This is a genomic window from uncultured Oscillibacter sp., assembly GCF_910579365.1.
Classification (GTDB): Bacteria; Bacillota; Clostridia; order Oscillospirales; family Oscillospiraceae; genus Oscillibacter.
On the sequence record NZ_CAJTUX010000016.1, the window covers coordinates 1 to 44,117 of the forward strand.

At 59.8% G+C, this 44,117-nt stretch carries 44 protein-coding genes; 18 read left to right on the forward strand and 26 right to left on the reverse strand.

What is annotated here, in order from left to right; translation table 11 throughout:
• The first annotated feature begins 29 nt into the window (after positions 1 to 29).
• Positions 30 to 488 (forward strand): cupin domain-containing protein, encoded by a 459-nt coding sequence (locus QZ329_RS06120; RefSeq protein ID WP_295749664.1) that lies wholly within the window; start codon positions 30 to 32, stop codon positions 486 to 488.
• Between the two features lie 105 nt (positions 489 to 593).
• On the opposite strand, the gene QZ329_RS06125 is transcribed toward QZ329_RS06120, so the two are convergent.
• Positions 594 to 1,154, reverse strand: a complete 561-nt coding sequence (locus tag QZ329_RS06125; protein WP_295749667.1) for a biotin transporter BioY — start codon at positions 1,152 to 1,154, stop codon at positions 594 to 596.
• A 146-nt stretch (positions 1,155 to 1,300) separates the two neighbouring features.
• On the reverse strand, positions 1,301 to 1,870 hold the full coding sequence (locus tag QZ329_RS06130) for a uracil-DNA glycosylase (protein ID WP_295749670.1): 570 nt from the start codon (positions 1,868 to 1,870) through the stop codon (positions 1,301 to 1,303).
• A 113-nt stretch (positions 1,871 to 1,983) separates the two neighbouring features.
• Between QZ329_RS06130 and QZ329_RS06135 the strand changes: the two genes are divergently transcribed.
• Positions 1,984 to 2,502, forward strand: a complete 519-nt coding sequence (locus QZ329_RS06135) for a putative ABC transporter permease (RefSeq protein WP_295749673.1) — start codon at positions 1,984 to 1,986, stop codon at positions 2,500 to 2,502.
• A gap of 114 nt (positions 2,503 to 2,616) precedes the next feature.
• Here the strand turns inward: QZ329_RS06135 and QZ329_RS06140 are convergent, their stop codons facing one another.
• A complete protein-coding gene (locus tag QZ329_RS06140) occupies positions 2,617 to 3,846 on the reverse strand; it encodes a class I SAM-dependent rRNA methyltransferase (protein WP_295749676.1) in 1,230 nt (409 codons plus the stop codon).
• Positions 3,847 to 3,937: 91 nt separating this feature from the next.
• Between QZ329_RS06140 and QZ329_RS06145 the strand changes: the two genes are divergently transcribed.
• The 3 genes from QZ329_RS06145 to QZ329_RS06155 all read left to right on the forward strand — a co-directional run bounded on the left by QZ329_RS06145 (position 3,938) and on the right by QZ329_RS06155 (position 7,690).
• Positions 3,938 to 4,678: an N-acetylmuramoyl-L-alanine amidase gene (locus tag QZ329_RS06145; RefSeq protein WP_295749678.1), complete on the forward strand. Its 741-nt coding sequence runs from the start codon at positions 3,938 to 3,940 to the stop codon at positions 4,676 to 4,678.
• 424 nt (positions 4,679 to 5,102) lie between these two features.
• A complete protein-coding gene (gene rny, locus QZ329_RS06150) occupies positions 5,103 to 6,668 on the forward strand; it encodes a ribonuclease Y (RefSeq protein WP_295749681.1) in 1,566 nt (521 codons plus the stop codon).
• Between the two features lie 116 nt (positions 6,669 to 6,784).
• Positions 6,785 to 7,690: a hypothetical protein gene (locus QZ329_RS06155; RefSeq protein ID WP_295749685.1), complete on the forward strand. Its 906-nt coding sequence runs from the start codon at positions 6,785 to 6,787 to the stop codon at positions 7,688 to 7,690.
• Between the two features lie 46 nt (positions 7,691 to 7,736).
• On the opposite strand, the gene QZ329_RS06160 is transcribed toward QZ329_RS06155, so the two are convergent.
• Both QZ329_RS06160 and QZ329_RS06165 read right to left on the reverse strand, forming a co-directional pair.
• Complete coding sequence (locus tag QZ329_RS06160) at positions 7,737 to 8,285, reverse strand: hypothetical protein (RefSeq protein WP_295749688.1); 549 nt, start codon at positions 8,283 to 8,285, stop codon at positions 7,737 to 7,739.
• 16 nt (positions 8,286 to 8,301) lie between these two features.
• Complete coding sequence (locus QZ329_RS06165) at positions 8,302 to 9,270, reverse strand: M23 family metallopeptidase (RefSeq protein WP_295749691.1); 969 nt, start codon at positions 9,268 to 9,270, stop codon at positions 8,302 to 8,304.
• Positions 9,271 to 9,513: 243 nt separating this feature from the next.
• Between QZ329_RS06165 and rpsT the strand changes: the two genes are divergently transcribed.
• The 6 genes from rpsT to QZ329_RS06195 all read left to right on the forward strand — a co-directional run bounded on the left by rpsT (position 9,514) and on the right by QZ329_RS06195 (position 13,384).
• Positions 9,514 to 9,777, forward strand: coding sequence for a 30S ribosomal protein S20 (gene rpsT / locus QZ329_RS06170; protein ID WP_295749694.1), 264 nt, complete (start codon positions 9,514 to 9,516; stop codon positions 9,775 to 9,777).
• A 118-nt stretch (positions 9,778 to 9,895) separates the two neighbouring features.
• Positions 9,896 to 10,669, forward strand: coding sequence for a TatD family hydrolase (locus QZ329_RS06175; protein WP_295749697.1), 774 nt, complete (start codon positions 9,896 to 9,898; stop codon positions 10,667 to 10,669).
• Positions 10,670 to 10,906: 237 nt separating this feature from the next.
• Positions 10,907 to 11,470 (forward strand): DUF4253 domain-containing protein, encoded by a 564-nt coding sequence (locus QZ329_RS06180; protein ID WP_295749700.1) that lies wholly within the window; start codon positions 10,907 to 10,909, stop codon positions 11,468 to 11,470.
• Positions 11,471 to 11,607: 137 nt separating this feature from the next.
• Positions 11,608 to 12,486, forward strand: a complete 879-nt coding sequence (locus QZ329_RS06185) for a hypothetical protein (protein WP_295749703.1) — start codon at positions 11,608 to 11,610, stop codon at positions 12,484 to 12,486.
• 13 nt (positions 12,487 to 12,499) lie between these two features.
• Complete coding sequence (locus tag QZ329_RS06190) at positions 12,500 to 13,120, forward strand: TatD family nuclease-associated radical SAM protein (protein WP_295749706.1); 621 nt, start codon at positions 12,500 to 12,502, stop codon at positions 13,118 to 13,120.
• Positions 13,121 to 13,138: 18 nt separating this feature from the next.
• Positions 13,139 to 13,384, forward strand: a complete 246-nt coding sequence (locus QZ329_RS06195) for a GlsB/YeaQ/YmgE family stress response membrane protein (protein ID WP_295749709.1) — start codon at positions 13,139 to 13,141, stop codon at positions 13,382 to 13,384.
• Between the two features lie 132 nt (positions 13,385 to 13,516).
• On the opposite strand, the gene QZ329_RS06200 is transcribed toward QZ329_RS06195, so the two are convergent.
• From QZ329_RS06200 to QZ329_RS06230, 7 genes are all read right to left on the reverse strand, one after another.
• Positions 13,517 to 13,915: a VOC family protein gene (locus QZ329_RS06200; protein WP_295749711.1), complete on the reverse strand. Its 399-nt coding sequence runs from the start codon at positions 13,913 to 13,915 to the stop codon at positions 13,517 to 13,519.
• A 152-nt stretch (positions 13,916 to 14,067) separates the two neighbouring features.
• On the reverse strand, positions 14,068 to 15,324 hold the full coding sequence (locus QZ329_RS06205) for an acetyl-CoA C-acetyltransferase (RefSeq protein WP_295749714.1): 1,257 nt from the start codon (positions 15,322 to 15,324) through the stop codon (positions 14,068 to 14,070).
• Positions 15,325 to 15,605: 281 nt separating this feature from the next.
• A complete protein-coding gene (locus QZ329_RS06210) occupies positions 15,606 to 16,607 on the reverse strand; it encodes a peptidylprolyl isomerase (RefSeq protein ID WP_295749716.1) in 1,002 nt (333 codons plus the stop codon).
• A gap of 105 nt (positions 16,608 to 16,712) precedes the next feature.
• Positions 16,713 to 20,213, reverse strand: a complete 3,501-nt coding sequence (mfd, locus tag QZ329_RS06215; RefSeq protein ID WP_295749719.1) for a transcription-repair coupling factor — start codon at positions 20,211 to 20,213, stop codon at positions 16,713 to 16,715.
• A 61-nt stretch (positions 20,214 to 20,274) separates the two neighbouring features.
• Positions 20,275 to 20,862, reverse strand: coding sequence for an aminoacyl-tRNA hydrolase (pth, locus tag QZ329_RS06220; protein ID WP_295749722.1), 588 nt, complete (start codon positions 20,860 to 20,862; stop codon positions 20,275 to 20,277).
• A 102-nt stretch (positions 20,863 to 20,964) separates the two neighbouring features.
• Positions 20,965 to 21,921, reverse strand: coding sequence for a ribose-phosphate pyrophosphokinase (locus tag QZ329_RS06225; RefSeq protein ID WP_295749792.1), 957 nt, complete (start codon positions 21,919 to 21,921; stop codon positions 20,965 to 20,967).
• Between the two features lie 68 nt (positions 21,922 to 21,989).
• Positions 21,990 to 22,484, reverse strand: a complete 495-nt coding sequence (locus QZ329_RS06230; RefSeq protein WP_295749725.1) for a hypothetical protein — start codon at positions 22,482 to 22,484, stop codon at positions 21,990 to 21,992.
• Positions 22,485 to 22,807: 323 nt separating this feature from the next.
• Between QZ329_RS06230 and QZ329_RS06235 the strand changes: the two genes are divergently transcribed.
• From QZ329_RS06235 to gpmI, 4 genes are all read left to right on the forward strand, one after another.
• Positions 22,808 to 23,311, forward strand: coding sequence for a tRNA (cytidine(34)-2'-O)-methyltransferase (locus QZ329_RS06235; protein ID WP_295749728.1), 504 nt, complete (start codon positions 22,808 to 22,810; stop codon positions 23,309 to 23,311).
• Between the two features lie 59 nt (positions 23,312 to 23,370).
• Complete coding sequence (locus tag QZ329_RS06240; RefSeq protein ID WP_295749731.1) at positions 23,371 to 24,639, forward strand: phosphoglycerate kinase; 1,269 nt, start codon at positions 23,371 to 23,373, stop codon at positions 24,637 to 24,639.
• A gap of 165 nt (positions 24,640 to 24,804) precedes the next feature.
• Complete coding sequence (tpiA, locus tag QZ329_RS06245; protein WP_295749733.1) at positions 24,805 to 25,578, forward strand: triose-phosphate isomerase; 774 nt, start codon at positions 24,805 to 24,807, stop codon at positions 25,576 to 25,578.
• Between the two features lie 190 nt (positions 25,579 to 25,768).
• Entirely contained in the window at positions 25,769 to 27,286 is a 1,518-nt protein-coding gene (gene gpmI, locus QZ329_RS06250; protein ID WP_295749736.1) for a 2,3-bisphosphoglycerate-independent phosphoglycerate mutase, read from the forward strand.
• Between the two features lie 232 nt (positions 27,287 to 27,518).
• On the opposite strand, the gene yihA is transcribed toward gpmI, so the two are convergent.
• The 14 genes from yihA to lepB (QZ329_RS06320) all read right to left on the reverse strand — a co-directional run bounded on the left by yihA (position 27,519) and on the right by lepB (QZ329_RS06320) (position 40,445).
• Positions 27,519 to 28,106: a ribosome biogenesis GTP-binding protein YihA/YsxC gene (gene yihA, locus QZ329_RS06255; RefSeq protein WP_295749739.1), complete on the reverse strand. Its 588-nt coding sequence runs from the start codon at positions 28,104 to 28,106 to the stop codon at positions 27,519 to 27,521.
• Positions 28,107 to 28,116: 10 nt separating this feature from the next.
• Positions 28,117 to 30,531, reverse strand: a complete 2,415-nt coding sequence (gene lon, locus QZ329_RS06260) for an endopeptidase La (RefSeq protein ID WP_295749742.1) — start codon at positions 30,529 to 30,531, stop codon at positions 28,117 to 28,119.
• Positions 30,532 to 30,667: 136 nt separating this feature from the next.
• Complete coding sequence (clpX, locus tag QZ329_RS06265) at positions 30,668 to 31,981, reverse strand: ATP-dependent Clp protease ATP-binding subunit ClpX (protein WP_295749745.1); 1,314 nt, start codon at positions 31,979 to 31,981, stop codon at positions 30,668 to 30,670.
• A 40-nt stretch (positions 31,982 to 32,021) separates the two neighbouring features.
• Complete coding sequence (locus QZ329_RS06270) at positions 32,022 to 32,624, reverse strand: ATP-dependent Clp protease proteolytic subunit (RefSeq protein ID WP_295749748.1); 603 nt, start codon at positions 32,622 to 32,624, stop codon at positions 32,022 to 32,024.
• A 156-nt stretch (positions 32,625 to 32,780) separates the two neighbouring features.
• On the reverse strand, positions 32,781 to 34,235 hold the full coding sequence (tig, locus tag QZ329_RS06275; RefSeq protein ID WP_295749751.1) for a trigger factor: 1,455 nt from the start codon (positions 34,233 to 34,235) through the stop codon (positions 32,781 to 32,783).
• A 98-nt stretch (positions 34,236 to 34,333) separates the two neighbouring features.
• Positions 34,334 to 35,014 (reverse strand): metallophosphoesterase, encoded by a 681-nt coding sequence (locus QZ329_RS06280; RefSeq protein ID WP_295749754.1) that lies wholly within the window; start codon positions 35,012 to 35,014, stop codon positions 34,334 to 34,336.
• Positions 35,015 to 35,051: 37 nt separating this feature from the next.
• Positions 35,052 to 35,339, reverse strand: a complete 288-nt coding sequence (locus QZ329_RS06285; protein WP_295749757.1) for a hypothetical protein — start codon at positions 35,337 to 35,339, stop codon at positions 35,052 to 35,054.
• A gap of 18 nt (positions 35,340 to 35,357) precedes the next feature.
• Positions 35,358 to 36,845 (reverse strand): threonine synthase, encoded by a 1,488-nt coding sequence (gene thrC, locus QZ329_RS06290; RefSeq protein ID WP_295749760.1) that lies wholly within the window; start codon positions 36,843 to 36,845, stop codon positions 35,358 to 35,360.
• 35 nt (positions 36,846 to 36,880) lie between these two features.
• Complete coding sequence (locus QZ329_RS06295; RefSeq protein ID WP_295749763.1) at positions 36,881 to 37,240, reverse strand: YraN family protein; 360 nt, start codon at positions 37,238 to 37,240, stop codon at positions 36,881 to 36,883.
• On the reverse strand, positions 37,237 to 37,860 hold the full coding sequence (locus QZ329_RS06300; protein WP_295749766.1) for a ribonuclease HII: 624 nt from the start codon (positions 37,858 to 37,860) through the stop codon (positions 37,237 to 37,239). Before QZ329_RS06300 ends, QZ329_RS06295 begins: the two co-directional genes overlap by 4 nt.
• Positions 37,823 to 38,365 carry a hypothetical protein gene (locus QZ329_RS06305; protein WP_295749769.1) on the reverse strand — a complete coding sequence of 181 codons (543 nt, stop codon included), beginning with the start codon at positions 38,363 to 38,365 and terminating at the stop codon, positions 37,823 to 37,825. Before QZ329_RS06305 ends, QZ329_RS06300 begins: the two co-directional genes overlap by 38 nt.
• On the reverse strand, positions 38,362 to 39,234 hold the full coding sequence (gene ylqF / locus QZ329_RS06310; protein ID WP_295749773.1) for a ribosome biogenesis GTPase YlqF: 873 nt from the start codon (positions 39,232 to 39,234) through the stop codon (positions 38,362 to 38,364). Before ylqF ends, QZ329_RS06305 begins: the two co-directional genes overlap by 4 nt.
• Positions 39,234 to 39,833: a signal peptidase I gene (gene lepB / locus QZ329_RS06315; RefSeq protein ID WP_295749776.1), complete on the reverse strand. Its 600-nt coding sequence runs from the start codon at positions 39,831 to 39,833 to the stop codon at positions 39,234 to 39,236. The genes ylqF and lepB (QZ329_RS06315) overlap by 1 nt, the downstream gene beginning before the upstream one ends.
• A gap of 30 nt (positions 39,834 to 39,863) precedes the next feature.
• Positions 39,864 to 40,445, reverse strand: a complete 582-nt coding sequence (lepB, locus tag QZ329_RS06320) for a signal peptidase I (protein ID WP_295749779.1) — start codon at positions 40,443 to 40,445, stop codon at positions 39,864 to 39,866.
• 196 nt (positions 40,446 to 40,641) lie between these two features.
• Here lepB (QZ329_RS06320) and trpS point away from each other — a divergent pair, with 196 nt between their 5' ends.
• Genes trpS through wecB form a run of 3 tightly spaced genes read left to right on the forward strand, consistent with a single transcriptional unit; the run spans position 40,642 to position 43,964 of the window.
• A complete protein-coding gene (trpS, locus tag QZ329_RS06325; protein WP_295749782.1) occupies positions 40,642 to 41,643 on the forward strand; it encodes a tryptophan--tRNA ligase in 1,002 nt (333 codons plus the stop codon).
• Between the two features lie 11 nt (positions 41,644 to 41,654).
• The gene (locus QZ329_RS06330; protein WP_295749786.1) at positions 41,655 to 42,812 is read left to right on the forward strand and encodes an MraY family glycosyltransferase; all 1,158 of its coding nucleotides are present in this window, start codon (positions 41,655 to 41,657) and stop codon (positions 42,810 to 42,812) included.
• Positions 42,813 to 43,964: a UDP-N-acetylglucosamine 2-epimerase (non-hydrolyzing) gene (gene wecB, locus QZ329_RS06335; protein WP_295749789.1), complete on the forward strand. Its 1,152-nt coding sequence runs from the start codon at positions 42,813 to 42,815 to the stop codon at positions 43,962 to 43,964. It begins immediately after the preceding gene.
• The last annotated feature ends 153 nt before the right edge of the window (positions 43,965 to 44,117 follow it).

A 44,117-nucleotide genomic window follows, 5' to 3' on the forward strand; every position in this document is an offset into this window, starting at 1 on the left:
TTAATGAGACCACATGAAGGAGAACGAACATGGATGACCTGTTTGACGGCCTGGAACCAATCCCGGACGAGGGAATTTCGCCTCACCGGGCGGAGCCGGAAAAACCGGAACCCGAGAAGCCGGCGGAGGGCTCCCCTATCCTGGCCCGGATTCAGGACACCAGGCCCCGGCGTCTGGACGGCGGCAGAACCGTCCTGCGGCCCAGTCTCCCCTATGACAATACTTCCCGCATGATGAGCTGCTTTTTGGACCTGTACATTGGCGCGCGGTACGCTCCCGCCCCCTCCCGGCCCGGCTGCATCTGTCACGCCACTGTCATCTACGGTACCGTCAGCCTGACGGCGGAGGGGCAAATCTTCCAGCTTCTGGAGCGGGACGCCATCCGCTTTGCGGCGGACCAGCCCTATCACTTTGAAAACATGTTCAGCGGAACCGGACGGCTGCTCTTGGAATACCAGTATCTGCGGGGACACGATGGGACATCCTGAGTATGCGCCTCTCTTTTTCTGTAAGGTGCTATTGCTTTACTATAACTGATATAGAAAGTCCTCAGCGTCAATAAACGCTGAGGACTTTTTCCTATGCGGCGGACCTTAGCGGAGGTATTTCCCCACCCGCTGAGACAGCAGCGCCGCCAAGGCCAGTTTTGCCAGGTCCGGGATCAGGAAGGGGAACACACAATATCCCAAAGCCGTCAAAACTCCCATGGGCTTCCCCATCTGGGCGTAGAGAGTCAAATACCAGATGGTGCCAAAGGCGTAGCAGGTTGCCATTCCCAATATGCTGGCGGCTATCTTCACCGGCAGGGTCTCCCCCAATTTGGCGGTCATCAGCCAGTAGAGCAAAGCCGTGAAGAAGAAGCCCAGGATGTATCCGCCAGTGGCCCCCAGCAGCACGCTCAAGCCTCCCCGAAAATTGCTGAACACCGGCGCGCCGACAGCTCCAAGCAGCAGATATGCGGCAACGGCATAGGTTCCCCGCTTTCCTCCCAAGGAAAAGAGCGCCGCAAAAATGGCAAAGGTCTGCATGGTAAATTGGACAAACGGCGCGGGAACAGGCACGGATACCCAGGCGCAGACCGCCATCAAAACAGTGAACAGGGCGACGAGCGTCAGGTCCTTGGTCCGCAGCTGGGACGCAGTTTTTTCAGGCATAAATCGTTTCCTCCTTTTGTTTCCTGGCTCTGAGCATACCGCAATCCTTTCTGATTGTCAACCTATTTTTTTGATTTCAGTTTACAAGTTTCTCGAAATTCAAGGGGCATGTTCCGCACACCCCTTGAATCTCATGGAAACAACGCTCAAACTTCCGTATGCTCACACAACTCCCGTACCTTGGCTTGAATCGACTTCATATCCTCAAACGTGGCCGGACGCTTATGGACATCCCGCAGCAGCGCCGCAGGATGGTAAATGGCTGTGATCTGCACTCCGTTCCGCTCAAACCACTGGCCGTGCTCCTGTGTAATGCGGAAATCATTTTTGATGATGGATTTAGCGGCGATGCGGCCCAGGCAGACAATGATCTTGGGGCGCAGCAGCGCCGTCTGCCGCCGGAGCCAGTCAATGCAGGCGTCCTGCTCTACGCCGAGAGGGTCCCGGTTCTCGGGCGGACGGCATTTGACAATATTGGCAATATACACCTTGGTCCGGTCCAGATGGACCATCTCCAGCATCTCATCCAGCAGTTTTCCTGCCCGGCCCACAAAGGGCTTTCCCTGCTCGTCCTCGTGCTGTCCGGGGCCCTCGCCGATCAAAAGAATTTCCGCGTCCTCTGCTCCATCGCCGAAAACCACGTTATTCCGGCGTTCCGCAAGGGAACACGCTTTACAGCTTAAACACTCCGCTCTCAGGCTTTCCCAAGTATCCATCTTGGTTCCCTCCTATTCGTTCGGTTTCGACTATTGTAGCATGAAAAAACTGGCGGTGCAAGAGGCGGATATCGTTTCCGTCTGTGGGGAGACTGAGGCGGGAGATGATGAAAATGGCCTCTTGGCTTTGGTACTTCTGGATTTACAGTTTCCTTGGCTGGATTGTGGAGCGGTTTTTCGCCGCCGTCACGCAGGCGGAGGACCAGCGGCGGCGCTGTCTGCTGTGCCTGCCCCTGTGTCCGGTATACGGTTTGGGAATGCTGGCGGTACTGGCCCTGCCACCTATGGGCTGGAGCGCGCTGGCCATTCTGGGCGGTATGGTGGCCACTGCGGTGGAATACGCCTATCACTGGAGCTGCGAACGCTTTTTGAACATCCGCTTCTGGGATTATACCGGGGTCCCAGGCAATCTGCAAGGCCGGGTCTGCCTGCCGTTTACCTTGGCCTGGGGGCTGCTGACGGCTCTAGCGGTCCGCTTGGTCCAGCCGGGAGCGGCGATGCTGGCGGCCAGAATCCCTCCGGCGCTGACGTATGTTTTTCTCCTGGTCTTTACCGCCGACCTGGTCTGCTCTTTTTGGTTCCTCCGGGTCACGGGAGATGTCAAGGGCATGCGGGCTGTAAGGGTCCTTTAGACGCTTACGGCCACGCTTCCGTGATTTCGGAACCCTCCATGGCATCCAAAAGGGAGTTAACTCCGTGCCGCTGGCACATAAAATCCCCACTTTTTTCACGACAGTATTTCTACTTTACACAACTTGAAATAGATAGAATTTTAGGTAATTTGTCTCTTCCACACCCCAGAGAATCGGGTGATCGCAGCTCTGCTGCCGGACCTCGATCTGCCGCAGGCGCACCCCGGCGTCCTGCGCCGCCGCATGAAGCATGGCGGCAAACTTTGCCTCCTCCGCAAAGTGGGAACAGGAACAGGTAGCCAGGTAGCCTCCCCTCGGAAGCAGCTTCATCGCCCGATAGTTGATCTGCTTGTATCCGGCCATGGCCCTTGCCGCCGTTTTTCGGGACTTGGTGAAAGCCGGCGGGTCCAGAATGATGAAGTCATACTTCGCCGGCTCCTTCTCCAGCGCCGGAAGCAGATCAAAGACGTTGGCGGCGGCACAGTCCATGACAGAATGAAGGCCGTTTCGCTCCGCATTGGCGCGGGCCATCTCCACCGCTGTCTCGGAAACATCCACAGCGGTGACATGCTTCGCGCCGCCCAGAGCCGCGTTCAAGGCAAAGGAGCCGGTATGGGTAAAGCAGTCCAGCACCGTTCTGCCCTTCGCCAGCCGGCCGACTGCCCGGCGGTTATACTTTTGGTCCAGGAAAAACCCGGTTTTCTGCCCGTTTTCCACATCCACCAAGTACCGTATGCCATTTTCCACGATCTCCGTCACAGGGGTTTCCAGCAATGTCTCTCCCGGAAGAGGAAACCAGGCCTTATACTGCGGCAGCCCCTCTTTGTCCCGCAGGGCCGCGTCGTTCCGCTCGTAGACACCTCGAATTTCATGCCCGTCCTCCCGCAGAATGCGTACCAGCAGGGGCAGCAGCCGGTCCTTGACCTTCTCCATGCCCACGGAAAGCACCTGCACGCTAAGAAGGTCGTGGAACTTGTCCACCGTCAGACCGGGGAACATATCCGCCTCTCCGAACACCACCCGGCAGGCGTCCAGGTCCTCCGGCGCCATGACGGTTTTGCGGTATTCCCAGGCCCAGCGAAGTTTTCGCTCCCAAAAGGCGTCATCAAAGCGGTCGTTGGCATTGCGGGAGAGAAGACGGACCCGAATTTTGGATTTTTCAGACCAAAAGCCGGTGCCCAAGTACTGACCCTTTCTGCCCAGGACATCCGTCAGGCCGCCGTTTTCCGGCGTCCCATCTGCGGCTGAAACCTCGGCGTCATAGACCCAGGGATGTCCCCGGAGAATCGCGGCCTCTGCCTTGGGCGTGACGGTGACGCTGGGATACGCGCGTTCTGTTTTCATGGGGCAAGCCCTCCCATTGGCATTTTTTCTCTTCACTATAGCACACTTTTCTCCGAATTTCCATAGGATTCTATAAGAAGGAGGAATGACTATGCCTATCATTTATCTGAGCCCGTCGACGCAGGAGTGGAACGCCTATGTCACCGGCAGCGGCTCTGAGGAATACAACATGAACCTGCTGGCGGACGCCCTGATTCCCTACTTGCTTTCCAACGGCATTCAATATAAGCGCAACCGCCCGGAAATGACCGCCGGGTCCTCCATTCGGGAGGCCAACCAGGGCAATTACGACCTCTACCTCGCCCTGCATTCCAACGGCGCGCCGGAGGGGCACTACGGCGAGGAGCGGGGCATCATCGCCTTTTATTACCCCGGCAGCCGCCAGGGGCAGCGGGCGGCGGAGCTGATTGCCCAGGAGCTGCGGAAAATCTACCCCCTGCCCAATCAGGTCACCACCCGTCCCACCACCACCCTGGGCGAGGTGGCCCAGTCCAACGCGCCGGCGGTGCTGGTGGAAATCGGTTATCATGACAATTATTCCGACGCCATCTGGCTGGAGGGCCACTGGGACGCCATCGCCCAGCAGCTGGCCAGGGCCCTCACCGAATTTTTCGGTCTGCCCTTTATCTATCCCAAGGACCCTGTGGGCGGCACGGTGTCCCTCAGCTATGGCACGCTGAATCTCAGGAGCTATCCCTCCCCCACCGGAACCATCATCGCGAACCTGCCAAACGGAGCCTCTGTCACCATCTACGGCGAATGGCAGGGCTGGTATGTGGTCCATTACGGGGACTATGTCGGCTATGCCGCCGCCGCGTATATCGACACGTAAACAAGCCGCTCCCCGCCTCAAGTCTGCCGATCTTTTGATACCCTGCCAAATATTTCTTGCAATTTCGCCGCCGGTTTGATGTTTTTGCTTGACAGCGGTCCAGTAAAAGTTTAAACTAAATATAGATTGCCGTCGGAGGGCAAAGGGGTGCCCTTCGGTTGTTTTCTAAAACCATCCCCGTTGCGCGGGGCCCGTCTTTGGAAACCGGCAATATGCCCAACGGCGAAAACCCTTCCGCCCACCGCAGACAAACGCCCCCCATTTGGGGCGCGGGCGGAACGCAAGGACCCGCAGATCCCCATGTCAGATAGCCGCCGGAGGCCATACCGTCCGGCGGACATCCCATGCCCTTGGAGGGAATTTCCTCCGCCGTACGGGCGTGTTGACGGTTTTGAAACGGACTCCGCCGCAATACCGAAATGAAATGGAGGAATCAGAAGCCGTGGTTCAACTCATCATCACCGCTCTTTGCGGTTTTGTGGTTGGCGGCGCGATCTGCTTCCCGCTCGGTATTCGCTACCGGAAGAACGTCTCGGAACGAGAAATCTCCAGCGCGGAAGAAGAGGGAAAGCGCATTGTCAACGAGGCCATCAAAAGCGCGGAATCCAAGAAGCGCGAGGCTTTGCTGGAAGCCAAGGAAGAGATTTTGAAAAACCGCAGCGAGTACGAAAAGGAAGTCAAGGAACGCCGGGCCGACCTTCAGCGGCAGGAAAACCGCCTGCAGCAGAAGGAGGAAAACCTCGACCGGAAAATCGAAGCCGTCGAGAAGAAGGAAGAGTCCCTGACCCAGAAGCACACCGCCATCGATAAGGAGACCGAGGAGATCAAACTTGTCAAGCGCGGACAGACCGAAATGCTGGAGCGCATCTCCGGCTTCACCACCGAGGAGGCAAAGCAGTACCTCATCGACCAGGTGGAGTCCGAGGTCACCCACGAGACCGCCCTCAAGATCAAAGAGGTGGAGTCCCGGATGAAAGAGGAGTGCGACGCCCGGGCTCGAGAGATCGTGGCCCAGGCCATCCAGCGCTGCGCCGCCGACCAGGTGGCGGACATGACCGTCAGTGTGGTTCCCCTGCCCAATGACGAAATGAAAGGCCGGATCATCGGCCGGGAAGGCCGCAACATCCGCACCATCGAAACCCTCACCGGCGTGGACCTCATCATTGACGACACGCCGGAGGCCATCACCGTCTCCTGTTTTGAGCCGGTGCGCCGAGAGATCGCCCGGCTGGCCCTGGAAAAGCTCATTTCCGACGGACGCATTCACCCCACTCACATTGAGGAAATGGTGGAAAAGGCCCGCCGGGAGGTGGACGTCACCATCAAATCCGAAGGCGAGCGCGTCACCTTTGAATGCGGCATCCGCAGTCTTCACCCGGAGCTGGTAAAGATGCTGGGCCGCCTCCACTACCGCACCAGCTATGGGCAGAACGTCCTCCAGCACTCCGTGGAGGTCAGCCACATCGCCGGCATGATGGCGGCGGAGCTGGGTGTGGACGTGCAGGCCGCCAAGCGGGCGGGACTCCTGCACGATCTGGGCAAATCCGTGGACCACGAGATGGAGGGTACGCATGTGGCTCTGGGCGTGGAGTTCGCCCGGAAGTACAAGGAGCGCGAGGAGATCATCCACGCCATTGAGGCCCACCACAACGATGTGGAGCCCAGGACCATCGTCGCCTGCCTGGTTCAGGCTGCGGACGCGATTTCCGCCGCCCGGCCCGGCGCCCGCCGCGAGAACCTGGAGAACTACATCAAGCGCCTGGAACAGCTGGAAACCATCACCGGCTCCTATCCCGGCGTGGACAAGGCCTTTGCCATTCAGGCTGGCCGGGAGGTCCGGGTCATGGTGAAGCCCGAACAGGTATCCGAGGACCAGATGGTCATTCTGGCCCGGGACTTGGCCAAGAAGATCGAGGAAGAGATGGAATACCCCGGTCAGATCAAGGTCCATGTCCTGCGGGAGACCAAAGTGGTCGAATACGCGAAATAACCGTCCTTCCCAACGGACTGGGAAGGCACAAAACGCAGGGAACAGAAAGCGGCAGTGAACGCATCACAGCCGCTTTCTGTCTTTTTTATGAAACGGAAAGAAAGGACGTCATCTCTATGAGCATTCAAAACCTCCTCAATACCCAAGTCTGCGCGGAAAACCGGCGCTTCCCTTCCGGGCGGAGCAACCCAGAGGGGCCTTCCTTCCAGGAGCAGCTGGCTCAGACCTCCCCCGCCCTCCCGGATACGCCGATCCACCTCCGTATGCCCGGCGAAAACACCGTATACTCCGCCAGCGTATGGGGCCAGAACACCGCCCGACAGGAGGTTTACGCCGAATATACAGCGGACTGCACCGCTGGGGATCCCATTGTCCGCATCACCGGCACGTCGGACAGCGGTCCCTACGACATGGTCTGCCATATCAACAACATTGACCCCTCCTCCGCCTCCTATGCGGAGCTTGCCGCGCTGTATGGGCATCTTGTGAAAACCGGCGCATACCAAAGCGTTCTGGACGGCGTTCATAAGCCCGGCGTGCTTCCCCACACGATGGAGTATCGCGGCGACGTCACGCAGAAGCACAATTTCCTCCGTGACATCGAAGAAAGCCTGGAAAATCAGTTCGAACACCTTCCCACCGCCGTCACCGGAGCTCAGGAACTGCTTGCGCTGTACCAAAGCTATGCCTCCGGAAACAAAACCTCCGTCTCCAGAAGCGCTTCTTCCCTCGATCACACCCGTTTTATGAAGGAGGACATCGCGACCGTTTTGTACGACGCCAAGCTCTCCATGCTGGACCGGATGAAGAAGAGCAAGGACAAGAAGGAAGAGCGTGAGGAATGGGAGAAGCTTATGAAGCAACTGGACGCCTGGATCGAAAGCCTGCGGGAGGAAGCCGACATCGAAAAGATTGCCCGGGCCTACGCCGACCTCAAGGCCAAAGAGGCGGACGAAAAGGCCGGAAGAAAGGACCTGGCCGACCACATTCTGGACAAGCTGACGGAGCGCCTCGTCCATTGACACATCATGGAACATCCCCTGCGGCACACAAACCGCAGGGGATGTTTCAGCATGGTGAATACCCGGACCGCATCCCCCAATAGACGCTGGCACACAGCGCTGGAAACAGCCACAGACTTCCCCCGGTCCGCCATATAACATAGGCGATACCTGCCGCCAGCGCCGACGCCGCGACGGCTCCTGTCCAGTGTGCCGCCCGCTCTCCCGCCGCCGGCCCCGCCAGCCAGGAGACCAGCAGATACAGCGCCCGTCCCCCGTCCAGGGGGCGGATGGGCAGAAGGTTAAAGAGGCACAGCACCAGATTGGCCCCTATGGCGGCAGGGCAATGGCCCCCGCCCCAGACCGCCAGCGCCGACGCCGCCAGCAGATTCGCGGCGGGACCCGCCAGTACCGCCGCCAGCTCTCCGCCATAGGAAAGCCGCCCGCTGTTCGTCTCCAAAACCGCCCCCAGGGCGCTGAGGCAAAAGCCTGTCACCTTCGCTCCAAGGCTCCGGAGAACAATCCAGTGCCCCAGCTCGTGGACGGCGGCGGCGGCCAGAACAATGGCCAGGGGTTCCCAGCCGTTGGCCAGGAAAAACCAGGCGGTCAGCAGCATGAAACCGCCTGTCACCCTACAGGGAGGAAACATAGTAAATGGGATTCAAATAAGCGCCGTCCCGCTGGAGCTCAAAGTGGAGATGGGGGCCGGTGGCCATTCCGGTCTCTCCCACCTCGGCAATCTTCTCCCCCCGCTTTACCGCCGCGCCGGAGCTGACTGTTACCCGGCTGCAATGGGCGTAGAGGGTGGAACAGCCGCCTTCATGGGCAACAATGCAGTACCGTCCATAGCTGCTGCTCTCTCCCACCGCAGTCACGGTTCCGTCGGCGAAACAGCGCACCTCCGTCCCGGTGTCCGCCGCCAGGTCCACGCCGTAGTGGAACCGCTCCTCCCCCTCCGTCGGATGTTCCCGATAGCCAAAGTCGGAGCTCAGCGTTCCCGCCACCGGCGCGCAGTAATCAAAACCGAGAATAACCTGCTCCATATTGACCCCCTCTGGGAGATTCTCCTGGGAGTAAAGCACGTACGCAAGATTGGAGGCTGCCTCCGGATCCTCCGGCGTCCCGGCCGGCGGCGCCTCCTCCCCGCTCCTTCGGTAGTTCCTCAGAGTGTCCATCGCCGCGCCGTCCTGAAATCCCGGAGTCCGGTATGCCGTCTTCAGCAGACCCGATTCCTTCTGTACGGAATCCGCCGTCGGAGAGGCCGCTTCCGACTGGGGACGGAAGACGGCCTGATAGACCTCCTCCACACCTCCGCCCGCCTCCCCGGAGAAGGCCCGGCCCACGGCGGAGAATACCGCCTGGACGTCCATGTTCTGCTCCATGGCGGCTGCCAGCTTTTCGTTAAACCCCTCCATCTTTGCCGGAAGCAGCAGCTTTGCCGCCACCAGGGCCACAAAGATACCGCCGCAGGCCACCAACTGCAGCAGCAGCCGCAGGTCTTTCGGCGTCAAGGGTTCGTTTTTTTTGCGTCGGGCCCCGCTTCGAACACTTTGCTGCCGGCGCATGGCGCTGATCCGCCGCCCGGTCTGCCGTGAGGTCATGTCCATCCCTCCCCTGATTCGGAAATCTTTTTCGGTGCATTTTATGCGCTTCCCGCCGTAAAAATGCCGGTGAATTCCGAATATGGCTTTTTCATAAAGAGCCGTCCGGTTATCTTTATGAGAAATCAGCAAAAATATGAAAAAAAAACCTTGCTTTTTGGAGCTTTCCCTGTTAGAATATAGGTCTGTACGGTAGGAGTTTTCCTGCCCGCATGAAATCAACGGCCAAAGGAGGTGTTTGGTTTGCCGAATATCAAGTCTGCCAAGAAGCGCGTTCTCATCGGAAAGGTGAGGAACGCCCGCAACAAGGCCACGAAGTCCGATCTCAAGACTGCGATTAAGAAGTTCGAGGCCGCCGCGGCGGAGGGCAATCGCACCGATGCCGATGGCGCTTACAAGGTTGCGGTGAAGAAGGTCGATCAGGCTGTGGCGAAGGGTGTTCTCCACAAGAACGCGGCCGCTCACAAGAAGAGCGCCATGACCCTGAAGCTCAATCGGATCGGTTGACGATCCCCACATAGCTCCGCTTGCGGGGCATTGACGCTTCCGTGTGAATGCCCGGAGGCCGTCAGGCCAAAAGGGCATCCGTTCGGATGTCCTTTTTGTTTTTTGCAGGAGGTTTCCCATGCCCATCTTTGACACGCACGCCCATTACGACTCCGGCGGCTTTCACGCCGACCGGGACACCGTCCTCTCCTCCCTGCCCGCCGCCGGAGTCGGGCTGGTGGTGGACCCCGGCTGCGAGCTGGAGAGCTCCCGGGCCGCCGTTGCCCTGGCAGAGCGGTATTCCTTTGTGTACGCCGCCGCCGGCATTCATCCCTCCGACTGCGCCGGGACCGGCGAGGCGGAATTCTCCGCCCTTCAGAAACTCTGCGCCCACGAAAAGGTGGTGGCCGTAGGGGAAATCGGCCTGGATTACTATTGGAAGGATAACCCCCCTAAGGAATTTCAGCAGATGGTTTTCCGGCGGCAGATCGAGCTGGCGCTGGAATGGGACCTTCCCGTCATCGTCCACGATCGGGAGGCCCATGGGGATTCCCTCTCCATCGCATTGGACTATCCGGAGGTCCGGGGCGTGTTCCACTGCTTTTCCGGCAGCCCGGAGATGGCCCAGGAACTGCTCCGGCGCGGCTGGTATCTGGGGTTTGACGGGCCCATCACCTACAAAAACGCCCAGAAGGCCCCCGAAGTGGCCGCCGTCACGCCTTTGGACCGGATTTTGGTGGAGACGGACTCCCCCTATCTCTCCCCGGTTCCCCTCCGGGGAAAGCGGAATGACAGCCGGAACCTGCCGTATATCATCGAACGATTGGCGGAATGGAAGGGCGTGTCCCCGGAGGAGATGACCCAAATCACCTGGGAAAACGGTCTCCGGCTATTTTCCAAAATCAGACTGTAGAAAGAGAGGCGCCCTATCATGTATGAGACGCAAACGGCTGTTTTGCATTGCCCCTGCAGGGAATTTCCCCCCATGGCGAATTCTGCTCCCATCATGACGGCCTACCAGGAGGCTTGGAGGCGGGCAGGCTGGGAGGACGCTCCACAGCCGGGCGTTCTGCAGCGGCTTTTTATGAAATCCCAAGCACAGCCAAAGCGTTTTCTCCCCGTTCTCATCGCCGTTGGAGAAGACTCCCCCTTGGAGGGATTCCAATGGCTGAACGGAGAAACGCCGGAGGAACGCAGGCAACGGTTTTTGTCCCAGCCTGTGGAAGACGGCGGGGCCTTTCTCGCCCAGCTTACCGCACAGCACAAGGAATCTGCGGCGGAGGACGGCTGGGATTGGCCCGGCGAAGAGGTCCTGGGCCCCATGGAGGGCGGCGAGGCGATTGACCGCTTCCTGGGCATTTCGGATTTCCACGGGAAAACCATTCCTTTGGTATTGGCGGAAATCCCGGTGGAACACCCCTGGGAGGTCTTCGCCTATATCCCCTTCGGCGGCTGGAATGAATGCCCCAGCGACGAAGAGCAGATGGCCGCCGCCAAATACTGGTTTGAAACGTACAAAGCCGTCCCGGCAGTGATTACCCGGGACGTGCTGGAATACAGTCTCCCCGCCCCGGTGGGACGGGAGAAGGCCATGGACCTGGCTCTGGAGCAGTACGCCTTCTGCCCGGACATCGTGGACCAGGGCTGTGAGTCCGTGGGATATCTGGCGGATTCCCTGGCCAAGTCCACCAAATGGTATTTCTGGTGGGACTGACCTTCTTTTTCTCGAGAGAAAACGTAGGCAAAAAGAGCTTTCGCTCGCTCTGCACGTCTGGAGGTCAAGCAGACCGAAGCGACGGCGACGTGGGAATTGCCTTGACGTGGATAACCTGAACTGGAAAGCGGAGGTATATGAAAAAACGACTTCTTTTGCTTCCCGCGCTCTTCACGCTGGCGACACTGGCCGGATGCGGAATTTTCGCTTCGGAGAAACCGGAAATCCTGCTGGACAAGCCTCCTGCCGTGGAAGAACCCCTCTCCCTGCCGGAATCCCGGCGGCTGGAACCTATCTCCGTCCCCGCCATTGTAACGGAGGGACGGGAACCGGCGGAGGATTACGACCTGCCGCCCTCGCTGGCAGACCCGCGATATAACGCGCAGGGCTGGATTCACGGCGGTGTAGTGGGCTTTTTAGCGGAAGCGCCGGAAGCTGATGCCGCCTTTTACGCCGCCCCCTATCAGCCCAATGGGGAGAGCCCCGCCCTCGTTCGCTGGGGAGACTGTCTGGCGGAGTTCGACTGGAACTTCCTTACGCCCCGAACAATCTTACCCAGAATGGACTGCTTCGATGTGGACGGCGACTGGGAGGATGAGCTGATCGTCATTTGCTATGTTGGTAGCGGAACCGGCGTCTCTGTTGAGGAACTGCATATTCTGGAGAAGGGCCCGGACGGAACTCTGACCGCCTATACCTTCCCCGAAAACCTCTGGCAAGAGGAAGTTCCCAAGCTCTTTGACGCCGCCGAACTCAACGGACGGACCTTCGCCATGCTGGGCCATGAGCTGGTGGAAATCGACGGTGAGAACCTGGACTTGGAGTCGGCTTCCTCCGGCATGATCGCTGGGTTTCATACAGAGGACTGGGGAGGTCTCCAGTTCCAGGGCGCTTTCGCCCTGTGCCGCGAGAACAGCGCCGCCCCTTGCTATGCGGCAGAGACTTCCGCCCAAGTCCTCTATCAGAACGGCATATTTACCCTGCAAGATTTTCACCTTTACAGCTATTACCAATAAAGGAGTATCCGCTATGGAAAAGGGTTTTACCATCACCTATGAGTACGGGGAGAACCTGTACGTCAACACCACGAACCGCTGCAATTTCAACTGCGAGTTCTGCCTCCGGCACAACGGACACGGCGGCAGTATTTACACCCATAACCTGTGGCTGGAGCGGGAGCCCACCCGGGAGGAAATCCTGGCGGATATCGAAAGCCGGGACCTCACCCACTACAAGCAGCTGGTGTTCTGCGGCTTCGGCGAGCCCAGTTACCGTATCGACGACATCTGCTGGGTCATCGATCAGCTGAAGTCCAAGGGGAAAAAGCCCTTTACCCGCATGGACACCAACGGAACGGGAAATCTGATTCATAGCCGGAACATCGCTCCGGAATTTCAGGGACGGTTTGATATGGTCTCCATCTCCCTGAACACCGATACGGCGGAGAAGTACGACCGCTTATGCCACCCGGTGCAGACCGGAGCGTATGAGGCCATGAAATCCTTCGCCAAGGATCTCCGGCAGTATGTGCCTACCGTGATGATGACGGTGGTGGACACCATCCCGAAAGAGGAGATCGAAAACTGCCGGAAAATCTGCGAGGAGGAAATCGGCGCGGTTTATCGGGTGCGGGAATATATCGAAGACTAAAGAAAGAAGGGATTGACTATGCACGTATTTGGTTTGCTTGGCTCTCTAATCATGGGCGCTCTGGTGGGTTGGATCGCCGGAAAGCTGATGGACGCCGAGGGCAGCCTTCTCCGCAACATCCTGATTGGCATCGTGGGCTCCGCCGTAGGCGGAACGGTTTTTGGACTCCTGGGCTTTTATGCCCATGGCTGGATCGCGAATCTGATCGTCAGCGTCGCGGGCGCTTGCCTTTTCATCTGGCTCGGGCGAAAGCTCTTCCAATAACCGCTCGCGTTTGAAAACGAGAGGAACCCCTCCTGGGTTCCTCTCGTAACTCTTTTCCTTCCCGTTGCGTCAACCTTCTGCGTTTTCTAACACACTGAGGCCTTTCACTTTTAAGTGAAAGGCCTCTTTCCTTTACAGCATTTGCAGCAACTCGATTTGCTCTCCGGAAGGTCCCGTGAAAAACCAGTTCTGCAAGCCCCCAAAGAGGTTTGGCAAAACTTTCTTCTCCGGCGTCAAAAAAGTATCCACACCGGCGTCCCGAACCGCCTTGGCAGCGGCATCCAGGTCGTCTACCAAAAGGGCAAAATGCGGAACGTTCCCCTCACCCATGGGCATGACCCCAGCGCTCTGAATCAGCTCCAGCGTAACGCCTCCGAAAAATACCAACGCCAGCTTTTTCTCCCCCTCCGGAGTGGGTACGCTGCCCCGGTCCTTCACCTCGCCGCCCAGCTTCTCATAAAACGCGACGCTCTCCTCTATGTCCCTTGTATAAATGGCCACATGGCCTAATCCCTGAATGTATTTCCGCATGCTGATCTCTCCCCAATAGCCAAAGAGGGACCCGAAGGCCCCTCTTTGTAAATTCCAAAAGCTGTGTTGCCGCCGCTCCGGCCCGGTTAATCACCAGACAGCCAGAGCGCGCCAAAGCTCTTTTCGGTTCCTTTTCTCTCGAGAAAAAGAACTCAGCACTTCTCGAAAACAGTGGCAACGCCCATGCCGCCGCCGATGCAGAGGGTGGCCAGGCCCTTCTTGGCCTCGGGGCGCTTCTGCATCTCATGGAGCAGGGTGACGATGATCCGCGCGCCGGAAGCGCCCACGGGGTGGCCCAGGGCAATGGCGCCGCCGTTGACATTCAGCTTGGCAGAGTCAAAGCCCAGCTCACGGCCCACGGCGATGGACTGCGCGGCAAAAGCCTCGTTGGCCTCGATAAGGTCGATGTCGTCAATGGTCACGCCGGCCTTGGCCATGGCCTGACGGGAGGCGGGCACGGGGCCCACGCCCATGATCTTCGGGTCCACGCCGCCCTGGCCCCAGCCGATGAGCTTCGCCATGGGCTTCAGGCCGTACTTCTCCACGGCCTCGCCGGAGGCCAGGATGATGGCGGCGGCGCCGTCGTTGATGCCGGAGGCGTTGGCGGCAGTAACACGCTGCTGGCCCTTATCCTCGGTCTCCTTCTTGCCGGTGACCTCGAAGGTGTGAACCACTTCCGGATTGGGGGACTCGGGGCCCACGGGGAACGCGCCCCGGAGCTTGGCAATGCCCTCGGCGGTCACGCCGGCCTTGGGGAATTCGTCGACCTTGAAGTCCACAACCTGCTTCTTCACCTTCACGGGGACGGGGACGATCTCCGCCTCAAACTTGCCGGCGGCCTGAGCGGCCTCGGTCTTCTGCTGGGAGGCAGCGGCGAACTCGTCCTGCTCCTGACGGCTGATGCCCCAGATATCGTTGATGTTCTCCGCGGTGGTACCCATGTGATAGTTGTTGTACGCGTCCCACAGACCGTCCTTAATCATGGTGTCCACCAGCTTCTTGTCGCCCATGCGGGCGCCCCAGCGGGCATCCAGGGAGGCGAAGGGAGCGGAGCTCATATTCTCAGTGCCGCCGCAGACCACCACATCCGCGTCGCCGGCGAGGATGGAACGGGCGCCCTCAATGAGAGACTTCATGCCGGAGCCGCAGACCATGCCCACGGTGTAAGCGGGAACAGAATAGGGGATGCCGGCCTTGATGGAGACCTGACGGGCCACGTTCTGACCCTGAGCGGCGGTGAGGATGCAGCCGAACATGACCTCATCCACGTTCTCCGGCTTCACACCGGCGCGATTCAAGGCTTCCTTGACCACGATCGCGCCCAGCTCCGCAGCAGGAGTGTTCTTCAGACTGCCGCCAAAGGAGCCGATGGCGGTACGGCAGCAGTTCACAACATAAAGATCTTTCATGATGTTCCTCCGTTTTGTAATATTTTGGCAGCGCACGGGCCGCCGTGGATACAGCAGACAAGGCGGGCGGCACCGATTGCTAATTTTTTGACAAGCTGGTGTCCGCCTTTCTCTGTGTATCATTATAGAGAGTTTTTTCCTTTTCGTCAATGGCCTTTCGTCAGGTTCTACAGTTTCGTTAAAACTTTGACAAAATGATAAGCGTTTTCGTCAAGGTGACGAAAATCCGGCCGGGGCAGAATTTTCCCCAGCCGGATTCCGCATTTCACCGGCGCGGACTTCTAGCTCTCCCCTGCCCGCAACGCTTCCAGGGCCTCGTCAAAGGCGGCGGCGCTCAGACTGTCGTAAGAGGGTGTGGTCTGAACCAGAGCCGCCTGGGCGGCGCTTTCCAACAGCTGGTCGAAGGCGTCCCCCGCCAGGGCGGCGGAGGCGGTCTCCAGACGGCGGAGGATGGAAAAGCCCTCCTCCGACTCCAGAATGCCGGAATACTGCCCCTCCTCCAAAGCTCTGGCCGCCTCCTCCAGAGCCGGAGGCAGCGTTCCATCCCCCGGCAGGAGCGTCCGGGGCCCCGCCGCGTCGTCTCCCTCCCCCGCCAGAGCAGAAAAGGCCGCCGCCTGATCCTCCGCGCTGTTCAGCTGGGAAAAAACCTCCGCCGCCCGCTGGCGGGCCGCCTCCCGGTCCTCTCCCGCGCCGATGAAGATCCGGTCCACCGTCAGACTGTCCACAGTATCCAGAAGGCCGGACAGCTCGCTGCCCTCGGTGAGGCAGAGCTCATAGAGCTTGGCGTAGAGCATCCCCACCTCCGTCAGTTCCTCCGCCCGGAGACGGTCCAGCCCTAGGTCCGCCAGCTCTTCGATGTAGGCCTCTTCCCCGCCGCGGGCCGCCGCCTGCTCCTCCCAGGTCTGCGCCAAGGCGGCCCGCTCCTTCTCGCTGAGGACACAGCCGTAACGTTCCGCCCAATTCTCCACCGTGGCGTAGAGCGCCGTGTTGGCCAACGCCTGGTCCTTGGCATAATCCCCCAGAGTGCCGCCGGTCACCGGCGTTCTCCAATCCAGAGACAGTCCGGAATCCTTGTACTTCTCCCGGACCTGGTCACAGGTAAAGGCCAGCCAGTACAAATACCGCCACGCCGGAATTTCCCGGCCGTCCACCGTCAGCAATATGGTCTCCTCACCCAATTTTGACGCCCGGCCCAGCAGGGAGGCCGGTTCCTCCTCCCGGAGGGAACAGGCGCTGAGCCCCAGGCAAAGAGCCAGCGCCAGCGCTGCGATTCGCTTCTTCATCTCTCCCACTCCTCCCAAAAAGGTTGTCCGCAGACAGTATATGAACCTGAGAAGGCAGGATATGACAGCGGGGAGAGCCAGATTCCGGCTCTCCCCGCTGTTTTGTCATTCGTGAATCTGAAGTTTCAAATCCTCTACCAGTTCCATGGCGCTCTCCAGGGCGTCCGCGCCGGGCTTCAGCTTCAGCGTCAGGGCCGGGGCCTCCCCGGCGGCCACCGTCAAACGCTGGCGGTACTTGTTCAGCCCGCAGACTTTCACCACCGCCTCGGGCCGGAAGAGGGCCAGCTGGAAGCGGAGGACATCCCGCTTCTGGGTAATGTCCGATACTCCAGCCTTGGCCGCCGCCGCCCGGAGGAGGGCCACGTCCAGCAGAGCCAGCACCGGCTTGGGCGCCTCGCCATAGCGGTCCAGCAGCTCGTCCAGAAGGTCCGAGGCGTCGTCGTTGCTGCGGATGGCGGCAATGCGGCGGTAAAGGTCCATCCTCTGCTCCGGAGAGGTGACATAGCGCTCCGGAATATTGGCATTGACGGTCAGGTCCGCGGAGCACTCGGTCTCAATCTGGCGTTCCTCGCCCCGCTCCTCCAGCACCGCCTCTTCCAGGAGCTTCAGATAGAGGTCGTATCCCACGCTCATGAGATACCCGGACTGCTCCGGCCCCAGGAGATTCCCCGCTCCCCGAATTTCCAAGTCCCGCATGGCGATGCGGAAGCCGGAGCCGAATTCCACGTACTCCCGGATGGCAGAAAGGCGCTTGGACGCAATCTCCTGAAGCACTTTCCCCTTCCGGAAGGTCAAGTAGGCGTATGCCCGCCGGGCGCTGCGGCCAATACGGCCCCGGATTTGGTGCAGCTGGGCCAGGCCCATTCTGTCCGCGTCCTCAATAATCAGGGTGTTGACATTGGAGATATCAATGCCGGTTTCAATAATGGTGGTGCAGACCAGCACGTCCGCTTCCCCGTTCACCATGGCCTGCATGACGGCGGACAGCTCCTGCTCGCTCATCTTGCCGTGGCCGGTGACCACCCGGACCTCCGGCCCCAGCAGCTTTTGAATGCGGGAGGCGGTGAGGTCAATGCTCTCCACCCGGTTATGGAGGTAGTAAATCTGCCCGCCCCGGCTGAGCTCCTTCCGCATAGCGTCCTCCAAAATGGCCCAATCGTGTTCCAGCACATAGGTCTGGACCGGCTGGCGGTCCGCCGGAGGCTCTTCAATGGCAGACATGTCCCGCAGGCCCGAGAGAGCCATGTTCAGCGTCCGGGGAATGGGCGTCGCCGAAAGCGTCAGCACGTCCACCTGACGGCTCATTTCCTTCAGCCGCTCCTTATGGCTGACGCCAAAGCGCTGCTCCTCGTCAATGATGAGCAGACCCAGGTCCTTGAACTCCATGTCCTTTTGCAGCAGCTTGTGGGTGCCAATCAAGAGGTCCACCCGGCCTGTCCGGGCGGCCTCCAAAATGCGCTTGACCTCCTTGGGCGCGGTGAAGCGGGAAAGGACCTCGATCTTCACCGGAAAATCCCGGAAACGGCCCATGGCCGTGGCGTAGTGCTGCTGGGCCAGAACCGTGGTGGGCACCAGTATGGCGGCCTGCTTCCCATCCAGCACGCACTTCATCACCGCCCGGAGGGCGACCTCCGTTTTTCCATAGCCCACGTCGCCGCAAAGAAGGCGGTCCATGGGCCGGGGACACTCCATATCCTTCTTGATCTCCGCGATGGCACGGAGCTGGTCGTCCGTCTCCGCGTAGGGGAAGGCCTCTTCAAACTCCCTCTGCCATGTGGAATCCTGGGAGAACGCGAACCCGGGACAGCGCTGGCGCTCCGCGTAAAGCTTTGTGAGTCCCTTCGCCAGGTCCTTGACCGCCTTCTTCGCCCTGGTCTTCTGCTTGGCCCACTCCGTGCCGCCCAGCTTGTTCAGCTTCTGACGGTGTTCGCTCTCCTCCCCGCCGCCGATGTATTTGCTGACCATGTCCAGTTGGGTGGCGGGGACGTAGAGGCAGTCTCCTCCGGCGTAGTCAATCTTGATATAATCCTTCTCCACGCCGTCCACCGGCATCCGCTGAATGCCCGCAAAGCGTCCCACGCCGTGATGCACATGGACCACCAGGTCGCCGGGCTTCAGGTCCGTGTAGGATTGTATCTTCTGCCGGTTGGAGTCCTTTTTCAGCCGGGCCCGCTTCCGGACCGGAGCGGTGAGCTGCCCCTCGGTCAGCACGGCCAGCCGGAGAGACGGCCACTCGCATCCGGCGGACAGAGCCCCCACGGCAATCCGTACTTCTCCAGAGACTGGCATGGCGGTTCCCTTTACATCTAAAGCGGCGGAAATGCCCCGCTCCGTCAGGAGATGATGCAGATTTCTGGCCCGGGTTTCCCCGGCGCAGAGCAGCAGAACCGCGCTGCCGTTGGTACGGTACTGCTCCAGGTCCGTGACAGCGGTTTCCAGACTGCCGCCGTAAGAGCTGAGCTGCCGGGCGCTGACGCTCAGCAGCCCCCGGGGCGGAAAGGGATAGCGGGAGGTAGGCAGGGCGTTGGCCATGATGACGGGAAACTCCTCCAGCGCGGCATACAGCTCCTCGGCAGAGAGAAGCAGCTTGGCCCACTCACCCGCCAGAATGCCCGCCTCCATCAATGCCTCAATGTCCTGCCGGTTTTGGAGCAGCGCGCCCTTCACCCGTTCGTCCACCCGGCCGCTTTCACAGAGAAAGACCACCGCGTCCTTCGGCAGGTAGTGGACGCCTGCCGTGGTTTTTGGATAGACGGCGGCGAGATAGCGGTCCATACCTTCGGGGACCGAGCCGTTTTTCAGCCGCTCCCCGTCCTCCCGGAGCCGGTCCACCGCTGCGGCCCCCTTCTTCTCCAGCTTGGCCGCCAGGGACAGCAGCTTTGTCCCAAGGCCCTCCAGTCCTCCTTCCGCCTGCCGGGGCAGCACTTCCGCCGCCGGAAGAAGCAAGGCGGATTCCATGTTTACCGTCCGTCTCTGGGTACCGGGATCAAAAGCGCCCATGGAGTCGATTTCATCGTCAAAAAACTCGCAGCGCACCGGCTGTTCCATCAGCGGAGAAAAAACATCCAATATGCCTCCCCGAAGGGCGAACTGCCCCACGCCCTCCACCTGCTGGCAGCGGACATACCCGGCGGAGAGCAGACGGTCCGTCAGAGCCTTCAGGTCCAGACGGTCTCCCGTTTTCAGGGTAATGGACAGCGTGTTCAGCAGCGCGGGCGGAAGGGTTCGGGCCATCAGCGCGTCGGCAGTGGTCACCACCGCCTGCGGTGCTCCCTGAGAAAGGGCGTACAGGGCCGCCAGACGTCCCCGCTCCCAATCCCTGGAGGTCACGGCTCCCGGCCGGATCTGCCACTCACGGGCAAGCAGCATCACCGGCGGTCCGCCCAGCAGCGTGTCCAGGTCCCCCGCCAGCTGGCGGGCCTCTCCCTCGTCGCCGCAGACGAATACCGCCGGACGGCCCGCAGCCCGCGCCAGGGCGGCTCCGAAACACGCCCGATGGACAGGCTGAAGGCCGGTGACTGCGGCGGGACAGCCGCCGTCCTCTATGCGGCGGAGGAGTTCCCCGGTCTCCGGAAGCGTCATTAACGTTTTCAAGAACTGTTTCATAGCTGATTCCTATCCCCAAAATTCCCCGGTGCTTTTAGGGCCTGTTTACATAAGACAGGCCCTAATTGAAGTCGTTCATAGCCTTTCCGCAGCCGTGCTCAATCACGCATTCCGCCGCCCGAATCGCCCGCCGGAAGGAGTCCAGCAAGATTTCCCGCTCTTTTTGGGAGGGCACTCCAATCACCCAATCGATCATATCGCCCCCCTCGCCCGGAGCCCCGGCGCCGATCTTGATCCGGGGAAACGCCTGGGTCCCCAGGTGAGCGATGATGTTTTTAATCCCGTTGTGCCCTCCGGCGGAACCCTCGGGACGGACCCGCAGCTTTCCCACCGGAAGAGACACGTCATCGTAAATCACCAGAATCCGCTCCGGCGGGATTTTATAGAACTGCGCCGCCTCCCGGACCGCTTCGCCGGAGAGATTCATATAGGTCTGAGGCTTCATCACAAGGCACCGGGCCCCGGCAAATTCCATCAGATTATATGCGGACTTGAATTTCACCTTGTTCAGCTTTACGCCTGTTTCCTCCGCCAGCAGCTCCACCGTAAGAAACCCCATGTTATGGCGGGTATGTTCATACTTCCGGCCCGGATTTCCCAGGCCCGCGATCAGCCACTCCACAGAGGAGCCCTTGTTTCCCAGCAACATGATCCCTCTCGCCTTTCAAAAATGATCTGGACAACCCATTTAGGCGGGAAAGTCACCCTTCCCCGCCTTATATGGCTTTATGGATATGGACGTTTTTCCGCCTCAGCGGAACAGTTTGGAGATGGAAACCTCCTGATAAATCCGCTCAATGGCCTCGCAGAACATGGGGGCCACGGAGAGATACTTGATCTTTCCGCTCAGCTCCGGTTTGATGGCTGGAATGGTATCCAGCAGGGCCAGCTCCTGAATGGGACTGGCGTTAATCCGGTCGATAGCCGGTCCGGAGAGGACGCCGTGAGAAGCGCAGGCATGAACGCTGTGGGCCCCGTTGTCCACCAGCGCCTGCGCGGCGTTGCAGAGTGACCCGCCGGTGTCCACCAGGTCATCAAAGAGGATGCAGCTCTTGCCCTCCACCTCGCCGATTACGTTCATGACCTCACACTGATTGGCCCGCTGGCGGCGCTTATCCACAATAGCCAGCTGCATATGCAGCTTCTGCGCAAAGGCCCGGGCGCGGGATACGGAGCCCACATCTGGAGACACTACCACCATGTCCTCACAAGCGGAGCCGAATTTCTTGGCGTAGTAGTCCACAAAGATCGGATTGCCCGCCAGATTGTCCACCGGGATGTCAAAGAAGCCCTGAATCTGGGCCGCATGAAGGTCCATGGTCAGCACCCGGTCCGCTCCGGCGGCCGTGATCATATTGGCCACCAGCTTGGCGGTGATGGGGTCCCGGGCCTTGGCTTTGCGGTCCTGCCGGGCATAGCCGTAATAGGGCATCACGGCCGTGATGCGGCCGGCGGAGGCCCGCTTCAGCGCGTCAATGATAATGAGGAGTTCCATCAGGTTGTTGTTAACCGGGCTGCAGGTGGGCTGAACCACGAACACGTCGCTGCCCCGGACGGTCTCATACAGGGAGACAAACGCCTCGCCGTCGGAAAAGGCGCCGACCTCGGCCTCTCCCAGCTTCGTCCCCATCTGCGCGCAGATTTCCTTTGCCAGCTTCAGGTTTGCGTTGCCGGAAAACACCTTGATATCTTTCCCGTGTGAAATCATATCCAAAACGCTCTCTTTCCATGATCGTCACGCGATCATATTATTTATTGTCCTGCGGCGGACTTTGCTCACTTGCTCTCTCCCCGGGAGACAGCCTCCCTCTGCCTCAGCAGCGCCTCTATCTCCTTGATGGTATCCGGCCCGTAGACCGGAAGCCAGCCGGAAACCAGCTCCGCTCCCTGCACGCTGTTGGTCATCTTCTTCCGCCAGGTCTCCCGCAGCTCATGGCCGCGGGCGGCGTAGGCGAACCCGGGTCCGGCCTCCTCCATGGGGAAAGCCGCCCTGGGCAATACCAGTGTCAACTCCTCCGTGTCCAAAAACGCCTCCAGATCCGTCCACTGCTCGGAGACCTCCGCCTCCGGCGGGAGATTCCGGCGGGCCTCTTCCGCGAACCGGGGGCCGCAGACAACGAAAAGCCGCTGAACGCCATCGGCCCGCAATTGATCGCACACCCAGGTCAAAATGGGACAGGACAACACGGTCTCCAGCATCAGCGGCTTGGCGTCCGCCTGAACGGCGGCGTCTTCCTCAAAGACAAGCACGGCTCGCTTCAAGTGGCTCATGGGCTTCCCTCCTTTGCACATTTTTACTAAAGGCAATTGTATTATATCAAATTTTTAAGGAAAATCCAGTGGTTCTATTGAATTTGTTTCTAAAATTTTTTCCAAATCTTTTCCGCTTTCCGGTTCTTTTTTGTCGGAGCTAACGGAAACACTGGAATATTCAGGTAATTCCCCCCCTGTTTTTCGGCGTTTCGCAGAATTTACCTTTTCCAAATGGTATCCATTTCAGAAAAATGTAATTTTTTCAAAGAATGTAGTTGAATTTGTTCAGGTAATAGATTACAATAACATTTATTCTGAGAGAAAGCGGGGACTGTGTCTCTATGCTGCACGTTGTGCTGGTGGAACCGGAAATTCCCCAGAACTGCGGGAACATCGCCCGCACCTGCGCCGCCACCGGGGCCGACCTTCATCTGATTCGCCCTCTGGGTTTCGATATTTCCCAGAGCGCCATCCGGCGGAACATGAAGCGCTGCGGTCTGGACTACTGGCACCTGGTACAAGTCTCGGACTATGAGAACCTGGAGGATCTGTTCCGCCGCCATCCAGAGGCCGCGAAAGACCTCTGGCTCACCACCACCAAGGCCCCCCGGTCTTACGCGGAAGCAAGGTTCACGGCGGGCAGCTGGCTCTTCTTCGGCAAGGAGACCGCCGGCCTCCCCCTTCCCTTCCGGGAGCGGTTCCGGGAGCGTTGCGTCCGCCTGCCCATGGTGGACGAGGCCAGGAGTCTGAATTTGAGCAATACCGTTGCCGTCTGCGTATACGAAGCGCTGCGGCAGAGCGGCTTCCCTGGTCTTTTGGGAACAGGGGAAATGGCGCTTTCATGACACATGTTTTAACCGGCGTTCACGCCGAAAAATAAGTTCTTTTTTGGAGGAATCCTGAGATGAATTACAACAAAAAAACCGTCAAAGATGTCGAGGTATCCGGCAAAAAAGTGCTGCTCCGCTGCGACTTCAACGTCCCCCAGGACAAGGAGACCGGCGCGATTACCAGCGACAAGCGCATCGTCGCCGCGCTGCCCACCATCCAGTACCTGCTGGAAAATGGCGCCGCCGTCATTGCCTGCTCGCACCTGGGCAAGCCCGAGGCCAGCTTTGATAAGTGGGTCAAGAAGCAGACTGAAAAGGGCAAGGACCCCGCCTCCCTCACGGAGGAGAAGTGGAAGAAGTCCCTGGCGAAGCTGAGCCTGGCCCCCGTGGCCAAACGCCTGGGCGAGCTGCTGGGCAAAGAGGTCATCATGGCCGCCGACGTGGTGGGCGAAGACGCCAAGGCCAAGGCCGCCGCCCTCCAGCCCGGCCAGATCATGCTGCTGGAAAACACCCGCTTTGAAAAGGGAGAGACCAAGAACGATCCGGAGCTGGCCAAGGCCATGGCTTCCATGGCGGAGGTCTACGTGTCCGACGCGTTCGGCGCGGTGCACCGGGCTCACGCCTCCACTGCCGGCGTCGCCGATTACCTCCCCGCCGTGTCCGGTTTCCTGATTCAAAAAGAGCTGGATTTCCTGGGCGGCGCGATTGCCAATCCCAAGCGGCCCCTGGTCGCCATTCTGGGCGGGGCCAAGGTTTCCTCTAAAATCGGCGTCATCAACAACCTGCTGGAAATTGCCGATACCATCATTATCGGCGGCGGCATGTCCTATACCTTCTCCGCCGCCCAGGGCGGCAAAGTGGGCGACAGCCTGCTGGAGGCCGACTGGATGGATTACTCCAAAGACATGCTTGCCAAGGCCGCTGAAAAAGGCGTGAAGTTCCTCCTCCCCGTGGACACCGTCTGCGGCGACAGCTTCTCCGCCGACGCCAAGAGCCAGGTGGTCAAAGCCGGTGAGATTCCCGACGGCTGGGAGGGGCTGGACATCGGTCCCGAGACCGTGAAGCTCTACTGCGGCGCCGTGGCCGACGCGGGCACGGTAATCTGGAACGGCCCCATGGGCGTGTTCGAGTTCCCCGCTTTCGCCAAGGGCACCGAGGCCATGGCCGAGGCCCTGAGCAAGACCTCCGCGATCACCGTCATCGGCGGCGGCGACAGCGCCGCTGCGGTGGAACAGCTGGGCTACGCCGATAAAATGAGTCACATCTCCACCGGCGGCGGCGCTTCCCTGGAGTTCCTGGAGGGCAAGGAACTGCCCGGCGTTGCCTGCCTGCTGAACAAGTGAGCGGAGCTTTTCCCGCCAGAGCTGCTATTTTTGAGGAAAAAGTTCAGAAAATCCCCTGCTTGCCCTTGACATTTCTGCCTATTTCGGCTATAAAATAATAGGCTGTTCTTATTGGCTCATTCATTTACCATCACATCAAAAGACATAAAAGGAGTATGGAAGATCATGAATCGCAGATACCGCAAAACGGTCATTGCCGGCAACTGGAAAATGAACATGACCGCCACCGAAACCAAAAAATTTGCCGAGGATATCCGCAAGATCATGCCCCGCGCCAAATGGTGCGAGACCTTGATCTGCGTCCCCGCCTGCAACATCTCCACCGCCGCCAAGGCCTTCAAGGACCTGCGCATCTCCGTCGGCGCTGAGAACGTCTATTTCGAGGAGAAGGGCGCTTACACCGGCGAGGTCTCCGCCGATATGCTGAAGGACCTGGGTGTCAAGTACGTCATCATCGGACACAGCGAGCGCCGCCAGTATTTCGGCGAAACTGATCAGACCGTAAACAAGAAGGTCCATGCCGTTCTCAACGCCGGCATGAATCCCATCATCTGCGTGGGCGAGAGTCTGGAGCAGCGGGAGACCGGCATCACCAACGAGTGGATCGCCCTCCAGGTGAAGAGCGCGCTGTACGGCGTTCCCGCCGACAAGCTGCGCCGCTGCATCATCGCTTACGAGCCCATTTGGGCCATCGGCACCGGCAAGACCGCCACCAGCGAGCAGGCCGGCGAGGTCTGCTCCAATATCCGCGCCACCATCCGCAGCCTGTATGGCGCCCGCGTGGCACGGAGCGTCACCATCCAGTATGGCGGCTCCATGAACGCCAAAAATGCCGCCGAGCTGCTGGCTCAGCCCGACATTGACGGCGGCCTCATTGGCGGCGCCTCCCTGAAGCCCGACCAGTTTGTGGAGATCATCAACTCCGCCAACCAGGAGTAATGTATCAGCGAGGGGGAGCAAGCTCCCCCTCGGCGTTGTTCCCCAACGCCGGCCTGCGGGCCGGTGACGCCGCCCCAGGCGGCTGGAATCGGGGATTTTTCGTGACGCCGCAGCGCCTGTTCCGCCTGTAAGGCGGCAGGAAGCGCGCCTGTCCCGAAAATGATTTCAATCCCCCGAGGAGGAGCTTTCAATGAACAAAACACCTACTACGTTAATCATCATGGACGGCTTCGGCACCGGCGGCGGTGAGACGGGCAATGCCGTCAAAACGGCAAAAACGCCCCGGCTGGACCGTTTTTTCCAGGAGTTTGCCCACACGACCCTCTCCGCCTCCGGACTGGATGTGGGTCTCCCTGACGGACAAATGGGCAACAGCGAAGTGGGCCATACCAATATTGGCGGCGGCCGGGTGGTCTTTCAGGACCTTCCCCGCATTTCCCGCGCCATTGAAGACGGCAGCTTCTTCCAGAATCCTGCCTATCTTCACGCCATGGACGCCTGCATCGAAAAGGGTTCCGCCCTGCACCTGTTCGGACTGCTGTCGGATGGCGGCGTTCACTCTCACCTGACTCACCTGTTCGCCCTTTTAAAAATGGCCAAGGACAAGGGGCTTACCCGGGTTTATATCCATGCGTTCCTGGACGGGCGGGACGTATCCCCCACTTCCGGCGCGGGCTTTGTGGCTCAGACGGTTGCCAAGTGCGAAGAGCTGGGCGTGGGCAAGATCGCAACAGTCATGGGCCGGTACTACGCTATGGACCGGGACAAGCGCTGGGACCGGGTAGAGCAGGCCTATGACGCTATGGTTTACGGCGAAAGCGCCATTACCAATCCGGACCCGGTGGATGCGGTGAAAAAGTCCTATGAGAAAGGCGTTACGGATGAGTTTGTGGAGCCCGTCGTCTGCGACGCGGACGGCTCGATCTCTGACAACGACAGCGTCATTTTCTTCAACTTCCGCCCTGACCGGGCCCGGGAGATTACCAGGACGCTGGTGGACCCGGAGTTTGACGGTTTTACCCGGCAGTTCTTCCCTCTGACCTATGTCTGCAACACGGAGTACGACGCCTCCATGCCCAATGTGGAAGTGGCGTTCCCCCGTGTGCTGGTAAGCAATGGTCTGGGCGAGTACCTCAGCAAAATGGGTATGACACAGCTCCGCATCGCCGAGACGGAGAAGTACGCCCATGTGACCTTCTTCTTCAACGGCGGCAGCGAAACCGTCTTTCCCGGCGAGGACCGGGTGCTGGTCCCCTCCCCCAAGGTGGCAACCTATGATCTCCAGCCGGAGATGAGCGCGCCGGAGGTCTGTGAGAAGTGCGTGGAGCGCATTGAGTCCGGGAATTACGACGTTATCATTTTGAACTTCGCCAACTGCGACATGGTGGGCCACACCGGCGTGTTCGACGCTGCTGTGAAGGCCGTGGAGACGGTGGACGCCTGCGTGGGCAAGGTGGTGGACGCCACCTTGAAGATGGGCGGCATCGCCATGATTACCGCTGACCATGGCAACGCCGAGCAGATGGTGGAACCCGACGGCAGTCCCATGACTGCCCACACCACCAATCCCGTTCCCTTCATCCTCTGCGGCGCAGGGTCCGAGCTGCGGTCCGATGGCCGCCTCGCCGATATCGCGCCGACTATGCTGGATGTCATGGGGCTGGCCTGCCCCAAGGAGATGGACGGAAAGACCCTGATTCTTCAATAAATAAGCGCCGACAGAGAAGAGCCGCCCATCAGGGCGGCTCTCAGGCTGTCGAAAACGTATTTTCGCCAGCCTGCGCAAGTTTTTCAAAACTTTAAAAAAGTTTTGAAAAACTTCTGATTGAAAACGAAAGGAACCCCTCCTGGGTTCCTCTCGTAACTCTCTTCCTTCCCGTTGCGTCAATCTTCTGCGTTTTTTGACACACTGAGAGCCGCCCTGACGGGCGGCTCTTTCGTTATTCCACAGCGGCATTCAAAAGGCGAATCAGTTCTTCCTTTCCCGTCCCCTTCTCGGCGGAGAAGGGGAGCAGATGATCCTCCTCTTCCAATTCCAGGGTCTCCCGGATCAAAGCCAGGGCAGGTTCCACCTGGCTCTTTTTCAGCTTATCCAGCTTGTTGGCCACCACAATCTCCGGGCAGCCTGTCTCCCGAAACCAGCTATGCATGGTCAGGTCGTTGGCTGTCGGCTTGTGACGGGCATCCACAATCAGCACGCCGGTGGTAATGTGGGCCTCCTGGAAGTAACTCTCCATCAGGCGGCCCCAGCGCTCCTTTTCCGCCTTGGAAACCTTGGCGTACCCATAGCCCGGCAGGTCCACCAGATAGGCCCTGCGGTCTACCAAGTAATAATTCACCTGGGTGGTCTTACCCGGGGAAGCGCCCACATAGGCCAGGTTCTTCCTCCCCAGAAGGCGGTTGATGACCGAGGACTTTCCCACGTTGGACCGGCCCGCAAAGGCGAACTGCGGCAGACCATCCCACAAAAACTGCTCCCGGCTCCCGGCGGACCGGATAAACTCCGCTTTTCCAAAATTGATCGGCATGTCTGCTCCTTTACTGCCGCAGGGCATTGTCCACCTTTTCCCGGCTCATGGAAGGAAAAACAGGCGCCGGTTCCGGCACTTCTTCCCGAACCGCCTCCGCCGGAGACGTTAGCGCCGCGGCGAAAACCTGATCGATTGTCTCCACCGGGATAAAACGCAGAGCGGCCCGAACCGTCTGATCAATTTCCTCCAGGTCCCGGACATTGTCCTTGGGGATCAGCACGGTGCTGATACCGTTCCGCAGGGCGGCCATGGTTTTTTCCTTCAGCCCGCCGATGGCCAGCACCCGGCCCCGAATGGTCACCTCTCCTGTCATGGCAATGCCCGCCCGGACCTTCCGGTCCGTCAGGGCAGAGAGCATGGCCGTGGTAACCGCGATGCCGGCGGAGGGGCCGTCCTTGGGAACCGCTCCCTCCGGGAAGTGGACATGAATGTCCTTGGTTTTATAGAAGTCCGCCTCTATACCCAGAACCTCTGCCCGGCTTCGAAGACAACTCAGCGCCGCCTGTACGGACTCCTTCATCACGTCGCCCAGGTTGCCGGTAAGCTCCAGCTTTCCGGTGCCCTCCAAAACAGCGGCCTCCACCTCCAGAATCTCGCCGCCGGTTTCCGTCCAGGCCAGACCGTTCACCACGCCGGTCTCCTCCCGCTCTGTGTGGAGAGCGGGGGGATAGGGCTGGCAGTCCAAAAATTTCGGCAGCTCTTCCTCCGTCACCTGAACCCGCTTGGTCTCTCCGGAGAGAAGCTTCATATCCGTCTTCCGGCACAAAGCGGCAATACGCCGTTCCAGAAGGCGGACGCCGGATTCCCGGGTATAGTCCCGAATGATGGCCCGGATCACCTCGTCACCGACCCGGAGGGCGCTTTTTTTCAGTCCGTGTTCGCGCATCTGCTTCGGCAGCAGGTAGCGGCGTGCAATCTGCACCTTCTCCTCATCGGTATAGCTGGAGAGACGGATGACCTCCATCCGGTCCAGCAGCGGCTGGGGAATGGTATCTGTGGTGTTGGCGGTGGTGATGAACATCACCCGGCTCAAGTTCACGGGAATCTCCATATAATGATCCCGGAACGCATGATTCTGCTCGCTGTCCAGCACCTCCAGCAAGGCGGAGGCCGGGTCTCCCCGGTAATCGCTGCCGAGTTTGTCAATCTCATCCAGCAGCAGCAGCGGATTCATGGACCCGCCCCGAATGATGGCGTCAATCACCCGCCCCGGCATGGATCCGATGTAGGTCCTGCGGTGGCCGCGAATGTCCGCCTCATCCCGGACGCCGCCCAGGGACAGGCGGGCCAGTTTCCGGTTCAGCGCCTTGGCGACGGAAATGGCAATGGAGGTTTTTCCAACGCCCGGGGGACCCACCAGACAGAGAATCTGCCCCTTCCCCTTGGGATTCATCTGCCGGACGGCTATGGTCTCCAGAATACGCTCCTTAACCTTCTCCAGACCGAAATGCTCTTTTTCCAGCACTTTGCGGGCGGCGTCCACACTGACGCGCTCGCGGGTCTCGACATTCCAGGGCATCTCCAGGCACACATCCAGATAGTTCCGGATCACCGACGCTTCCGCGCTGCCATAGGGCTGGCGGGAGAGCTTTCCAGCCTCCTTCAAAAGGTGGCTCTCCGCCTCCTCCTCCAGCTTCAGCTCCAGAATCTTCCGGCAGTAATCCTCCACCTCATCGTCTTCGTCATCTTCCCCCAGCTCGTTTTGCAGAACCCGAATCTGCGTGCGCAGTATCTGTTCCCGCTGCGTGCGCACCAGCTGGTCCCGGATTTTTCCCTCCATCTCGTGCTCAAAGCCCAGGATGTTGCACTCGCGGGCCAACAGACTGTTCATCTTCCGCAGGCGGACAAAGGGAGCCAGTTCCTCCAGAATCTCCTGCTTATCCGTGTGGCGAAGAGGAATATTCTGGGCAATAAAGTCCGCCAGATAGCCCACATCCCGGCTGTCCATCACCGTAGTAATGATCTCCTCCGGAATGTTGCCGGACATCTGGGCATACTCGCTGAAAAGATTCCAGGTCTGGCGGAGCAGCGCCTCTGTCCGGGGGCTGCGGTGGAAGGTCTCGGAGGGAACCTCCTCCGGCAGCTCCTCCACATTGGCCTGGAGATAGGGGGAGGACTGCCACAAGCGCCGGAGACGGGCCCGGCGGCGGCCCTCCACCATAACCCTGGCAGCGCCGGAAGAAAGGCGAAGAATCTGGCGGATATGGGATACCGTACCGATTGGATACAGGTCCGTTTCTCCCGGCAGCTCCACGCTGATCTCCCGCTGTGTCACCAGAAAAATCTCCTGCTCAGCCTCCATGGCCCGCTCCAGAGCTGCGATGGAGATGGTGCGCTCCACATCAAAGGTCAGGTGCATATGCGGAAAAACTGTCAGTCCCCGAAGGGCCAGGACGGGAATATTCACGGTGGTCAATTCCATGAAATCACGCTCCTTTCCAAGGGCTCGCCGGCATTCCGGCGGCAATGGAAGAGAATGGAATAGGACTATACAACCCAAGAGGAAGGGACCAGGGTCCCTTCCTCTCCTGAGCCGGTTTTACCGGTCTCTTTTGTATTCAAGATGCGGGCCGGGGCGGTGTGCTGCGGGATTTTCCACCTTTGCCGGTATTCAGCTTGACGGAATAGCCCACCTTTTCCGGGTCATGGGTCAGCACAGGCTGGCCCGCGCCGCTCACACAATCTTTTGTAATGACCGCCTTGACAATGGTGGAATCCGAGGGAATGTCATACATAATCTGCGTCAGCAGCCCCTCCATGACGGCGCGCAGACCCCGGGCGCCGATGTTCCGCTCAATGGCCTTATCCGCGATGGCGTCCAGCGCCTCCGGCTCAAAGACAAGGTCTACATCGTCGTACTCCAGCAGTTTCCGGTACTGTTTCACCAGGGCATTTTTGGGCTCCTGGAGAATCCGCACCAGGTCCTCCCGCCGGAGCCCGTTCAAGGGCGCGATGACCGGCAGGCGGCCCACCAGCTCGGGAATGATGCCGAACTTCAAGATGTCATGGGGCTGGACCTGGTGAAGAATCTTGCTCAAATCCTTGTCCTTCTTGCCCTGAACATTGGCGCCAAAGCCAATACTCTTTTGGTCCAGGCGCTTTTCGATGATCTTCTCCAGTCCGTCAAAGGCGCCGCCGCAGATAAAGAGAATGTTCTTCGTGTTCATCTGGATGAACTCCTGATGAGGGTGCTTCCGGCCGCCCTGGGGAGGGACGTTGGCAACCGTCCCCTCCACAATCTTCAGCAAAGCCTGCTGCACGCCTTCTCCGGAGACGTCCCGGGTAATGGAGGTATTCTCGCTCTTCCGGGCAATCTTGTCAATTTCGTCCACATAGATAATGCCGTGCTCGGCCCGCTCCACGTCAAAGTCTGCGGCCTGGAGCAGACGGAGGAGGATATTTTCCACATCGTCGCCCACATACCCGGCTTCCGTGAGGGTGGTGGCGTCGGCAATGGCGAAGGGCACCTTTAAAATACGGGCCAAGGTTTGTGCAAAGAGCGTCTTGCCGGACCCGGTGGGACCCAGCATCAGGATGTTACTCTTTTGCAATTCCACATCCTCGTCGCCGCCGAAGAAGATGCGCTTATAGTGGTTATACACCGCCACGGACAGAGCGACCTTCGCCTCCTCCTGGCCAATGACATACTGGTCCAGGATATCCTTGATCTCCCGCGGGGTGGGCAGCTGATCGGGGATATCCTCCAGCGCCGCGGTATCCGGTTCAAAGCCGTCGTTCAAAATGCTCATGCACAGATGGACGCATTCGTCGCAGATGCGCACGCCGGGGCCCTGTATCATGCGGTGAATCTGCTGCTCATGCTTGCCGCAGAAAGAACACCGCAGGGTGGTTTTCTTGCCTTCGTCATTCATGGTATTACCTCAGTTCTCTATAGGGGATGAGGCCGCTGTGTCACGCCTCGCCCTTTTTCTCTTCCTTGTTGATCAGAATCTTATCAATCAGGCCGAAATCCCGGGCCTCCTCCGCGCTCATGAAGTTGTCGCGCTCACAGGCGGCCGTAACCTCTTCGACAGAGCGGCCGGTGTTCTCCGCCAGAATGCGGTTCATCCGCTTCTTGATGGTCTCCAACCGCTTCAGATGAATGGCCATATCCGTAATCTGGCCCTGGGTTCCGGCGGAGGGCTGATGAATCATGATCTCCGCATTGGGTAGGGCAATGCGTTTGCCCTTGGCGCCGGCGGAAAGCAGGAACGCGCCCATGCTGGCCGCCATGCCCACGCAGATGGTGGACACGTCGCACTTGACGTACTGCATGGTGTCATAGATGGCCATACCATCGGTGACGGAACCGCCGGGACTGTTGATATACAACTGAATGTCCTTGTCGGGGTCCTGGGCCTCCAGGTACAGGAGCTGGGCCACGATGAGGCTGGCCGTGGTGGCGTTGACCTCCTCTCCCAGGAACACAATCCGGTCATTCAGCAGCCGGGAGAAAATGTCGTAAGACCGCTCGCCCCGGTTCGTCTGCTCTACTACGTAGGGAACTAAACTCAATTTGAAAACCTCCAGTCTTTTGTGGATGCCCTTTCCCTTGGAGCGAAACTGCACTCCAGGGTTATGCCCATATAGCCATTTTCACATGATACCACAGGCATCATGTGAAAATGTGTCGAATCTGTGAATGTCTTTGTAAAGATTCACTATTTGAGCTTATTCGGCGTCCTTCGGCTCCTCGGTCTCCTCTGCCTTCTTTTTCCGGGGCTTTCTGGCGGGCTTTTTCTCCTCGCCGGAGTCTTCCTCGCCCTCGACCGCCTCGGTCTTCTTCTTCCGCGTCTTCTTGGCGGGCTTTTCCTCAGCAGGCGTCTCTTCTCCGGCGGGTTTCTCCTCCGGCTTGGTGGCAGTGGCGTTCTCCACCACGATATCCACCGCCCGTCGGCTGCAAATCTGATCCTTGACCTGGTCGGCCTGGATGTACTTCTTCACCATCTCCACGTCCATGCCGAACTGTTCCGCCAGCTTCTTATACTCAGCCTCCAGCTCCTCGTCGCCGGCCTCAATGTTCTCGGCCTTGATGATGGCCGCGACGGCCAGGTCCATCTTCACCTGACGCAGAGCGGGCTCCTTGGCATCCTCCAGCAGCTTGGCCTCGCTCATGCCGGTCATCTGCATGTACTGATCATAGGGGATGCCCTGCTGGGCGATCTGGGTGCGGAAATTCTCCAGGAACTGGCGGGCCTGACCCTCCACCATGGCGTCGGGAATGTCGGCGGTGATATTCTCCGCCACCTGCTCCATCAGCGCATCCTCGAAGCTGCGGTCCGCGTCCTTCTGGCGGTCCTCGGCAATCTTCTTTTCCAGGTCGGCCTTCAGCTCGTCCAGCGTGTCAAACTCGCTGACGTCCTTGGCAAACTCATCGTCCAGGGCGGGAACGTCCTTCTCCTTCACCTCGTGGCACTTGACCTTGAAGACCACGGCCTTGCCGGCCAGGTCCGCATGGTAGTCCTCGGGGAAGGTGATGTCGATATCCTTCTCGTCGCCGGCCTTCATGCCCACGACCTGCTCCTCAAATCCGGGAACGAAGCTATGGGAGCCCAGCTCCAGACTGTGGTTGCTCCCCTTGCCGCCGTCAAACGGCGCGCCGTCCAGGAAGCCCTCGAAGTCGATGACGGCGGTATCGCCCTCCTTGGCCTCCCGCTCCACGGACACCAGGCGGGTGTTCCGGTCCAGAAGAGTCTGGAGACGGCGGTCCACATCCTCGGAAGTGACCTGAACCTCCTCCTTGGGGGCGGACAGGCCCTTGTACTGGCCTAACGTAACCTCCGGATACACGGGCGCGACAGCCTTGAAGGTAAAGCCCTGCCGGGTGCACTCGCCCACCAGCTCGACGGAGGGATAACCCACCACATTGAGCTCTTTCTCTTTCACGGCAGCCTCATAGGCGTCGGGGAAGGCGATGTTGATCGCCTCGTCGAAGAACACCTCCACACCGTACATGCCCTCGATGATCTTCCGGGGGGCCTTGCCGGGGCGGAAGCCGGGAACGTTGATCTTGTTCCGCATCTTCCGGTACGCCTTTTCAACGGCGGCCTCAAATTCCTGGGCCTCCACCTCGATAGTCAGCGCAACCTGACTCTTCTCAAGCTTTTCGCAGCTCTTCACACTCATGATCGTTTTCCTCCGTTCATTCCCGGCACTTAAAAAACTCGACCGGGACAAGTTAGTATTCTACCAGATAAAATTTGAAAATTCCAGTCTTTTTTCCTTCAATCGCAAATTTTTTTCGGAGCAAAGCCCAGATAGTCGGCGGAAATCAGGGAAAACTCCGTTTCCCCCCGTTTTCCCTCCAGTCTCCGGCGGATGGCGTGGCCGTGAAGATGGCCGTAGCAGCACAGGGAAACGCGGTATTTTTCCAGCGTTTCCAGGATTTCCGGGCACTCATAGCCCTGATAAACCGGGGGATAGTGGAGGAAGCACAGAATGGGCCTCTCCCCCGCCGCCTTCAAGGACGCTTCCAGCCGTCCCACCTCCCGGTTTAAAACCTTGACGTTGTGGGCGTCCTCCTCCAAAAACCAGCCCCGGGTGCCGCAGACGGCGTACTCCCCGTAGAACACACAGTTGTTGTGGAGGATGTCCAGGGTGTGGATGCCCTTCTCGTCAAAAAAGCGGTGCAGCTTGGCGGCGGTGGTCCACCAGTAGTCGTGATTTCCCTTCACCAGATATTTTTTGCAGGGGAACTGGTCCAGGAATTGGAAATCCGCCTCCGCCTCCTCCAGGCCCATGCCCCAGGAGGTATCCCCCGCCAGAACCAGCACGTCCTCCGCCGTCAGGGCGGCGAGGCTCTCCGCAATGCGGGCGGTGTAGTTTTCCCAGGCGGGACCGAAGACCTCCATGGGCTTGTTGGCCGTCAGGGAAAGATGCAAGTCCCCGATGGCATAGAGGGCCATGTCGCCACTCCCTTTCCTTCCGGTATTGATTCTTTATCTAGACCTCATCGTCATAGACGAAGGGTCTCCCACAGCCGGAGCAGCACTGGACTTTTCCAGAGGACGGGGAGAAGGCCGGAGCCCGAGGTGCGCCTTTCCCACAGTAGGGGCAGTGAAGTTTGAGGATGCTGATGATCATGCCCGCCGCACAAGCGGCCAGCACCGCCAGCCCCAGCGGCCTGACCCCGTCCGGCAAGAGCACGCCCAGAAGCCAGGACAGAAGAATCCCCCACAAAAAGAGCCAGTAACCCCGGGCCCATTTGCGTTTCAATGTCTTGATCTTCATCCGTCCCGCCCCCTTCTTTTATTTCAGGAACTCCAGCACCATATCATCCATCTCCGGCTTTTTGCAGCACAGGTCGAATCGGCGGGCTTTGCCCTTCAGGGCCGCCAGCCGCTTGGGAATCGCCACGCCGGAAACGGCGTTCAACTGTTCCAGCAGCTCCACGCCGTCACCCTTGGGAGTCTCGCCGATGGCGCTGAGGACGTGATCGCAGAACTTATAGGGAGAGGCAGTGGAGGCAAAGACCGTCAGGGTCTTGTCCCCGGTCTCCTCCCGGTACTGCTCCAGCACTCCCGCCGCCACGGCGGTGTGGGTGTCGATGAGGTAGCCGTATTTCTTATAATACCGGGCAATGGTTTTCGCGGTCTCCGCCTCACCGCAGAAGCCGCCCCAGAACTGCTCTTGAAGCGCCGCCTTGATTTTCTCGGAAACCTCGTATTTTCCGCCGGTGTTCAGAGCCTCCATATAGCCCCGGACCTCTTCATCGTTCTCCCCGGAGAGATCAAACAGCAGCCGCTCCAAATTGCTGGACACCAGGATATCCATGGAAGGACTCATGGTATTGTGGAAGGGCCGGTTTTTGTCGTACACGCCGGTGCGGAGGAAATCCGTCAGCACATCGTTCTTGTTGGACGCGCAGATGAGCTTCCCTACGGGAAGGCCCATGCGTTTCGCATAATACGCCGCCAGGATATCCCCGAAGTTGCCGGTGGGAACACAGAAGTTTACCTTGTCCCCCATGTTGATCTCCCCGTCCCGGAGCAGGTCGCAGTAGGCGGAGATATAATAGACCACCTGGGGCAGGATGCGGCCCCAGTTGATAGAGTTGGCAGAGGAGAGAAGATAGCCCCGCTTCGCCAGGGTCTCCCGTATGCCCTCGTCAGAGAAAATGCGCTTGACCCCCGCTTGGGCGTCGTCGAAGTTGCCCACCACAGCGCAAACGCCCACATTCTCTCCGTCCTGGGTGACCATTTGGGCCTCCTGGACTTTGGATACGCCGTCCTTGGGGTAGAAGACCATAATTTTCGTCTGGGGCACATCGGCGAAGCCCTCCATGGCAGCCTTGCCGGTGTCGCCGGAGGTGGCCACCAGAATGCAGACCGTCTTATTCTCCCCGGTCTTCCGCAAAGCGGCGGAGAGAAGCTGAGGCAGCATCTGAAGGGCCATGTCCTTAAACGCGGAGGTGGGACCGTGCCACAGCTCCAGGCAGTGGGTGGAGCCGTCCACCTTCCGCAGGGGGGCCACGGCGGGGGCGTCATACTTGTCAGGGCCATAGGCGTTCCCGGCGAAGGCCAGCAGTTCCTCTTCCGTGTAATCCGTCAGGTAGAGGGCCATGACCCTGGCCGTGCGCTCCTGATAGGAGCATTTGCTAAGGCTGTCCAGAAATGCGCTGTCGATCTGCGGAATGGCCTCCGGCGTCAGAAGTCCCCCGTCCCGGGAAAGACCCAGCTTCACCGCCTCGGCGCTGCTGACCCGCAGGGCGCGGTCCCGGGTGCTCAAATAATTCATATCCTGTATCTCACCTTTCCGATGTAGTTTTTGATCTATGCAAAGGCGTCTTCCAGGTAAACCACCCGGAGGCCGCCATCTTTTTCCTCGTAAACCTCCGCCACGTCGAAGCGTGCGGCGCAGTCCAGGTCATAAAAGCCCATGTAAAGACCCGCCGCCTTACGCAGCCGTTCCTGTTTCCGTCCGTCCACAAACTCCCGGGGCAGACCGATGGAACGGGGCCCCCGGCGCTTCACCTCCACAAAACAGAGGACGCCTTCCGGGCTATGGGCCACGATGTCCAGTTCCCCAAAACGGCACCGCCACTGGCGGGCCAGAATGGCATAACCCCGGCGTTCCAGATATCGGGCGGCGGCGGTCTCCCCCTGGCCGCCGGAGTCCTTCGTCCCCCTCATGGCCGCCGTGCCTCCCACTTTTTTAAAAAGGTCTTCCGATGGACCGGACAGGGGCCGTATTCATCCAGGGCGGCGTAGTGGGCTTTTGTGCCGTAGCCCTTGTGCTTGGCAAAGCCGTATTGCGGATACAGGGCGTCCAGTTCCCGGGAGACACAGCGGTCCCGGCTGACCTTCGCCAGAATGGAGGCGGCGGCGATGGAGGCGCTTTTCCCGTCGCCTCCGGTCAGGGTGACGTGGGGCGTCTGGATGGAAACCCGGCTCCCATGGTCCCGGTTGCCGTCGATGAGGCAGAGGTCCGGCCGGACGGACAGGCCGTCGATGGCCCGCTGCATGGCCAGCATCCGGGCGTTGAGGATATCGATTTCGTCAATCTCCTCCGCCGTGGCAAAGGCCACGCTCCACGCCTCCGCCTGGGCGGTGATTTGTTCGTAAAGGGCCTCCCGTTTTTTCTCCGTCAGCTTCTTGGAGTCGTTTAGGCCGGGGATTTCCAGCTCCCGGGGCAGGATCACGGCGGCGGCGTACACCGGCCCTGCCAGAGGGCCCGCCCCCGCCTCGTCCACGCCGCAGAGGAGGACATAGCCGTTATTCCATTGTTCCCGCTCCGGGGCCCACAGGTCCATGGGGCGTCTCTCCTCTCTTTTGGGCCTGGCGGTGGAGCCGGGCAATGTAGATAAAATGGGCCAGGCAGAACAGCAGCCCGGTGCACCATAAAGCGATATACTGGGCGCTCCCGGACAACCCTGCTATCTGATCAAACAGCAGCCAGGAGAAGGCCAGACACTGGTTCACTGGCGCCAGGAACATCAAGATCACAATCAGAACCGTAAATGGAGCGGGCGGCGTCGTGTAGTTCAGCAGGATCCCCAAAGAAAACGCCGCAAACAGTAAAGTGCTGAAGCCCCAATACCATTTTAAACTGCGGAGCAGCTCCGCTCCTCCAAAAAACCAAAGCCATATATCCAAAGCCAGCAGACCTGCAAGCCAGAGTCCCAGAAAGGTCCAGGACCAAGCTGTATAGTCGTTATACCAATTTTCAAAAAACGTGCGGATACTGGTATAAAAGTGCAGAACCACACACGCCGTCACCGCCGCCGCAGTGAGAATCTTTTTCTTCTTTTCACTCATTCCGGCACCTCCAGCGTGAACCGCCCCAGCTTGCCGGAGCGGAACTCGTCCAGCAGAATCTTCGCCATCCGCTCGGTATCCACCTCCCCGCCGGAAATGAGAAAGCCCCGCCGCCGTCCGGCGGCGTCCAGCAGGCGGTAGCCGTAGGCCACGTCGTTCTCCTCCCCTTCCCGCCCCGGGAGGGACGGAAGCTTATAGCCGGTTTTCAGCGCCTCCGGATAGCGCTCCGCTAAATACGCCATCAGGTGGCAACCCAGGGTCTCCGTGTCCAGAATCTCGTCCTTCACCGCTCCGGTGAAGGCCAGATGCAGTCCCACATCCTGGTCGTCCAGCTTGGGCCAGAGAATCCCCGGCGTGTCCAGCAGCTCCAGCCCCCGGTCAACGGGCACCCACTGCTTGGACCGGGTGACGCCGGGGCGGTCCTCCGCCTTGGCGGTCTTCCGGCCCGCGATCTTATTGATAAATGTCGACTTTCCCACATTGGGAATGCCCAGGACCATCACCCGGACCACCCGGCCGGTCTGGCCCTTCTCCGCGTAGGAGCGGAGCTTGTCCGCCAGCAGTTCCCGGACGGCGGCGGAGAACTTCGCCGTGCCCGCGCCGCTTTTGGAATCGGTCTCCAGCACGGCCCAGCCTTTTTCTTTGAAATGAGCCGCCCAGGCTTTCGTCGCCTCCCGGTCCGCCTGGTCCGCCCGGTTCAAGACCACCAGCCGGGGTTTTCCCGCAGTCAGGCCGTCCACGTCCGGGTTTCGGCTGGACCGGGGAATGCGGGCGTCCAGAATCTCGCAGACCGCGTCCACGTTTTTCAGCTGCTCCCCGATCATCCGCCGGGTCTTGGCCATATGCCCGGGATACCATTGAATTTCCACTAGCCGATTCCTCCGATCCGTCCGTACTCCCGCATTCCCGTCACAGCGTCCCGGCCGGGAAAGGCCAGGAACACCGCCCGGCCAATGATGTAGCGCTCGTCCACAGCGCCAAGCCGCGCGTCCCGGCTGTCGTTGCTGGCATTCCGGTTATCCCCCATGACAAAGACGCAGCCCTCCGGCACCGTGAGGGGAAACACCGTCCCCTCCGCCAGAAAGGTTCGCTCCAGAATATAATCCTCATGGAGCTGCCGTCCGTCCACAAAAACAGCACCGGAGGAAAAGTCGATGTCCACCGTCTGTCCCTCTGTGGCAATGATCCGCTTGATAATGGGCTCCGGCAGAAAACTCTCCTTCCGCAGAACCACAATATCCCCCTGCCGGAAGCCGCCGCAGAGCGCGGAGCTCAGTACCATCAGCCGGTCCCCGTCCTGAAGAGTGGGGACCATGGAATGTCCGTCCACACCGATAAGCCGAATGGCAAAGGTGAACACCACCACCACCGTCAGCACGGAACAGACCAGGGCCTGCACCCACTCATAGACGTCCCGGCCCCGTTTTTTCTCCTCTCTGCTCTCCGCCCGCTGCGCTTCTTTCTGCATGTCTCTTTCTCTCCTTGATCCGGCGCGTCCTTAAAGCGTTCCGATGCGGCTCCACTCCCGCATATTCCGTCCTGCCGTCCGTCCCGGCAGCAGCAGGAACACCGCCCGGCCAATGAGACAGCGAGTGTCCACCGCGCCCAGCGAGGGTTCCCGGCTGTCCCGGCTCTCGTTGCGGTTATCCCCCATGAGGAACACGCAGCCCTCCGGCACGGTAAGGGGAAATTCCATCCCCAAATCCAAGTGCGTCGCCTCCCGGATATAGGGTTCTTCCAGCTCGGCGCCGTCCACATAGACCACACCCCTGTTGAAATCCACGTCCACGGTCTGCCCCTCCGTGGCGATAACCCGCTTGACGATGGGCTCGCCGTTTTCAAACGAGGCCTTGGCGGCGATCACCACGTCTCCCGCCTCGTACCTGCCGCAAAGAGCGCCGTTTACTACCAGCAGAAGGTCCCCGTTCTGGAGCGTATTCCGCATAGAGCCGCCGGACACTCCCACCACACGGACTCCAAAGGCGAACACCAGCACCGCCGCCAGCACAGAGCATACCAACGCCTGCGCCCATTCGAAAAGTCCCCGGTCCGGCTGCCTGTCCCGTCTCTCAGCCGTCATTGCAATCCCTCCGTGACCACAAAAGTTTTCAATCTAAAATAGTATACCAAAGAAGTCCGGAAATCACAAGGGGAAATTCCAAATGGGCACTGTGTATTTTTAATAAGAATCATTTGCACTTTCCGGAATTTCGTGGTACACTGGAAAAGTTAAACTACGCTCCGGTGTTCCGGAGCCGAATATTGAGGTGCAAACCATGGAAACTGCAAAAAAGAGAATCCTCAGCGGCATCCAGCCCTCCGGTGATCTGACCCTGGGCTCCTACATGGGGGCCATCCGCAACTGGGCCGCTCTGGCTGACGAATACGACTGCTACTACATGCTGGCCGACCTCCACACCCTCACCGTGCGGCAGGTCCCGGCGGAGCTCCGCCGCCACACCCTCACCCAGCTGGCGGCCTATATCGCCTGCGGCCTGGACCCGGAGAAAAATGTGCTCTTCGTCCAGTCCCACGTCCCCGCCCACACGCAGCTGGGATGGGTGCTGGACTGCTACACCATGTTCGGCGAGCTCTCCCGCATGACGCAATTCAAGGATAAGTCCGCCAAAAACGCCGACAATATCAACGCCGGCCTGTTCACCTATCCCGCCCTCATGGCGGCGGATATCCTCCTCTATCAGGCGGACCTGGTGCCCGTGGGCGTGGATCAGAAGCAGCATGTGGAGATCTGCCGGGACATCGCCGGCCGCTTTAACGGGCTGTACGGCGAAACCTTCAAGATTCCCGAGCCCTATATTCCCCAGGTGGGGGCCAAGGTCATGAGCCTCACCTCTCCTGAAAACAAGATGTCCAAGTCCGACAAGGACCCCAGCGGCTGCGTCTACATGCTGGAAACGCCGGAGGACATTATGCGCAAATTCAAAAAGGCCATGACGGACTCGGAAGCCGCAGTCCGCTTTGACCCGGCAGGCAAGCCCGGCGTCTCCAACCTCATGCAGATTTACGCCGCCGCCACCGGCCGGACCTTCGAGGCCATCGAGGCCGAGTTTGCCGGTCATGGCTACGGCGACTTCAAAGCCGCCGTAGGCGAGGCTGTGGTGGAGCTGCTCCGCCCCATCCGAGAGGAGACCGAGCGGCTGCTGGCCGACAAGGCCTATCTGGAAACCGTGTACCGCGCCGGCGCGGAGCGCGCCGCCCACACCGCCAACCGGACCCTCTCGAAGGTTTACAAAAAGGTTGGCCTGCTGGCCCGGTAAGGAGGACGCACATGCCCTTAGACAATCAGCTGATCGCCTACGTGGCCCTCGCCCTGCTGGCGGCGCTGGTCATCAGCTTTTTAATGACCCCGGTGGTGCGGACCTTTGCCTATAAAGTCGGCGCCGTGGATATTCCCAAGGACGCCCGCCGGATGCACCGGGTGCCCATTCCCCGTCTGGGCGGCCTGGCCATCTTCATCGGCTTCATGGTCAGCGTGCTGATCCTGGGCAATATTCGGAACAACGGTCAGCTTCAGAGTATTCTGCTGGGCTCCGTCATCATTGTGGTTCTGGGCGTGGTGGATGATATCATGGCCCTGCCCGCCATGCTGAAGTTCGTTGTCCAGATTGCCGCCGCCTTGATTCCCGCCCTGAACGGCGTGGTCATCCAGGCCTTCTCCAACCCCAACATTTTCTCCAGCAGCCTCTATTGGGTGCTGGGACCCCTGTCCATTCCTTTTACGGTTCTCTGGATCGTCGCCATCACCAACGCGGTGAACCTCATCGACGGTCTGGACGGTCTGGCCAATGGCGTCTCCGCCATCTCGGCCACCACCATGCTGGTCATCGCCCTGCTGGCCTCTGAGGCGGAGGTCGCCATCGTCATGGCGGCCCTGGTGGGTGCCTGCGTGGGCTTCATGCCCTACAACCTCAATCCCGCCAAGATGTTTATGGGGGACACCGGGGCCACGTTTCTGGGCTATATTCTGGCCACCATGTCCATCCAGGGGCTGTTCAAGTTCTATGCGGTGATTTCCTTCGCCGTGCCCTTCCTGATTTTGGGGCTGCCGATTTTTGACACAACCTTCGCCTTCATCCGCCGCATCGCCCACGGCCAAAGCCCCATGCACGCCGACCGGGGGCACATCCACCACCGGCTTATCGACATGGGCCTGAACCAGAAGCAGGCGGTGGCGACGCTTTACGTCATCTCCGCCATGCTGGGGCTGTCCGCCGTGGTACTGACCACCGGGGGAGAGCAGAAGGCCATGCTGTTTTTCGCGGCGCTGTGCATTGTGGCGGTGGTGGCGGCCCGGGTGGTATTTCCCAAGGAAATCCGGGAAGAGCTCCATGATGAGATCGAGGAACTGCGGGAGCTGGGGCACCACGGGGAGCATACGCCGCCGGAGGAGGGGAAAAAAGCCCCCGGCGGAGATAAGGAGAGCTGAATGGAAAAGCTGCGTATTATGAGCGTCTTCGGCACCCGGCCGGAGGCCATTAAGATGTGCCCTTTGGTGAAGGAGCTGGCCCGGCGCCCCGGTATCGAGAGCCTTTGCTGCGTCACCGCCCAGCACCGGCAGATGCTGGATTCCGTGCTGGAGGTATTCGACGTTCGGCCCGATTGGGACCTGAATATCATGACGCCCAGGCAGACCCTCTCCGGCATCACCAGCAAATGCCTCCTGGGCATGGACGAGGCCATCGACTCCCTGAAGCCGGACATGATTCTGGTTCACGGGGACACCTCCACCACCTTCTCCGGAGCCCTGTCCGCCTTTTACCATCAGGTGGCTGTGGGCCACGTGGAGGCGGGCCTGCGAACCTATGACAAATACGCCCCTTTCCCGGAGGAGATGAACCGGGTGCTGACCTCCTCGCTTGCGGACATGCACTTTTGTCCCACCTCCGGAAACCGGGAGAACCTGATTCGGGAGGGCCGGAATCCGGAGACGATCTTCGTCACCGGGAACACCGTCATCGACGCGCTGAAAACCACCGTGCGGAAGGATTACCGCTTCTCCACGGAGGAGCTGAACCGCCTGCCCTACGGGGAAAAGAAAGTGCTGCTGGTCACCTGTCACCGGAGGGAAAACTACGGTGAGCCCATGAAGAGCATCATGCTGGCCCTGCGGCAGATCGCCGAGGAAAACCGGGATGTGGAGCTGGTCTATCCCGTTCATCTCAGCCCCGTGGTCCGGGAGGCGGTGGACCGATATCTTCGGGGGGCCCCGAGAGTTCACCTCATCGACCCCCTTCCCGCCGGGGAGATGCACAATCTGATGGACCGCTGCTATCTGGTGCTGACGGACTCCGGCGGCCTTCAGGAGGAGGCCCCCGCCCTGGGCAAGCCTGTGCTGGTCCTTCGCCGGGAGACGGAGCGGCCCGAAGCCGTGGCCGCCGGGACCGTGAAGCTGGCCGGGGTGATTCAAGACGACATCGTTACCATGGCCTCCCGGCTGATTCAGGACAAATACGCCTACAACGAAATGGCCCGGGCTGTGAACCCCTACGGTGACGGGAACGCCTGCCGCCGCATCGCCGACGCCATTGAATGGCGTTACGGCCTCCGGAAGGAGTGGCCCGCCAATTACGGGGCATAAGGGGCCATGGACAAGCGAAATCTGAATTGGATTACCTGGGCTGTGCTGGCAGTGGCTGCTGCCCTGGTGGCGCTGATGCTGGGTGGCAGCCTGAGCCGCACCGCCCACATCTCCCTCCCTCCCTCCGATCTCCCCAGGGACCCCGCCGCCGAG

Bases quoted from the DNA above. Each gene is read 5' to 3' on its own strand.
- QZ329_RS06120 (WP_295749664.1), top strand. From the start codon at position 30: ATGGATGACCTGTTTGACGGCCTGGAACCAATCCCGGACGAGGGAATT.
- QZ329_RS06125 (WP_295749667.1), bottom strand. From the start codon at position 1,154: ATGCCTGAAAAAACTGCGTCCCAGCTGCGGACCAAGGACCTGACGCTC.
- QZ329_RS06130 (WP_295749670.1), bottom strand. From the start codon at position 1,870: ATGGATACTTGGGAAAGCCTGAGAGCGGAGTGTTTAAGCTGTAAAGCG.
- QZ329_RS06135 (WP_295749673.1), top strand. From the start codon at position 1,984: ATGGCCTCTTGGCTTTGGTACTTCTGGATTTACAGTTTCCTTGGCTGG.
- QZ329_RS06140 (WP_295749676.1), bottom strand. From the start codon at position 3,846: ATGAAAACAGAACGCGCGTATCCCAGCGTCACCGTCACGCCCAAGGCA.
- QZ329_RS06145 (WP_295749678.1), top strand. From the start codon at position 3,938: ATGCCTATCATTTATCTGAGCCCGTCGACGCAGGAGTGGAACGCCTAT.
- rny (WP_295749681.1), top strand. From the start codon at position 5,103: ATGGAGGAATCAGAAGCCGTGGTTCAACTCATCATCACCGCTCTTTGC.
- QZ329_RS06155 (WP_295749685.1), top strand. From the start codon at position 6,785: ATGAGCATTCAAAACCTCCTCAATACCCAAGTCTGCGCGGAAAACCGG.
- QZ329_RS06160 (WP_295749688.1), bottom strand. From the start codon at position 8,285: ATGCTGCTGACCGCCTGGTTTTTCCTGGCCAACGGCTGGGAACCCCTG.
- QZ329_RS06165 (WP_295749691.1), bottom strand. From the start codon at position 9,270: ATGACCTCACGGCAGACCGGGCGGCGGATCAGCGCCATGCGCCGGCAG.
- QZ329_RS06175 (WP_295749697.1), top strand. From the start codon at position 9,896: ATGCCCATCTTTGACACGCACGCCCATTACGACTCCGGCGGCTTTCAC.
- QZ329_RS06185 (WP_295749703.1), top strand. From the start codon at position 11,608: ATGAAAAAACGACTTCTTTTGCTTCCCGCGCTCTTCACGCTGGCGACA.
- QZ329_RS06190 (WP_295749706.1), top strand. From the start codon at position 12,500: ATGGAAAAGGGTTTTACCATCACCTATGAGTACGGGGAGAACCTGTAC.
- QZ329_RS06195 (WP_295749709.1), top strand. From the start codon at position 13,139: ATGCACGTATTTGGTTTGCTTGGCTCTCTAATCATGGGCGCTCTGGTG.
- QZ329_RS06200 (WP_295749711.1), bottom strand. From the start codon at position 13,915: ATGCGGAAATACATTCAGGGATTAGGCCATGTGGCCATTTATACAAGG.
- QZ329_RS06205 (WP_295749714.1), bottom strand. From the start codon at position 15,324: ATGAAAGATCTTTATGTTGTGAACTGCTGCCGTACCGCCATCGGCTCC.
- QZ329_RS06210 (WP_295749716.1), bottom strand. From the start codon at position 16,607: ATGAAGAAGCGAATCGCAGCGCTGGCGCTGGCTCTTTGCCTGGGGCTC.
- mfd (WP_295749719.1), bottom strand. From the start codon at position 20,213: ATGAAACAGTTCTTGAAAACGTTAATGACGCTTCCGGAGACCGGGGAA.
- pth (WP_295749722.1), bottom strand. From the start codon at position 20,862: ATGTTGCTGGGAAACAAGGGCTCCTCTGTGGAGTGGCTGATCGCGGGC.
- QZ329_RS06225 (WP_295749792.1), bottom strand. From the start codon at position 21,921: ATGATTTCACACGGGAAAGATATCAAGGTGTTTTCCGGCAACGCAAAC.
- QZ329_RS06230 (WP_295749725.1), bottom strand. From the start codon at position 22,484: ATGAGCCACTTGAAGCGAGCCGTGCTTGTCTTTGAGGAAGACGCCGCC.
- QZ329_RS06235 (WP_295749728.1), top strand. From the start codon at position 22,808: ATGCTGCACGTTGTGCTGGTGGAACCGGAAATTCCCCAGAACTGCGGG.
- QZ329_RS06240 (WP_295749731.1), top strand. From the start codon at position 23,371: ATGAATTACAACAAAAAAACCGTCAAAGATGTCGAGGTATCCGGCAAA.
- tpiA (WP_295749733.1), top strand. From the start codon at position 24,805: ATGAATCGCAGATACCGCAAAACGGTCATTGCCGGCAACTGGAAAATG.
- gpmI (WP_295749736.1), top strand. From the start codon at position 25,769: ATGAACAAAACACCTACTACGTTAATCATCATGGACGGCTTCGGCACC.
- yihA (WP_295749739.1), bottom strand. From the start codon at position 28,106: ATGCCGATCAATTTTGGAAAAGCGGAGTTTATCCGGTCCGCCGGGAGC.
- lon (WP_295749742.1), bottom strand. From the start codon at position 30,531: ATGGAATTGACCACCGTGAATATTCCCGTCCTGGCCCTTCGGGGACTG.
- clpX (WP_295749745.1), bottom strand. From the start codon at position 31,981: ATGAATGACGAAGGCAAGAAAACCACCCTGCGGTGTTCTTTCTGCGGC.
- tig (WP_295749751.1), bottom strand. From the start codon at position 34,235: ATGAGTGTGAAGAGCTGCGAAAAGCTTGAGAAGAGTCAGGTTGCGCTG.
- QZ329_RS06280 (WP_295749754.1), bottom strand. From the start codon at position 35,014: ATGGCCCTCTATGCCATCGGGGACTTGCATCTTTCCCTGACGGCCAAC.
- QZ329_RS06285 (WP_295749757.1), bottom strand. From the start codon at position 35,339: ATGAAGATCAAGACATTGAAACGCAAATGGGCCCGGGGTTACTGGCTC.
- thrC (WP_295749760.1), bottom strand. From the start codon at position 36,845: ATGAATTATTTGAGCACCCGGGACCGCGCCCTGCGGGTCAGCAGCGCC.
- QZ329_RS06295 (WP_295749763.1), bottom strand. From the start codon at position 37,240: ATGAGGGGGACGAAGGACTCCGGCGGCCAGGGGGAGACCGCCGCCGCC.
- QZ329_RS06300 (WP_295749766.1), bottom strand. From the start codon at position 37,860: ATGGACCTGTGGGCCCCGGAGCGGGAACAATGGAATAACGGCTATGTC.
- QZ329_RS06305 (WP_295749769.1), bottom strand. From the start codon at position 38,365: ATGAGTGAAAAGAAGAAAAAGATTCTCACTGCGGCGGCGGTGACGGCG.
- lepB (WP_295749776.1), bottom strand. From the start codon at position 39,833: ATGCAGAAAGAAGCGCAGCGGGCGGAGAGCAGAGAGGAGAAAAAACGG.
- lepB (WP_295749779.1), bottom strand. From the start codon at position 40,445: ATGACGGCTGAGAGACGGGACAGGCAGCCGGACCGGGGACTTTTCGAA.
- trpS (WP_295749782.1), top strand. From the start codon at position 40,642: ATGGAAACTGCAAAAAAGAGAATCCTCAGCGGCATCCAGCCCTCCGGT.
- QZ329_RS06330 (WP_295749786.1), top strand. From the start codon at position 41,655: ATGCCCTTAGACAATCAGCTGATCGCCTACGTGGCCCTCGCCCTGCTG.
- wecB (WP_295749789.1), top strand. From the start codon at position 42,813: ATGGAAAAGCTGCGTATTATGAGCGTCTTCGGCACCCGGCCGGAGGCC.